51 protein-coding genes, 1 rRNA gene and 1 pseudogene (1 of these 53 cut by a window edge) are annotated in these 57145 nt (G+C 71.7%); 39 read left to right on the forward strand and 14 right to left on the reverse strand.

What is annotated here, in order from left to right; all coding sequences use genetic code 11:
- From rrf to ACWC2B_RS31310, 3 genes and pseudogenes are all read left to right on the forward strand, one after another.
- Nucleotides 1–93, forward strand: a 5S ribosomal RNA gene (rrf, locus tag ACWC2B_RS31300); the annotation flags it as partial.
- A gap of 136 nt (nt 94–229) precedes the next feature.
- Nucleotides 230–1372: pseudogene (locus ACWC2B_RS31305) on the forward strand (hypothetical protein); the annotation flags it as partial.
- Between the two features lie 375 nt (nt 1373–1747).
- Nucleotides 1748–2590: a hypothetical protein gene (locus ACWC2B_RS31310; RefSeq protein ID WP_450722633.1), complete on the forward strand. Its 843-nt coding sequence runs from the start codon at nt 1748–1750 to the stop codon at nt 2588–2590.
- A 77-nt stretch (nt 2591–2667) separates the two neighbouring features.
- Here ACWC2B_RS31310 and ACWC2B_RS31315 read toward each other — a convergent pair whose 3' ends face one another.
- Nucleotides 2668–3951 carry a DUF1015 domain-containing protein gene (locus tag ACWC2B_RS31315; protein ID WP_450722513.1) on the reverse strand — a complete coding sequence of 428 codons (1284 nt, stop codon included), beginning with the start codon at nt 3949–3951 and terminating at the stop codon, nt 2668–2670.
- 72 nt (nt 3952–4023) lie between these two features.
- Between ACWC2B_RS31315 and ACWC2B_RS31320 the strand changes: the two genes are divergently transcribed.
- The 4 genes from ACWC2B_RS31320 (at nt 4024) to ACWC2B_RS31335 (ending at nt 8054) form a co-directional block, all read left to right on the forward strand.
- Nucleotides 4024–5052 (forward strand): HAD-IIA family hydrolase, encoded by a 1029-nt coding sequence (locus ACWC2B_RS31320; protein ID WP_450722515.1) that lies wholly within the window; start codon nt 4024–4026, stop codon nt 5050–5052.
- 52 nt (nt 5053–5104) lie between these two features.
- A complete protein-coding gene (locus ACWC2B_RS31325; protein WP_450722635.1) occupies nt 5105–6160 on the forward strand; it encodes an iron chelate uptake ABC transporter family permease subunit in 1056 nt (351 codons plus the stop codon).
- Nucleotides 6157–7185 (forward strand): FecCD family ABC transporter permease, encoded by a 1029-nt coding sequence (locus tag ACWC2B_RS31330; RefSeq protein WP_450722517.1) that lies wholly within the window; start codon nt 6157–6159, stop codon nt 7183–7185. The genes ACWC2B_RS31325 and ACWC2B_RS31330 overlap by 4 nt, the downstream gene beginning before the upstream one ends.
- A 68-nt stretch (nt 7186–7253) precedes the next feature.
- A complete protein-coding gene (locus ACWC2B_RS31335; protein ID WP_450722519.1) occupies nt 7254–8054 on the forward strand; it encodes an ABC transporter ATP-binding protein in 801 nt (266 codons plus the stop codon).
- A 224-nt stretch (nt 8055–8278) separates the two neighbouring features.
- Here ACWC2B_RS31335 and ACWC2B_RS31340 read toward each other — a convergent pair whose 3' ends face one another.
- Nucleotides 8279–8626: an SCP2 sterol-binding domain-containing protein gene (locus ACWC2B_RS31340; protein ID WP_450722521.1), complete on the reverse strand. Its 348-nt coding sequence runs from the start codon at nt 8624–8626 to the stop codon at nt 8279–8281.
- Nucleotides 8627–8668: 42 nt separating this feature from the next.
- On the opposite strand from ACWC2B_RS31340, the gene ACWC2B_RS31345 reads away from it, so the two are divergent.
- Genes ACWC2B_RS31345 through ACWC2B_RS31355 form a run of 3 tightly spaced genes read left to right on the forward strand, consistent with a single transcriptional unit; the run spans nt 8669 to nt 10768 of the window.
- Entirely contained in the window at nt 8669–8998 is a 330-nt protein-coding gene (locus ACWC2B_RS31345) for a hypothetical protein (protein WP_450722523.1), read from the forward strand.
- Nucleotides 8999–9038: 40 nt separating this feature from the next.
- On the forward strand, nt 9039–9854 hold the full coding sequence (locus ACWC2B_RS31350) for a TlyA family RNA methyltransferase (RefSeq protein WP_450722525.1): 816 nt from the start codon (nt 9039–9041) through the stop codon (nt 9852–9854).
- Nucleotides 9851–10768 carry an NAD kinase gene (locus tag ACWC2B_RS31355; RefSeq protein WP_450722527.1) on the forward strand — a complete coding sequence of 306 codons (918 nt, stop codon included), beginning with the start codon at nt 9851–9853 and terminating at the stop codon, nt 10766–10768. Before ACWC2B_RS31350 ends, ACWC2B_RS31355 begins: the two co-directional genes overlap by 4 nt.
- Before the next feature lie 58 nt (nt 10769–10826).
- Here ACWC2B_RS31355 and ACWC2B_RS31360 read toward each other — a convergent pair whose 3' ends face one another.
- Nucleotides 10827–12179, reverse strand: coding sequence for an FtsX-like permease family protein (locus tag ACWC2B_RS31360; RefSeq protein ID WP_450722529.1), 1353 nt, complete (start codon nt 12177–12179; stop codon nt 10827–10829).
- A 168-nt stretch (nt 12180–12347) separates the two neighbouring features.
- Between ACWC2B_RS31360 and recN the strand changes: the two genes are divergently transcribed.
- The 3 genes from recN (at nt 12348) to ACWC2B_RS31375 (ending at nt 16144) form a co-directional block, all read left to right on the forward strand.
- Nucleotides 12348–14066, forward strand: a complete 1719-nt coding sequence (gene recN, locus ACWC2B_RS31365) for a DNA repair protein RecN (protein ID WP_450722637.1) — start codon at nt 12348–12350, stop codon at nt 14064–14066.
- A 44-nt stretch (nt 14067–14110) separates the two neighbouring features.
- Nucleotides 14111–14833, forward strand: a complete 723-nt coding sequence (locus tag ACWC2B_RS31370) for a hypothetical protein (RefSeq protein WP_450722531.1) — start codon at nt 14111–14113, stop codon at nt 14831–14833.
- A gap of 231 nt (nt 14834–15064) precedes the next feature.
- Entirely contained in the window at nt 15065–16144 is a 1080-nt protein-coding gene (locus tag ACWC2B_RS31375; protein WP_450722533.1) for a glycosyltransferase family 4 protein, read from the forward strand.
- Here the strand turns inward: ACWC2B_RS31375 and ACWC2B_RS31380 are convergent.
- Together ACWC2B_RS31380 and ACWC2B_RS31385 are read right to left on the reverse strand one after the other, a co-directional pair.
- Nucleotides 16141–17784 carry a PucR family transcriptional regulator gene (locus tag ACWC2B_RS31380; RefSeq protein WP_450722535.1) on the reverse strand — a complete coding sequence of 548 codons (1644 nt, stop codon included), beginning with the start codon at nt 17782–17784 and terminating at the stop codon, nt 16141–16143. The two genes, ACWC2B_RS31375 and ACWC2B_RS31380, sit on opposite strands and share 4 nt — an antisense overlap.
- 184 nt (nt 17785–17968) lie before the next feature.
- Nucleotides 17969–19774, reverse strand: a complete 1806-nt coding sequence (locus tag ACWC2B_RS31385; protein WP_450722537.1) for a glycoside hydrolase family 15 protein — start codon at nt 19772–19774, stop codon at nt 17969–17971.
- A 414-nt stretch (nt 19775–20188) separates the two neighbouring features.
- On the opposite strand from ACWC2B_RS31385, the gene ACWC2B_RS31390 reads away from it, so the two are divergent.
- The 13 genes from ACWC2B_RS31390 (at nt 20189) to ACWC2B_RS31450 (ending at nt 34841) form a co-directional block, all read left to right on the forward strand.
- On the forward strand, nt 20189–21865 hold the full coding sequence (locus ACWC2B_RS31390) for a CTP synthase (protein WP_450722539.1): 1677 nt from the start codon (nt 20189–20191) through the stop codon (nt 21863–21865).
- A gap of 93 nt (nt 21866–21958) precedes the next feature.
- Nucleotides 21959–22585: an NUDIX domain-containing protein gene (locus ACWC2B_RS31395; RefSeq protein WP_450722541.1), complete on the forward strand. Its 627-nt coding sequence runs from the start codon at nt 21959–21961 to the stop codon at nt 22583–22585.
- A 199-nt stretch (nt 22586–22784) separates the two neighbouring features.
- Nucleotides 22785–24812, forward strand: a complete 2028-nt coding sequence (locus tag ACWC2B_RS31400; RefSeq protein WP_450722543.1) for a tetratricopeptide repeat protein — start codon at nt 22785–22787, stop codon at nt 24810–24812.
- A 163-nt stretch (nt 24813–24975) separates the two neighbouring features.
- On the forward strand, nt 24976–26091 hold the full coding sequence (gene ald / locus ACWC2B_RS31405; protein ID WP_450722639.1) for an alanine dehydrogenase: 1116 nt from the start codon (nt 24976–24978) through the stop codon (nt 26089–26091).
- A 404-nt stretch (nt 26092–26495) separates the two neighbouring features.
- The gene (locus tag ACWC2B_RS31410) at nt 26496–27647 is read left to right on the forward strand and encodes a ParA family protein (RefSeq protein ID WP_450722545.1); all 1152 of its coding nucleotides are present in this window, start codon (nt 26496–26498) and stop codon (nt 27645–27647) included.
- Nucleotides 27632–28177 carry a hypothetical protein gene (locus ACWC2B_RS31415; protein ID WP_450722547.1) on the forward strand — a complete coding sequence of 182 codons (546 nt, stop codon included), beginning with the start codon at nt 27632–27634 and terminating at the stop codon, nt 28175–28177. The genes ACWC2B_RS31410 and ACWC2B_RS31415 overlap by 16 nt, the downstream gene beginning before the upstream one ends.
- Before the next feature lie 238 nt (nt 28178–28415).
- On the forward strand, nt 28416–29447 hold the full coding sequence (locus ACWC2B_RS31420) for a segregation and condensation protein A (protein ID WP_450722549.1): 1032 nt from the start codon (nt 28416–28418) through the stop codon (nt 29445–29447).
- On the forward strand, nt 29444–30064 hold the full coding sequence (gene scpB, locus ACWC2B_RS31425; RefSeq protein ID WP_053723367.1) for an SMC-Scp complex subunit ScpB: 621 nt from the start codon (nt 29444–29446) through the stop codon (nt 30062–30064). The genes ACWC2B_RS31420 and scpB overlap by 4 nt, the downstream gene beginning before the upstream one ends.
- The gene (locus ACWC2B_RS31430) at nt 30064–31221 is read left to right on the forward strand and encodes a pseudouridine synthase (RefSeq protein WP_450722551.1); all 1158 of its coding nucleotides are present in this window, start codon (nt 30064–30066) and stop codon (nt 31219–31221) included. Before scpB ends, ACWC2B_RS31430 begins: the two co-directional genes overlap by 1 nt.
- 149 nt (nt 31222–31370) lie before the next feature.
- Nucleotides 31371–31967 (forward strand): nicotinamide riboside transporter PnuC, encoded by a 597-nt coding sequence (pnuC, locus tag ACWC2B_RS31435; protein ID WP_450722553.1) that lies wholly within the window; start codon nt 31371–31373, stop codon nt 31965–31967.
- Nucleotides 31964–33055 (forward strand): AAA family ATPase, encoded by a 1092-nt coding sequence (locus ACWC2B_RS31440; RefSeq protein WP_450722555.1) that lies wholly within the window; start codon nt 31964–31966, stop codon nt 33053–33055. The genes pnuC and ACWC2B_RS31440 overlap by 4 nt, the downstream gene beginning before the upstream one ends.
- Nucleotides 33052–33831, forward strand: a complete 780-nt coding sequence (locus ACWC2B_RS31445) for an NUDIX hydrolase (RefSeq protein WP_450722557.1) — start codon at nt 33052–33054, stop codon at nt 33829–33831. Before ACWC2B_RS31440 ends, ACWC2B_RS31445 begins: the two co-directional genes overlap by 4 nt.
- A complete protein-coding gene (locus ACWC2B_RS31450; protein ID WP_450722559.1) occupies nt 33828–34841 on the forward strand; it encodes an ADP-ribosylglycohydrolase family protein in 1014 nt (337 codons plus the stop codon). The genes ACWC2B_RS31445 and ACWC2B_RS31450 overlap by 4 nt, the downstream gene beginning before the upstream one ends.
- Nucleotides 34842–34848: 7 nt before the next feature.
- Here ACWC2B_RS31450 and ACWC2B_RS31455 read toward each other — a convergent pair whose 3' ends face one another.
- The 3 genes from ACWC2B_RS31455 to ACWC2B_RS31465 form a co-directional block, all read right to left on the reverse strand.
- A complete protein-coding gene (locus tag ACWC2B_RS31455) occupies nt 34849–35589 on the reverse strand; it encodes a nucleotidyltransferase domain-containing protein (RefSeq protein WP_450722561.1) in 741 nt (246 codons plus the stop codon).
- Nucleotides 35590–35606: 17 nt separating this feature from the next.
- A complete protein-coding gene (locus ACWC2B_RS31460; RefSeq protein WP_450722563.1) occupies nt 35607–36056 on the reverse strand; it encodes a Rieske (2Fe-2S) protein in 450 nt (149 codons plus the stop codon).
- Between the two features lie 221 nt (nt 36057–36277).
- Nucleotides 36278–36613: a DUF952 domain-containing protein gene (locus ACWC2B_RS31465; RefSeq protein WP_450722565.1), complete on the reverse strand. Its 336-nt coding sequence runs from the start codon at nt 36611–36613 to the stop codon at nt 36278–36280.
- Between the two features lie 238 nt (nt 36614–36851).
- On the opposite strand from ACWC2B_RS31465, the gene aroH reads away from it, so the two are divergent.
- The 5 genes from aroH (at nt 36852) to der (ending at nt 41267) form a co-directional block, all read left to right on the forward strand.
- A complete protein-coding gene (gene aroH, locus ACWC2B_RS31470) occupies nt 36852–37214 on the forward strand; it encodes a chorismate mutase (RefSeq protein ID WP_450722567.1) in 363 nt (120 codons plus the stop codon).
- Entirely contained in the window at nt 37211–38296 is a 1086-nt protein-coding gene (locus ACWC2B_RS31475; protein ID WP_450722569.1) for a prephenate dehydrogenase, read from the forward strand. Before aroH ends, ACWC2B_RS31475 begins: the two co-directional genes overlap by 4 nt.
- A gap of 100 nt (nt 38297–38396) precedes the next feature.
- The gene (gene cmk / locus ACWC2B_RS31480) at nt 38397–39104 is read left to right on the forward strand and encodes a (d)CMP kinase (RefSeq protein ID WP_450722571.1); all 708 of its coding nucleotides are present in this window, start codon (nt 38397–38399) and stop codon (nt 39102–39104) included.
- On the forward strand, nt 39062–39748 hold the full coding sequence (locus ACWC2B_RS31485; protein ID WP_450722573.1) for a lysophospholipid acyltransferase family protein: 687 nt from the start codon (nt 39062–39064) through the stop codon (nt 39746–39748). Before cmk ends, ACWC2B_RS31485 begins: the two co-directional genes overlap by 43 nt.
- A 70-nt stretch (nt 39749–39818) precedes the next feature.
- The gene (der, locus tag ACWC2B_RS31490) at nt 39819–41267 is read left to right on the forward strand and encodes a ribosome biogenesis GTPase Der (RefSeq protein WP_450722575.1); all 1449 of its coding nucleotides are present in this window, start codon (nt 39819–39821) and stop codon (nt 41265–41267) included.
- Between the two features lie 48 nt (nt 41268–41315).
- Here the strand turns inward: der and ACWC2B_RS31495 are convergent, their stop codons facing one another.
- Both ACWC2B_RS31495 and ACWC2B_RS31500 read right to left on the reverse strand, forming a co-directional pair.
- A complete protein-coding gene (locus ACWC2B_RS31495; protein WP_450722577.1) occupies nt 41316–41699 on the reverse strand; it encodes a hypothetical protein in 384 nt (127 codons plus the stop codon).
- 136 nt (nt 41700–41835) lie between these two features.
- Complete coding sequence (locus ACWC2B_RS31500) at nt 41836–42609, reverse strand: hypothetical protein (protein ID WP_450722579.1); 774 nt, start codon at nt 42607–42609, stop codon at nt 41836–41838.
- Nucleotides 42610–43114: 505 nt separating this feature from the next.
- Here ACWC2B_RS31500 and ACWC2B_RS31505 point away from each other — a divergent pair.
- From ACWC2B_RS31505 to ACWC2B_RS31515, 3 genes are all read left to right on the forward strand, one after another.
- Nucleotides 43115–43792, forward strand: coding sequence for a transglycosylase family protein (locus tag ACWC2B_RS31505; protein ID WP_450722581.1), 678 nt, complete (start codon nt 43115–43117; stop codon nt 43790–43792).
- Nucleotides 43793–44099: 307 nt separating this feature from the next.
- Nucleotides 44100–45380 (forward strand): glycosyltransferase family 4 protein, encoded by a 1281-nt coding sequence (locus ACWC2B_RS31510; RefSeq protein ID WP_450722583.1) that lies wholly within the window; start codon nt 44100–44102, stop codon nt 45378–45380.
- On the forward strand, nt 45377–46204 hold the full coding sequence (locus ACWC2B_RS31515; protein ID WP_450722585.1) for a transferase: 828 nt from the start codon (nt 45377–45379) through the stop codon (nt 46202–46204). Before ACWC2B_RS31510 ends, ACWC2B_RS31515 begins: the two co-directional genes overlap by 4 nt.
- Here the strand turns inward: ACWC2B_RS31515 and ctaD are convergent.
- Entirely contained in the window at nt 46201–47907 is a 1707-nt protein-coding gene (gene ctaD, locus ACWC2B_RS31520; RefSeq protein WP_450722587.1) for an aa3-type cytochrome oxidase subunit I, read from the reverse strand. The two genes, ACWC2B_RS31515 and ctaD, sit on opposite strands and share 4 nt — an antisense overlap.
- Nucleotides 47908–48366: 459 nt before the next feature.
- On the opposite strand from ctaD, the gene ACWC2B_RS31525 reads away from it, so the two are divergent.
- Complete coding sequence (locus ACWC2B_RS31525; RefSeq protein ID WP_450722589.1) at nt 48367–48582, forward strand: I78 family peptidase inhibitor; 216 nt, start codon at nt 48367–48369, stop codon at nt 48580–48582.
- 94 nt (nt 48583–48676) lie between these two features.
- Here the strand turns inward: ACWC2B_RS31525 and ACWC2B_RS31530 are convergent, their stop codons facing one another.
- Nucleotides 48677–49675: a phosphatase PAP2 family protein gene (locus ACWC2B_RS31530; protein ID WP_450722591.1), complete on the reverse strand. Its 999-nt coding sequence runs from the start codon at nt 49673–49675 to the stop codon at nt 48677–48679.
- Between the two features lie 500 nt (nt 49676–50175).
- On the opposite strand from ACWC2B_RS31530, the gene ACWC2B_RS31535 reads away from it, so the two are divergent.
- Together ACWC2B_RS31535 and ACWC2B_RS31540 are read left to right on the forward strand one after the other, a co-directional pair.
- Nucleotides 50176–51840: an MFS transporter gene (locus tag ACWC2B_RS31535; RefSeq protein WP_450722593.1), complete on the forward strand. Its 1665-nt coding sequence runs from the start codon at nt 50176–50178 to the stop codon at nt 51838–51840.
- A 72-nt stretch (nt 51841–51912) separates the two neighbouring features.
- On the forward strand, nt 51913–53115 hold the full coding sequence (locus ACWC2B_RS31540; RefSeq protein WP_450722595.1) for an acyl-CoA dehydrogenase family protein: 1203 nt from the start codon (nt 51913–51915) through the stop codon (nt 53113–53115).
- 84 nt (nt 53116–53199) lie between these two features.
- Here ACWC2B_RS31540 and ACWC2B_RS31545 read toward each other — a convergent pair whose 3' ends face one another.
- Complete coding sequence (locus ACWC2B_RS31545; RefSeq protein WP_450722597.1) at nt 53200–53637, reverse strand: cell division protein SepF; 438 nt, start codon at nt 53635–53637, stop codon at nt 53200–53202.
- 323 nt (nt 53638–53960) lie between these two features.
- On the opposite strand from ACWC2B_RS31545, the gene ACWC2B_RS31550 reads away from it, so the two are divergent.
- A complete protein-coding gene (locus ACWC2B_RS31550) occupies nt 53961–55142 on the forward strand; it encodes a DUF5685 family protein (protein ID WP_450722640.1) in 1182 nt (393 codons plus the stop codon).
- Between the two features lie 18 nt (nt 55143–55160).
- Here the strand turns inward: ACWC2B_RS31550 and ACWC2B_RS31555 are convergent, their stop codons facing one another.
- Nucleotides 55161–56108, reverse strand: coding sequence for an ABC transporter substrate-binding protein (locus tag ACWC2B_RS31555; protein ID WP_450722641.1), 948 nt, complete (start codon nt 56106–56108; stop codon nt 55161–55163).
- 468 nt (nt 56109–56576) lie between these two features.
- Here ACWC2B_RS31555 and ACWC2B_RS31560 point away from each other — a divergent pair, with 468 nt between their 5' ends.
- Nucleotides 56577–57145: the 5' portion of an amino acid ABC transporter permease gene (locus ACWC2B_RS31560; protein WP_450722599.1), read on the forward strand. Its footprint extends 286 nt past the window's final position; the window shows 569 of its 855 coding nt (coding positions 1–569); the start codon lies at nt 56577–56579; its stop codon lies beyond the right edge, outside the window.

Raw genomic sequence — 57145 nt, forward strand, 5'->3', positions numbered from 1 at the left:
ACGCCCGGTTACATTCCGAACCCGGAAGCTAAGCCTTTCAGCGCCGATGGTACTGCAGGGGGGACCCTGTGGGAGAGTAGGACGCCGCCGAACAATATTTCAGGACCCTTGGTCCCAGCGTTCATGCTGGGACCAAGGGTCCTTTTGTTTTTTCGCATTGCTTTGCCGAAGCGCGTCGGGCAGCCGACTGCGCGAGAATGACTGCAGTACCCGAAGACTAGGAGTCACGATGTCCACCAACTCTCCCGACGATCGTCCGGAGCGCGAGCCGCGCCGTCAGGACGGTGGTGACCGGGGCGGCTACCGCGGTGGTCGAGACGACCGCGGTCCGCGTCGTGACAACGACCGGGGTGGTTACGGCGGGCGTCGCGACGACAACCGTGGCGGCTCCTCAGGCAGCGGTTACCCCCGCCGTGACGACCGCGGCGGTCGCCCCGCCGGTGGTGGCAGTTCCTACGGCCGTCGGGATGATCGACCGGCCCCGCGTCGTGATGATGAGCGCGGTGGCGGTGGCTCCTACGGCCGTCGCGACGACAACCGTGGCGGTAGCTCCTACGGGCGTCGTGACGACAGTCGTGGTGGGTCTTCCGGCGGCAGTTCCTATGGGCGTCGCGATGATCGTCCGGCTCCGCGTCGTGATGATGACCGGGGTGGGTTCCGTCGTGACGACAATCGCGGTGGTGGCGGTGGGTCGTACGGGCGCCGTGATGACAACCGTGGCGGTGGCGGTAGTTCCTTTGGGCGTCGTGATGATCGTCCCGCCCCGCGTCGTGATGACGAGCGCGGTGGTGGCAGCTCCTACGGCCGTCGCGATGACAACCGTGGCGGTGGCGGCGGTGGCTTCCGCCGTGACGACCGGGGCGGTCGCCCCGCCGGTGGTGGCAGTTCCTATGGCCGTCGTGATGACAACCGTGGCGGTGGCGGCGGTTTCCGGCGTGACGACAGCCGTGGTGGTGGCGGCAGTTCGTACGGCCGTCGCGATGATCGTCCGGCTCCGCGTCGTGATGACGACCGGGGTGGGTTCCGTCGTGACGACAATCGCGGTGGTGGCGGTGGGTCGTACGGGCGCCGTGATGACAGTCGTGGTGGGTCTTCCGGCGGTAGCTCGTACGGCCGTCGGGATGATCGTCCGGCTCCGCGTCGTGATGATGACCGGGGTGGGTTCCGTCGTGACGACAGCCGTGGTGGTGGCGGTAGCTCGTACGGGCGGCGTGATGACCGTCCGGCTCCCCGTCGTGATGACGAGCGCGGTGGGTACGGGCGGCGTGATGATCGTCCCGCCCCCCGTCGTGATGACGAGCGCGGTGGTGGCAGCTCCTACGGGCGTCGCGACGACAACCGTGGCGGCTCCTCAGGCGGCGGTTACCCCCGCCGTGACGACCGGGGCGGTCGCCCCGCCGGTGGTGGCAGTTCCTATGGCCGTCGTGATGACCGGCCGGCCCCGCGTCGTGATGACGAGCGCGGTAGCTCCTACGGGCGTCGCGACGACCGGCCCGCACCGCGTCGTGATGATGACCGCGGTGGGTTCCGGCGCGATGACCGTGGCGACCGCGGTGGGTACCGCGGGCGCGACGACCGGCGCGACGACCGGCGCGACGACCGTCGTGATGACCGGGGCGGCTACGGGGCGCGTGACGACCGTGGTGGCTTCGGGCGTAGGGACGACCGGGACCGGGATCGGGACCGTGAGCCCGTCAAGCGGCTGCCGATCGACGAGGACGTCACCGGCGACGAGATCGACGCCGATGTGCGTCAGGAGCTGATGAGTCTGCCCAAGGGTCTCGCCGAGGAGGTTGCGTGCAACCTGGTGATGGTGGCGCGGCTCATCGACGACGAGCCCGAGCAGGCCTACGCCTACTCCCGCATCGCGCTGCGGCTCGCCTCCCGTGTGGCCGCCGTTCGCGAGGCGGCCGGCTTCGCCGCGTACGCCACGCAGAAGTACTCGGAGGCGCTCGCGGAGTTCCGTGCCGCGCGCCGGATGACCGGCTCCGTAGAGCTGTGGCCCGTCATGGCGGACTGCGAGCGCGGGCTCGGCCGTCCCGAGCGGGCGCTGGCGATGGCCGGCGAGCCCGAGGTGGCGAAGCTCGACAAGGCCGGCCAGGTCGAGATGCGCCTGGTCGCGGCCGGGGCGCGCCGCGACATGGGCCAGCTGGACGCCGCGATCGTGACCCTGCAGAGCCCCGAGCTCGCGTCGAACTCCGCACAGCCGTGGACCGCGCGACTGCGCTACGCGTACGCCGACGCGCTGCTTGCGGCCGAGCGTGAGGGCGAGGCCCGCGAGTGGTTCGCCAAGGCGCTTGAGGCGGACAAGGACGGCACGACCGACGCCTCCGACCGGCTTGCCGAGCTGGACGGCATCGACTTCGTCGACGCCATGGTCGAGGACGACATCGACATCGACGGTGACGTCGAGGCGCCGCGCGCCGACGTCGAGGACGAGCCCGACTTCGCCGACGAGGGTGAGGAAGAGGACGACTTCGAGGGCGACGACGCCGAGATCGTCCGCGCCGCCGAGATCGTCGACGCCGACCTGGTGGAGCCCGCGCCGGGCGAGCCCGTCGCGCCGGTCCAGGTAGAGAAGGACGCCTGACGCTGACAGCGTCTTACCGTTGAAAGAGGCGGTGCCCCACCTGGGGCACCGCCTCTTTCTGTTGTGAGCTTTTGTTTTCAGTTCACGGTCAGGCTGCGCAGCACCAGGCCCGTGGCCGGTTTCGGGCCGAACGAGGTCGACTTGCGGGGCATCGTGACGCCCTGGCGGGCCAGGTCCCGGACGACTTCCTCGCGTACCGGATGCATCAGGACAGCCGTCTTGTTGTGGCGCTCCGCCTGCTCGACGGCCGCGGCCGTGTCGTGGATGTACGCGATGTCGTCGGGCGTGTCCGGGATGCGCCAGATCTCGTCGAGCAGGGTCGAGTGCAGGACCGTCGCGTCCAGCGAGCGCCACGCGGAAGGCCGGTCGGCGCGGATCGTACGGGCGAGCAGTGCCTCGTCCGGGCGGTCCAGGAGGTGGAAGCGGCCGTCGCCCGCGAGCAGGAAGGCGTTGCTCTCGGACGCCGCTTCACTCAGCGCCTCCAGGGCGCGGGCGAGCGGGACTTCGAGGGTGCGGACCCGGAAGGCGCCGGACGCGGTCACCGCCGCGAGGGCCTTGGACACCGGGAGGCGGTGCAGGAGGCGGTGGATCGCGCGGACCCGCAGCGGGTAGCGGGCTGTGTCGACGAGCAGGACCAGGCCGAAGTCCCAAGGGCCTGGCGAGGTCTGTTCGTCGCGCAGGCGCAGATACGTCGCCCAGCGGTGGTGGCCGTCGGCGATGACCGCCTGATGGGCCGTGAGGTCCGCCTGGACCTCCGAAAGGTCGGCCGGATCCGTGAGCGCCCACAGACGGTGGCGGAAACCGTCCTCCGTGGTGGTGCGCAGCAGCGGTTCGCGCAGGATGGTGCGGTCGATGACGGCGGTCGCGCCGGTCGGGGTGCCGCTGCCCCGGTAGGTCAGGAGCAGCGGTTCGAAGTGGGCGGCGGTGGTCCGCATGAGGTCCGCCCGGTCCTCGACGACGTGCGGCATCACGTCCTCGTGCGGCAGGACGACGCCCTCGGCCGGCTCGGACAGGGCGAGTGCCCCGATCAGGCCGCGCTGCAGTATGCCGTCGCCCTCCTGCTCGTAGACGTACAGGGCGGGCTCGGGATCCGGGGCGAGCACGCCCTCGTCGAGCCAGTCGTCCAGGGTCAGGGCGGCCTGCCGGTTGCGGGCGGCCGGGGAGGACGCCTGCGGGAGGATCAGCCGGACGATGTTGTAGGGATCCGCCGACTCCAGGTGCAGCAGCCCGTCGGGGCGTACGACGACGTCGTACGGCGGGGAGGTCACCGCGGCGAGGCTGCCCACCCGCTCGGGAACATAGCGCAGTCCGCGGAACGGGATCAGGCGCAGCCCGAGGTCCGCACGCCCAGTTGTGCTCATCTGCGCATCGTATGTGGGCGACGGGCATGCGCGATGATCGGGGGGAGAGCGTCGAACGAGGAGTGGATGAAGATGAGCCAGATCGGCCGGATCACGCCGAGCGGCAGCGAGCGGGCGCTGAACGAGGCGTACGACACTGCCCTGCTGGATCTGGACGGAGTGGTCTACGCGGGCGGTGCGGCGATCGCGCACGCCGTCGACGCGCTCGCCGTGGCGCGGGACGGCGGGATGCATCTCGCCTATGTGACCAACAACGCCCTGCGGACGCCGGACGCGGTGGCCGCGCACCTCACCGAGCTGGGCGTGCCCGCCGAACCGGCCGACGTGATCACCTCGGCGCAGGCGGTGGCCCGGCTCATCGCCGATCAACTCCCGCAGGGGTCACGGGTGTTGCTCATCGGCGGCGAGGGTCTGCGCGTCGCGCTGCTTGAGCGCGGGCTGGTGCCGGTGGAGTCGGCCGACGACGACCCGGCCGCTGTGGTGCAGGGCTACGGAGGCCCGGACCTCACCTGGGGGCGGTTCGCGGAGGCCTCGTACGCGGTGGCGCGCGGGGTGCCGTGGTTCGCTTCCAACACCGATCTGACGATTCCGAGCGGGCGGGGAATCGCGCCCGGCAACGGCGCCGCGGTCGAGGTGGTCCGCATCGCCACCGGTGCCGAGCCGCAGGTGGCGGGCAAGCCGCTGCCCCCGATGCATCGCGAGACGGTGCTGCGGACCGGCGCCGAGAGGCCGCTGGTGGTCGGGGACCGGCTCGACACGGACATCGAGGGCGCGTTCAACGGCGGCGTCGACTCGCTGCTCGTGCTGACCGGGGTCACCGGCGGCGCGCAGCTTCTGGCAGCTCGGCCGGAGCACCGGCCCACCTTCGTCGACGCGGATCTGCGCGGCCTGCTGACCGGGCAGCCCGAAGTGGCCGAAAAGGAGAGCGGGTTCGGGTGCGGCGGGTGGATCGCGTCCGTCGCCGACGGGGCGTTCGCGCTCGATGGGGACGGGGAGGCGATGGACGGGCTCCGGGCGCTGTGCGCGGCCGCCTGGACGTATGCCGGCGACGGGGCGTGCGAGCTGGACCCGTCGAAGGTGCTGGAGCTGCTGGGGCTTTGAGCCCGGGGGCGAGCAGGGGCTGAGTGCAGGGTAGGCTAACCTAACTTGCGTGTTGGTAGACAGTCCTCCTCAGCCGCGCGACGGGACCACGTCGGCGCCCCCGGCCCCGACGGCCAGGCGGCGTACGCTGCGTGCCGCCGGTCTGCTCGTGTCCGTGGGCGCGCTGGCGCTCGTCGCCGTCGCCAGCATCGCCATCGGTGCGAAACCCATGCCGCTCGGCGATGTCTGGCACGGCCTCTTCTACGCCTCCGGCACCGCCGACGACGTCCTCGTCCATGACGTACGGGTGCCGCGGACGCTGCTCGGGCTGCTCGTCGGGGCCGCGCTCGGGATCGCCGGAGCGGTCATGCAGGCGCTCACCCGCAACCCGCTCGCCGAACCCGGCATCCTCGGCGTCAACGCGGGAGCGGCGGCCGCGGTCGTCTCCGCGATCAGCTTCCTCGGGGTCAACTCCCTTGACGGATATGTGTGGTTCGCGTTCCTGGGCGCGGGCGTCGTGTCCGCGGCGGTGTACCTCCTCGGTGGCAGCCGGGCCGCCACGCCCGTGCGGCTCGCGCTCGCGGGCACGGCGGCGAGCGCGGCGCTCTACGGCTACATCAACGCCGTGCAGCTCACCGACTCCGCCGCCCTCAACCAACTGCGGTTCTGGCAGGTCGGCTCGCTGGCCGCGGCCGACATGGCGACCGTCACCAAGGTCGCGCCGTTCATCCTCGTCGGACTCGTCGTCGCCCTGCTGCTCGCGCGGCCGCTCAACGCGATGGCCATGGGCGACGACACCGCCCGCGCGCTCGGCGCCCATCTCACCCGGACCCGCATCACGTCGATGGCCGTGATCACCCTGCTGTGCGGGGCCGCGACCGCCGCGTGCGGGCCCATCGTGTTCATCGGGCTCATGGTTCCGCACATCGTGCGGGCCATCACCGGGCCCGACCTGCGCTGGATCCTGCCGTACGCGGCCGTGCTCTCGCCCGTGCTGCTGCTCGGCTCCGACGTGGTCGGGCGGGTCGTCACCCGCCCCGCCGAGCTCCAGGTCGGCATCGTCACCGCGCTCGTCGGCGGGCCCGTCTTCATCTACCTCGTACGGCGCAAGAGGATGGCTCAGCTGTGAAGGCGATACGTGTCCCCGGCGGCCTCTCCTTCCGAGCCGAGCCGCGTGCCCTTGCCGTGGTGTGCGGGCTCGCGGTGCTCGCGCTCGCGGCAGGCGTCGTCCTGATCGGCACCGGCGACTTCACGATCGCCCCCGCCGACGTCGTCAGCAGCCTGCTCGGATCGGGCACGCCCGCACAGGACTTCATCATCAACGAACTGCGGCTGCCGCGCGTGCTGGTGGCGCTCCTGGTGGGTGCCTCGCTCGGGATCTCGGGGGCGCTGTTCCAGTCCATCTCCCGCAATCCGCTGGGCAGTCCGGACGTCATCGGCTTCGGGCAGGGCTCCTCTGTCGGCGCGCTCACCGTCATCGTGTTCTTCCACGGCGGCGCGGTCGCCGTCTCGTTCGGCGCGCTGGCCGGCGGGCTCGCGACCGGTATCGCCGTCTATCTCCTCGCCTGGAAGAAGGGCGTGCACGGCTACCGGCTCGTGCTCGTGGGCATCGGCGCGGCCGCCATGCTCACGGCCGGCATCCACTACCTGCTCACCAAGTCCACCCTGGTCGACGCCACCCGCGCGATGGTCTGGCTCACCGGATCGCTCGACGGGCGCGACTGGGCCCAGGTCTGGCCGCTGCTCGTGCTGTTCGTGGTGCTGCTTCCGGTGGTCCTCGCGTACGGGCGGCCGCTGAGGATGCTGGAGATGGGCGACGACGCGGCGTACGCGCTCGGCGTGCCGGTGCAGCGGACCCGTACCATCCTGATGCTCAGCGCGGTGCTGTTGAACGCCTCCGCCACCGCGGCCGCCGGGCCCATCTCCTTCGTCGCGCTGACCGCGCCGCAGCTGGCCCGACGGCTGACCCGCGCGACCGGGCCGAACATCCTCGCCTCCGCCTGCATGGGTGCGGCCCTGCTGGTCGTCGCCGACTGGGCCGCGCAACGGCTGTTCGGCGAGAGCACGCTGCCGGTGGGGGTCCTGACCGGCATGGTCGGCGGCGTCTACCTGCTGTGGCTCCTCGTCACCGAGCGCAGGGCGGGCCGGATATGACCCGCCGCACGACGCCCGCCACCCCCAACTCCCTTGCGTATCACGGCACTTCACCCAGGAGTACGAGCATGCAGCGCCTCAGCGCCGAATCGGTCACCCTCGGCTACGACCAGCGGGTGATCGCCGAGGACCTGTCGGTCGAGATCCCGGACCACTCCTTCACGGTGATCGTCGGGCCCAACGCGTGCGGCAAGTCGACCCTGCTGCGCGCCCTGTCCCGGATGCTCAAGCCCAGCCAGGGGCGGGTGCTGCTCGACGGGCAGAGCATCCACTCCCTGCCCGCCAAGAAGGTCGCCAGGACGCTCGGGCTGCTCCCGCAGTCCTCCGTCGCGCCGGACGGGATCACGGTGGGGGACCTCGTGGCCCGCGGGCGCTATCCGCACCAGGGGCTGCTGCGGCAGTGGTCGCCCGAGGACGAGCGGATCGTCCAGGAGTCCATGGACGCGACGGGCGTCGGCGGGCTCGGCGAGCGGTACGTCGACGAACTGTCCGGGGGGCAGCGGCAGAGGGTCTGGATCGCCATGGCGCTCGCTCAGCAGACGCCGCTGCTGCTGCTCGACGAGCCGACGACGTTTCTGGACATCCAGCACCAGATAGAGGTCCTTGACCTGTGTGCGGAGCTCCACGCTTCGCAGGGGCGGACGTTGGTGGCCGTGCTGCACGACCTCAATCAGGCCGCTCGGTACGCCACGCACCTCATTGCCATGAAGGAGGGGGAGGTGGTGGCTTCGGGGGCGCCGGGTTCCGTTGTCACGGCGGAGCTGGTTGAGCGGGTGTTCGGGGTGCGGTGCCAGGTGATTCCGGATCCGGAGACGGGGACGCCGCTGGTGGTGCCGACGGCGCCTCGGCGGGGCGCGCTGGTGGCCTGATTTCTCCCCCACCCAGCCCCACCCCGCCCCTTCCCGCTGCGACATTGTGCGGCTCCGCCGCGATGGGGGTCCCCCCTGTTCATGGGGGTCCCCCCTGTTCGAGCGAAGCCGAGAACTTGGGGGAGAAGCCGAGAACTTGGGGGAGCGACCAGCCACGCACGGTCCGCAGATGAAGAGGGGTTTCTAGGGGCGCGGGGAACTGCGCAAGCTGGGCCGAGGGCGGGTCAGAGGAGGGTGCGGAGGCGGAGGAGGTCTCGGAAGCCTGCTTCCAGGCGGACTCTGCCCGACGCCCAGGCCTTCGCGAAGTTCAGTTCACCGTTCACCATCGCCACCAGATCGTCGCCCTTCATCGCCAGGCGGATCTGGGCCTTCTCCCGGGGCGGGCCGGGGGCCGTGTCGTGGACCTCGATGCGGCCCGACCGGAGGCGGCCCGCGAAGGTGGCGTCCAGATCCGTGATGTGGCAGCTCAGCGAGCGGTCCAGCGCGGCGGCGGCATGCACGTCGCCCTCCGCCCGGGCCAGATTGTCCGAAAGTTTGTCGAGTGCGCTGCGGCACTCCTCCATGGTCGCCATCGTGATCGACCGTACCTCAGGGCTTCGCGGTAGCGTCTTGGCATGAGCGACTCGATGCCGGGCCCCGAGGCGGAACCCGAGGTGGGACCCGAAATGGGATCCGAAATGGGATCCGAGGTGGCCGGTCCCTCTCCACTGGACGTACCCCGTACTCCTACCGGCGACGCCGGGATCGACGCCCTCGTCGAGCGGCTCGGCGATGTCGACCACCTCGGTACGGAGAGCCACATCGAGGTGTACGAGGATGTACACCGGGGGCTGCGCGACTCACTGACCGCGCTCGACGCCCGTCAGGGGCCCTCTCCCGTCCCGGGGGCGACGACGCCGGGAACCTCCGGCCGGACCCAGCCGTTGGCGGACCACCGCCCCTAGCGGACCGCCGGAAACTACTACTACAGGAGCTGAACCGAACGTGGCAGGAGTGGCACGCCGCCGCCTCGACGCCGAGCTGGTGCGCCGGAAACTCGCGCGGTCGCGGGAGCACGCCGCCCAGCTGATCGCCGCGGGGCGGGTGAGCGTCGGCAAGACCGTCGCCACCAAGTCCGCCACTCAGGTCGAGACCGCCGCCGCGATCGTGGTGGTGGACGACGACAGTGATCCGGACTACGTCTCGCGCGGTGGGCACAAGCTCGCCGGCGCCCTCGCGGCCTTCGTACCGCAGGGGCTGAGGATCGAGGGCCGGCGGGCGCTCGACGCGGGCGCCTCCACCGGGGGCTTCACCGATGTGCTGCTGCGTGCCGGAGCCGGGCACGTGGTCGCCGTCGACGTCGGCTACGGACAGCTCGCCTGGTCCCTTCAGAGTGACGACCGGGTCACCGTGAAGGACCGTACGAACGTACGCGAGTTGACGCTCGACGACATCGACGGACAGCCCGCGGACATCGTCGTGGGAGACCTCTCCTTCATTGCGCTCGGCCTGGTCCTGCCCGCCCTCGTGCGCTGCTCGGCGCCCGACGCGGACCTCGTCCTCATGGTCAAGCCGCAGTTCGAGATCGGCAAGGAACGGCTCGGGAGCGGCGGCGTCGTGCGCAGCCCCGAGCTGCGGGCCGAGACCGTGCGGACCGTGGCGGCCCAGGCGGCCGGGCTCGGCCTCGGAGTCCTCGGGGTCACCGCGAGCCCGCTGCCCGGACCCTCCGGCAACGTCGAGTACTTTCTGTGGCTGCGGGCCGGGGCGCCCGCGCTCGATCCCGCGGACGTGGAGCGCGCAGTGGCGGAGGGACCTCGTTGAGCTCGTCGGAGAACAACACATCGGGACGCACTGTCTTCCTGCTCGCGCACACCGGAAGACCCGCCGCCATCCGCAGTGCGGAACTGGTCGTACGGGGCCTGCTGCGCAGCGGCATCGGCGTACGCGTGCTGCGGGCGGAGGCGGCCGACCTGCCGCTGCCCGCCGAGGCGGAGATCGTCGAGGACGCCACCCCCGAGTGCCTCGATGCTTGTGAACTGCTCATCGTCCTCGGCGGTGACGGCACCCTGCTGCGCGGCGCGGAGCTCGCCCGGGCGTCCGGGGTGCCGATGCTCGGCGTCAACCTGGGGCGCGTCGGGTTCCTCGCGGAGGCGGAGCGCGACGACCTCGACAAGGTCGTCGACCGGGTCGTGACGCGGGCCTACGAGGTCGAGGAGCGGATGACCCTCGACGTCGTCGTGCACAACAACGGCGATGTGGTGCACCAGGACTGGGCGCTCAACGAGGCGGCCGTGCAGAAGGTCTCGCCCGAGCGGATGCTGGAGGTCGTCCTGGAGATCGACGGCCGCCCGGTGACCGGGTTCGGCTGCGACGGCATCGTCTGCGCCACGCCGACCGGCTCGACCGCGTACGCCTTCTCGGCCGGCGGGCCCGTGGTGTGGCCCGAGGTCGAGGCGCTGCTCATGGTGCCGATCAGCGCGCACGCGCTGTTCGCCAAGCCCCTGGTCACCTCGCCCACCTCGGTGCTCGCGGTCGAGGTGCAGCCGCACACGCCGCACGGCGTGCTGTGGTGCGACGGGCGCCGTACGGTCGAACTCCCTTCGGGGGCACGGGTGGAGGTGCGGCGAGGAGCTGTTCCGGTACGGCTCGCCCGGCTGCACCACGCCTCGTTCACCGACCGCCTCGTCGCCAAGTTCGCCCTGCCGGTGTCGGGTTGGCGCGGCGCGCCGCACTGACGGATCCGTAGGCGACGGGCCCGAGGGAGCTTGTGTCTCAACCCCGAGGCACAGGCCCTCAGGACGCCGCCAGCGTCCTGATCGCCCGCCTGCGCAGCGCCGACCGCACCGGTATCCCCGTGGCCAGCAGGGTCAGTACCAGCGTGCCGACCGCGATGCCGAGCGCGGTCGGCCACGGCAGGTACGGGAGCCACGAGCCGAAGGCCGCCGTCAGCATCGGGGCCAGCGTCGCCAGGGCGACCACCGCGCCGAGTGCCAGGGCCGTGGCCGCCACGATGCCCGCCTCCCACGCCGCCATCGAGCGGACCTGGCCCGGCAGGGTGCCGACCACCCGGAGCAGGGCTATGTCGCGGCGCCGCTCGAAGGAGATCATCGCCAGGGTGTTGGCCGCGGCGATCGCGGCGAAGCCGGCGTACAGACCGGTGCCGAAGTAGTCCAGCCAGACCTCGCCCGCGCTGCCCGACGAACCCGTGTAGTGGGCCGCCGTCGTATGCATCGCGATCTTCGTGAGCCCGAAGCCGGTGACCAGGACCAGCGGCACCACCGCGGCCGAGAAGCGGCGCGGCTGCGAGCGGACGTTGAGCATGGCCAGGCGCGCGCTGCCGCCGAACCGGCGGGCCGGGGCCGAGACGAGCCGGGCGGCCGGGCCGACGACCTTCGGGCCGAGCAGCCCCGCGCCGACGCAGAACAACAGCAGCACGAGGAACGAGGCCTGCCCTGCCTTGTCTGACGACTGGTGGGCCAGGGACAGCGACAGGGCGCCACCGCCCACCACCGCCATCACGCCCAGCGGGGCCCGCACCCGGCCGAGCCCGCGCCGGCCCGCCGACGCCTCGTCCAGGGCCCGTGCCGGGCGCAGCAGCGAGAAGCGCAGCGAGGCGAAGAACGCGGCGAGCGCCGAGGTGATCACGGCGACGGCCAGACAGACGGGCAGCGCGAACCAGGTGAACCGGTACGTCACCTCGGCCGGGACGAGGCCGTGGTCGCGCAGCCCCGCGAACCAGACCCGGCTCAACAGGCCGCCGCCGAGCAGGAACCCGGCCAGCGCGGCCGGCACGGCGGCGGCGACCGCCTGGACCACGACGGCTCGCCGCACCTGCCGGGGCCGGGCGCCGATGGCCCGTACCAGTGCGAGTTCGCGGTGCTGCTGGGTGACCGCGGTGCCCATCGTCGAGGCGATCACGAAGATCGACATGTAGATGGAGCCGATGAGCATCACGACGGCCATGTCGCCGATGCCGTTCGCGGCAAGCGCGCTGCGTGCCTGCTCGGACAGGCCGTCCGTCGACGTGCTGACCAGGAGGGTCATCGATGCGCTCACCACGGTCGCGGCGAACAGCGCGGCCACGAACGTCCCGACGAACGCCGGGCGGTGGCCGCGCAGGGCGGAGTGGGCCAGTCCTGTGCTCATGCGTCAAGCCTCGCGGGAAGGGGGGTGCCAGGACCATCCGGCGAGCCTCATGATCTTGCTGGGGTTTTCCCCCGTACCGAGGGTTGGGGCTCCACGAGAGGGTGACGGGCCGGGGGGCGTCGCACACAGGGCTCCGGACCTCGTAAGGTCGTGTCCGTGTTGGAGGAGATGCGGATACGGTCGCTCGGGGTCATCGACGACGCTGTCGTGGAGCTTTCGCCCGGTTTCACCGCGGTGACCGGCGAGACCGGTGCGGGCAAGACCATGGTCGTCACCAGCCTGGGGCTGCTGCTCGGCGGACGCGCCGACCCGGCCCTGGTGCGGATCGGCGCCAAGGCGGCGGTCGTCGAGGGACGGATCGCGCTGCGGCCCGGCACCTCGGCGGTGCTGCGGGCCGAGGAGGCCGGGGCCGAGCTCGACGAGGGCGCCCTGCTGGTGAGCCGTACCGTTTCGGCGGAGGGCCGCTCACGGGCGTTCCTCGGCGGGCGGTCGGTGCCGGTCGGGGTGCTCGCGGAACTCGCCGACGAACTCGTCGCGGTGCACGGCCAGACCGACCAGCAGGGTCTGCTGCGTCCGGCCCGGCAGCGCGAGGCGCTCGACCGGTACGCCGGTGACGCGGTGGCGGGCCCCCTCGCCAAATACGCCGGCGCCTACAAGCGGCTGCGGGCGGTCGCCGTCGAGCTGGAGGAGCTGGTCACGCGGGCGCGCGAGCGTGCGCAGGAGGCCGATCTGCTGCGGTTCGGTCTTGGCGAGATCGCCGCCGTCGAGCCGCTGCCCGGCGAGGACGCCGAGCTCGCGGCCGAGGCCGAACGGCTCGGGCACGCCGAGGCGCTCGCCTCCGCGGCGGCCCTCGCGCACGCGGCCCTGGCCGGCAACCCCGAGGACCCGGAGGGCGTGGACGCGACCACCCTGGTCGCGGGCGCGCACCGGGCACTGGAGGCCGTACGCTCCCACGACCCCGCGCTCGCGGCGCTCGCCGAACGCATCGGCGAGGTCGGGATCCTGCTCGGCGACGTGGCGGGTGAACTCGCCGGTTACGCCGACGACCTGGACGCCGACCCGCTGCGGCTCGCCGCCGTCGAGGAGCGCCGGGCTTCCCTGACCGCCCTGACGCGCAAGTACGGCGAGGACATCACGGCCGTGCTCGCCTGGGCGGAGGACGGCGCCGCGCGGCTCACCGAACTCGACGGCGACGACGACCGGATCGAGGAACTCACGGCCGAGCGGGACGGGCTGCGCGGTGAACTGTCCATCCTGGCCCAGGAGTTGACGGACGCCCGCACCGAGGCCGCGGCCCGGTTCGCCGAGGCCGTCACCGCCGAGCTCGCCTCCCTCGCGATGCCGCACGCACGGGTGTCGTTCGCGGTCGGCCAGAGTGAGGATCCCGAGGGCGTGGAGGTGGGTGGCCGGACGGTGGCGTACGGGCCGACCGGCGCCGACGAGGTCGAGCTGCTCCTTGCCCCGCACCCGGGCGCGCCGCCCCGGCCCATCGCCAAGGGCGCCTCGGGCGGTGAGCTCTCGCGCGTGATGCTCGCGGTGGAGGTCGTCTTCGCGGGCACGGACCCGGTCCCGACGTACCTCTTTGACGAGGTCGACGCGGGCGTCGGCGGCAAGGCGGCGGTCGAGATCGGCCGTCGGCTCGCCAAGCTCGCCAAGTCGGCGCAGGTCGTGGTGGTCACGCACCTGCCGCAGGTGGCGGCGTTCGCCGACCGCCAGCTCCTGGTCGAGAAGACCAACGACGGCATGGTCACCCGGTCCGGCGTCACGGTCCTGGAGGGCGAGGACCGGGTGCGCGAGCTGTCGCGGATGCTGGCGGGCCAGGAGGACTCGGAGACGGCCCGGGCGCACGCGGAAGAACTCCTGGCCACCGCCCGCGCGGACGGATAGCCCCCGCATAAGCGGACGGACACCCCCCTCATAAGGTGACCCGTATGACTGATGTGGCGGGCGGGATCAGGGCGTTCGGTGTGGCCGGCGCGGTGGCCCGAGGCGTCTACGGGGGGCTCAGGACCCGGCGGGACGAGCGGTTCACGCGGAAGAACTACGCGGGCCGCACCGTCGACCTGTACTCCGGGCCCGCCGTCGCGCTCGGGGCGCTCGCCGGGAGCGCGACCCTGCGGACCCGCGCGGCAGGGCTCCTCGCCGTCGGGGCGGGCGCGCTGTGCGGGGCGTACGACGATCTCCGCAAGGATCACCGGCGCGGCTTCCGGGACCACCTCAGGGCGCTGCGGAACGGTGAAGTCACCAGCGGGGCCGTCAAGTTGATCGGGATCGGCGGGGCCGGTCTGGCCGCCGGGGCGCTGCTCAAGGAGCGGCCCGTCGACAAGCTGCTCGCCGGGGTGGTCGTGGCCGGGACCGCGCACCTCGTCAACCTGGTGGACCTGCGGCCCGGCCGCGCCACCGGCCTCGTACTCGCGCTCGGCGCCCCCGGGTTGCTGCGCGGGCCCGAGGCGGCCGTGCCGATGGGAGCCGCCGCCGCGATCCTCGCCGACGACCTCAGCGAGCGCACGATGATCGGCGACAGCGGCGCGCACGCGCTGGGGGCGGCCCTCGGGGTCGCCATCGCCGGCGGCAACGGGCGGACCGGCCTCGCCGTGCACGCCGCCGGTCTGCTCGCCGCGGCCGCCTGGGCGGAGTCCCGCATTCCGCGCTGAGGACCTCGCGCGTTCGCACCGGACCGCCCGGTCGGAGTCCTGTGTTCCGCGAGCCGAAACCCTTGGCGCACGTGTTCGTTCACCCATCGGGGTGTTTCGGGTGTGCTGATCTCCCCTGCGCGACACGGAAGGAACCTCCGGACGGTGCCGGAACGCCCGTACGGACTGGCATCCTTGGCCGGGAACCACCGACCTCCACCGCCGACTCGGCCGCTCCGGGAGCCTGTTCACGTGACTCAGCTGCGTACGGTCCAAGTGCTGGGCGGCGGCAGCGCGGGCAGCAGCGCGCACGTCAGGTCGCTCGCGGCCGGTCTGGTCGCGCGGGGCGTACGCGTCACCGTCTGCGCCCCCGCCGAACTGGAGCGGGAGTACGGCTTCCGCGCCGCCGGGGCCCATTTCGTACCGGTCTCGCGGCGCAGCGACCCGGCGGCGGTCGGCGCACTGCGGGCCGCGTGCGCCGACGCGGATGTCGTCCACGCGCACGGGCTGCACGCCGCCGTCCGCGCCGCCCTCGCCCTCAGGGGCCGCAAGGGCGTGCCGCTGGTCGTCACCTGGCACACCCGCTCGCACGCCGAAGGCGCCCGCGGCCAGGTCCTGCGCCTCTTGGAACGCCGGGTCTCGCGGGCCGCGGCCGTCGTGCTCGCCACCTCGTCCGACCTCGTCGACCGGGCCCGCAGCCGCGGCGCGCGGGACGCCCGGCTCGCGGCGGTCGCCGTCCCCGCGCCCCGGCTTCCGTCCGGGCTCCTCGACGACAAGGCGCGGGCCGAACTCGGCGCAGTGGACCGGCCGTTGCTGATGGCCGTGGGCAGCCTCGTCGAACACCGCGGCTACGACGTGCTCCTGGACGCGGCCCGCACCTGGCGCGATCTCGCCACCGTGCCGCTGCTCGTCATCGCGGGGGAGGGGCGCGGGCGGGCCGCGCTGCAGCGCCGGATCGAGGAGGAGTCGCTGCCGGTCCGGCTCATCGGGCGGCGCGACGACATCACCGAGCTGCTCGCGGCCGCCGACATCGCGGTCATGCCGAGCCGCTGGGAGGCCCGCTCGCTGCTCGCCCAGGAGGCGCTGCGCCTCGGCGTGCCCCTGGTCGCGACGGCGGTCGGCGGGGTGCCGGAGCTGGTGGGGGACGCGGCCGTGCTCGTCCCGTACGGGGACGCCGGGGCGCTGGCGGACGCGGTCGTACGCCTCCTGACGGACCCCGAGGCGTGCCGTGCGCTGGCCGAGGCCGGGCGGGCGCAGGCCGAAACCTGGCCCACCGAGGACGAAACGGTTGCTCAAGTCCTCGCCGTGTACGACGAGTTGGCGGGACCCTAGACGGCCTGGCTCGCCACGTGGCGGCGGGCCCGCAGCGCGAGCGACAGGGCGAGGACCGTCTGCGGGTCGTCCAGGTCCGTGCCGAGCAGGTCCGCGATCCGGGCCAGGCGGTTGTACAGGGTCTGCCGGTTGAGATGGAGCTCGCGGGCGGTCTCCGCCTTGCGGCCCGCATGCGCCAGGTAGGTCTCCAGGGTGGGCAGCAGCGGCGGGCGTGAGGCGCGGTCGTGGGCCTGGAGCGGGCCGATCGCCCGCTCCACGAACGCCGCGAGGTCGGGGTGTTCGCGCAGCCGCCAGAGCAGCAGGTCGATGTCGAGGCGGCGGGCGTCGTACCAGGGCCGCTCGGGCAGGCCCTGGGCTGCCGCCGCCGTTTCCGCCGCGTGCCTGAGGCCGGCCCCGGCGGCTGCCCAGCCACCGGCCACGCCCACCACGACCACCGGCTGTGTCCCGGCCCGCGCGCCCGTGAGCCCGGCGCGCTCGACGCCCGCCCGCAGCGCCGCCGCGACCCGGTCGGCCACCGCCGTACGCTCCGACTCCGAGCGCAGCCCGAGCAGCAGCGGAACCCGGCCCTCGACGGGGCGTACGCCGAGCAGGACGGGCACGCCCACCGAGGACAGCTCTTCCAGGACCGCCCTTGCCAGGACCGCCCAGTTGCCCGTCGGGGCGAGCTCCGAGGCGAGGCGCATCACCACCGGGAGCAGCGGCCCCTCGCCGGGCTTGAAGCCGAGGACCTTGGCCTGGCCCGGCGCGTCCTCGGGGGTGATGCGCCCCTCGGCGAGGTCGGTCAGGAAGTCGCCCCGGCCGCGCGCGGCCAGCTCCTCCTCCTGGCGGGCCTGCATGAGGACGACGGCCAGGATGCCCGCGGCCCGCTCGGCCGCCATGCGGTGCACCGGAAGCAGCGGCGGGCCGACCGCGAGCAGCGCCAGGCGGGCCCGTACCGCGCCCGCGCCGTGGCCGCCGCCCGGCACGTCCACCAGGACCGCGCCCGTCGGCGGCCCCGACGCGCGGGCCTCGCGCTGTCCGCGCAGCCCCTCCCAGACCTGGAGCGGGTCCGCCGCGGCCTCGCCCGCCTCGCAGGCCGCGGCGTACAGGAGCTGGCCGTCCGGGGTCTCCAGGAAGACCGGGTTGGCGGTGAAGTCGGCCAGAATTCCGAGGACTTGGGGGATCCCGCCGCCCCCGAGCAGCGCGCCCGTACATCGCTGGTGGACTTCCTCGGCGCGCTGCAGCAGGGCGTAGTGGCCGTTGACGATCTCGGTGTGGATCTCCTCGGTGACCGCGACGAACGGCACCTCGCGGTGCAGCTGGACGAGGGGGAGCCCCGCGGCCCGCGCGGTCTCCACGATGGTGGCCGGAAGGCGGGCGAAGCGCGGGCCGAGCTCGACGACGAGGGCCGCGATGCCCCGGTCCGCGAGCCTGCGTACGAAGGCGCGCTGCTCGGCGGGGCGGGTGCCGAGGCCGAGCCCGGTGGTCAGGAGGAGTTCGCCGCCCTTGAGCAGCGAGGCGATGTTGGGCACCTCGCCCGCGTGCACCCAGCGCACCGTGCGCTGCAGCCGCTCGGCGCCCGCCACGACCTCCGGGAGGCCGCCGCGCAGCCCCGGCAGCTCCAGGGCCCGCTGCACGGTGATCCCGCCCTGCGTGTCCACCGCACCCACCTCTCGTCCCGCGGGACCCGGAGCCCGACCCCGGGACGACACCGCATGCGCCGGACGCTACCTGCGGTTACGCGCCCGAACCGGCTCGTTGTGGCGTACGTCACCCCGATATGCGGACGGGTCGCCTCCGAGAACCCGTGGGAACCCGGAGACGACCCGTGGACCGGCCCGCCCGTCAGCCGCCGTACGCGCCCGACGCGGTAAGCCGCAGGGCCGTGTCGATCAGCGGGACGTGGCTGAAGGCCTGCGGGAAGTTGCCGACCTGCCGCTGGAGGTGCGGATCCCACTCCTCCGCGAGCAGCCCCAGGTCGTTGCGCAGGGCCAGGAGCCGCTCGAAGAGCTTGCGGGCCTCGTCGACCCGGCCGATCATCGCGAGGTCGTCCGCCATCCAGAACGAGCAGGCCAGGAACGCGCCCTCCTCGCCCGCGAGGCCGTCCAGGTTGTCCGTGTCGCCGCCCGTCGTCGGGTAGCGCAGGATGAACCCGTCCGGCGTGGACAGCTCGCGCTGGATCGCCTCGATCGTGCCGATCACGCGCTTGTCGTCCGGCGGCAGGAAGCCCATCTGCGGGATGAGCAGCAACGAGGCGTCCAGCTCCTTCGAGCCGTACGACTGCGTGAACGTGTTGCGTTCCTTGTCGTAGCCCTTCTCGCAGACGTCCCGGTGGATGTCGTCGCGCAGCTCGCGCCACTTGTCGAGCGGGCCGTCCGCGTCGCCGGACTCGATGAGCTTGATCGTGCGGTCGACGGCGACCCAGGCCATCACCTTGGAGTGCACGAAGTGGCGACGCGGCCCGCGCACCTCCCAGATGCCCTCGTCGGGCTGGTCCCAGTGGCTCTCCAGGTAGCGGATCAGCTTGAGCTGGAGCAGGGAGGCGTAGTCGTTGCGGGCCAGGCCCGTCATGTGGGCCAGGTGCAGCGCCTCGGTGACCTCGCCGTACACGTCGAGCTGGAGCTGGTGGGCGGCGCCGTTGCCGGCCCGTACCGGCGTCGAGTTCTCGTACCCGGGCAGCCAGTCGAGCTCGGTCTCGCCCAGCTCCCGCTCGCCGGCGATCCCGTACATGATCTGGAGGTTCTCGGGGTCGCCCGCGACCGAGCGGAGCAGCCACTCGCGCCAGGCGCGGGCCTCCTCGCGGTAGCCGGTGCGCAGCAGCGAGGACAGGGTGATCGCGGCGTCCCGCAGCCAGGTGTAGCGGTAGTCCCAGTTGCGCTCGCCGCCGATGTGCTCGGGCAGCGAGGTCGTGGGCGCGGCCACGATGCCGCCGGTCGGGGCGTAGGTGAGCGCCTTCAGCGTGATCAGGGAGCGGATCACGGCCTCGCGGTAGGGCCCGTGGTAGGTGCAGTGCTCCACCCACTCCCGCCAGAAGTCCTCGGTCGCCTCCAGGGACGCCTCGGGCTCCGGCAGCGCGGGCGCCTCGCGGTGCGAGGGCTGCCAGCTGATGGTGAACGCGACCCGCTCGCCGGGCGAGACGGTGAAGTCGGAGTACGTCGTGAGGTTCTTGCCGTACGTCTCGGCCTCGGTGTCCAGCCACACCGAGTCGGGGCCCGCGACGGCCACCGTACGGTTGTCGGTCTTGTGCACCCAGGGGGTGATCCGCCCGTAACTGAACCGCATGCGCAGCATGGAGCGCATCGGAACCCGGCCGCTGACGCCTTCCACGATGCGGATCAGCTGCGGGGCGCCGTCGCGCGGCGGCATGAAATCGGTCACCCGGACCGTGCCGCGCGGGGTGTCCCACTCGGATTCCAGGATGAGCGAGTCGCCCCGGTAGCGGCGGCGGTCGGCCACCGGTGGCGGGTCGTCGGCGCCATATGCCGGGCCGACCCGCCAGAAGCCGTGTTCCTCGGTGCCGAGCAGTCCGGCGAAGACGGCGTGCGAGTCGAAGCGGGGCAGGCACAGCCAGTCCGCCGTGCCGTCCCGGCAGACCAGTGCCGCGGTCTGCATGTCTCCGATGAGTGCGTAATCCTCGATGCGCCCGGCCACGTGCAATCTCCAGTCGAACGGCCACGTCGCCCCCTCGGGGCGCTTACAGCGACAGCGGTCAAGGGTTCGCCAACGAGCGCATGTTCCGGATGACGGACGGGGTGGTGCCGTGCTACCAGGTGGCTCGGCAAGCGAGTGTCCGAGCAGGATACGACGCACCCCAGTGATCCGCTGGAGCCTTCCTTGAACGACGTTGGGCCGAACGAGTGAGGCTCGTACGCAGCGCTGACCGGCCGCACACAGAGCGTGGCCGGACGCGGTCTCCCGCTGTCGCTGATACCCTGGTAGCCCGTGGCCGGGTGCTGAAAAAAGCCCCGAACCGCAGCGACGGCACCCTCCGGAATCTGGCACAAGATCCACACAGGGTGACCGGCACGCACTCCACACAGCGACCACGGGAGCCCCCTCTTGGCCATGCAGCCCACGGCTTTGCGAAACAGCGCAGCCACGACGACCAAGCACATCTTCGTCACCGGGGGTGTCGCCTCTTCCCTCGGCAAGGGTCTGACTGCCTCCAGCCTGGGTGCGCTCCTCAAGGCGCGGGGCCTGCGGGTCACGATGCAGAAGCTCGACCCGTACCTGAACGTCGACCCGGGCACGATGAACCCGTTCCAGCACGGCGAGGTGTTCGTCACCAACGACGGCGCCGAGACCGACCTGGACATCGGCCACTACGAGCGCTTCCTCGACGTGGACCTCGACGGGTCCGCCAACGTGACGACCGGCCAGGTCTACTCGCAGGTCATCGCCAAGGAGCGGCGCGGCGAGTACCTCGGTGACACCGTCCAGGTCATCCCGCACATCACCAACGAGATCAAGCACCGCATCCGCCGCATGGCGACCGACGACGTCGACGTCGTCATCACCGAGGTCGGCGGCACGGTCGGCGACATCGAGTCGCTGCCGTTCCTGGAGACCGTCCGCCAGGTCCGCCACGAGGTCGGCCGCGACAACGTCTTCGTCGTGCACATCTCGCTGCTGCCCTACATCGGCCCCTCGGGCGAGCTGAAGACCAAGCCGACCCAGCACTCGGTCGCCGCCCTGCGCAACATCGGCATCCAGCCCGACGCGATCGTGCTGCGCGCCGACCGCGAGGTGCCGCTGTCCATCAAGCGCAAGATCTCGCTGATGTGCGACGTCGACGAGGCGGCCGTGGTCGCCGCCATCGACGCCAAGTCGATCTACGACATCCCCAAGGTGCTCCACACCGAGGGCCTGGACGCCTACGTCGTCCGCAAGCTGGACCTGCCGTTCCGCGATGTGGACTGGACGCAGTGGGACGACCTGCTCGACCGGGTCCACAACCCGCTGCACGAGGTGACCGTGGCGCTGGTCGGCAAGTACATCGACCTGCCCGACGCCTACCTCTCCATCACCGAGGCCATGCGGGCCGGCGGCTTCGCCAACAAGGCCCGCGTCAAGGTCAAGTGGGTCACATCGGACGACTGCAAGACCCCGGCCGGCGCCAAGAAGCAGCTCGGCGACGTGGACGCGATCCTGGTGCCCGGCGGCTTCGGCGACCGTGGCGTCAACGGCAAGATCGGCGCGATCCAGTACGCCCGCGAGAACAAGGTGCCGCTGCTGGGCATCTGCCTCGGCCTGCAGTGCATCGTCATCGAGGCGGCGCGCAACCTGGCCGGCATCCCGGACGCCAACTCCACCGAGTTCGACGCCGCCACCGGACACCCCGTCATCTCGACGATGGAGGAGCAGCTGGCCTACGTCGAGGGCGCGGGCGACCTCGGCGGCACGATGCGGCTCGGCCTGTACCCGGCGAAGCTCGCCGAGGGCTCCATCGTCCGCGAGGTCTACGACGACCAGCCCTACGTCGAGGAGCGCCACCGCCACCGCTACGAGGTGAACAACACCTACCGCGCGGAGCTGGAGAAGAAGGCGGGCATCGTCTTCTCGGGCACCTCCCCGGACAACAAGCTCGTCGAGTACGTCGAGTACCCGCGCGAGGTGCACCCCTACCTGGTCGCCACCCAGGCGCACCCGGAGCTGCGCTCGCGCCCGACGCGCCCGCACCCGCTGTTCGCGGGCCTGGTCAAGGCGGCCGTCGAGCGCAAGACGGGCAAGCCCGCCAAGTAGCCCACGCCCGCGTTAACGTTGCCGGGGTACGAGCCCTTCCGGGGCCCGTACCCCGGTTTCTGTTTTTTGCGCGCACTGTGGGAGGACGCCGTCATGGCCATCGAGGACACCGCCGAACACTGGCAGGTCGTGGCGAGTGCCACCCCCTTCACCGGCCACAAGACCGGAGTGCGCACCGACGACGTCGTGATGCCCGACGGCGCGGTCCACCAGCGCGACTACCAGACCCACCCCGGCTCGGTGGCGATCCTCGCCCTGGACGACGAGGGCCGCGTCCTGGTGCTGCGCCAGTACCGCCACCCCGTACGCCAGAAGTTGTGGGAGATCCCGGCCGGGCTCCTGGACGTGCCCGGCGAGAACCCGCTGCACGCCGCCCAGCGCGAGCTGTACGAGGAGGCGCACGTCAAGGCCGAGCAGTGGCACGTCCTGACCGATGTGTACACGAGCCCCGGCGGCAGCGACGAAGCCGTACGGATCTTCCTGGCGCGGGATCTGTCCGAGGCGGAGGGCGAGCGCTTCGAGGTCTCCGAGGAGGAGGCCGACATGGAGCTGGCCCGGGTCCCGCTCGACGATCTCGTACGGGGTGCCCTGGCGGGGGAGCTGCACAACACCTGCCTGGTGGTCGGCGCCCTCGCGCTGGCCGCGGCCCTGAACGGGGACGGCGTCGAAGCGCTGCGCCCGGCCGGGGCGCCCTGGCCCGCCCGCCCCTTCGAGGAATGATCCCGCCCCTTCGGGGAGTGCCCCGCCCCTTCGAGGAGCGAGAGGCCCCCTTCCCGTCCGATCTGAAAATCTGCTGATCCGATCGGGCGACATCCCCGCCGCGCTCCGCCCAAACGGTCACGAAGGGTGAACTACGCTCGGACTGCCCGTGCGGAGACCCGCACGGTCTCCAGGTGCGCAGGCGGACGGAGCGTGGCCCGTGACGGATCAGGCGGTGGACGTGGGTGGCGCTGCCGCCGGGCAGCACACGGGACAATTCCTGGGCAGGCGGCGGGAGTTGAGGGAACTCCGGGCCGACATCGAACGAGCCGGACTTGACACACTGTCAGGAAAGAAGTCGCCCCGGGCCAGGGTCCTGCTGATCGCGGGCCGGCCCGGATCCGGCCGCACCGCGCTCGCCGCCGAACTCGCCCGCCAGGTGGCCGGCGACTACCCCGACGGCGTCCTGCGGGCCGCGCTCACCGAACCCGGCGGGGCCCGCGTCCCGGCCGACCGGGTCGCCCGGGAGCTGCTCGACGCCCTGAAGGTCCCGGCGCCGGCCGGAGCCGGCCAGGACGAGCTGACCGAACTGGTCCGCACCGCGCTCGCGGACCGCCGGGCGATCGTGCTGCTCGACGACGCGGCCGACGCGGAACAGGTCGGCCCGCTCCTGCCCGACACCTCCGAATCCCTGGTCCTGGCCACCTCCGAGGGGCCGCTCACCGGAATCCCGGACGTGCGCCCCTGCACCCTGGGCGGTCTCGCCGTGAAGGCGGCCGTCGAACTTCTGGAGAGCTTCACCGGAGCGGTGCGCGTCACCGTGGACCCGCGCGCCGCCGAGACCCTCGTCGAGGTGTGCGCCGGACAGCCCGCCGCCCTCGTCCTGGTCGGCGGCTGGCTCCGCGCCCGCCCCAAGACTGCCGTCTCCGACGTGGTCAAACAGCTGTGCACCATGTCCGACGTGGTGGCCGAACTCCCCAGCGCGGAAAGGCCGTTGGCGCGATCCTTCCGCCTCGTGTACGACTCCCTCACGCAGCCGGCCGCGCGGATTCTGCGACTGCTGTCGCTCGCCCCCGCCGGGATCGCCGACGCGCACACCGCCTCCGCCCTGGCCGGCTGCTCGGTCTCGGACGCCCAAGCCGCGCTCGCCGACTTCGTGGCGTGTGGACTGCTGCGGCGCGACCCGGACGCGCCCGAGCAGTACCGGGTGCCCGGCGCCCTCGCGCCGACGCTGCGAGCGCTCTGCGAGAAAGTGGACCGGCCCGGCGAGGTGCAGCTGGCCAGGGCCCGGATGCTGGAGCGGACCGTACGGCTGCTCCAGTCCTGCCGGGCGGTCACCGAGCCGGAGGGCTCGCCCACCCGCAGAAAGCTCGCGAGCCTGCCGCGCGCCCTGCGCTTCCCCAGCGCGGCCGCCGCCGACGCCTGGCTGCGCAGCCGCCAGCCCGCGCTGCTCGCGTCCGCCCGGCTCGCGGTGGAGGACGGCGAGCTCGACACCCTGGCCCGGCGCCTGGTGGCCGCGCTGGTGCGGGCGCTCGCCGCGCACCGGGGGGACGAGGCCTCGGCGCCCGAGCTGTACGGCCTTCACCAGCTCGTCCTGGACGTCGCCGAGCGCCGCGAGCTGCACCGCGAGAAGGCCGCGGCCCTGCTCAACCTGGGCGATCTGGACGCCGGGGCCGGGCGGACGGCCGAGGCGCTGGCCCGCTACCGGGCCGCCCTGGACGCGGGCCGCGCCGCGAACGACCCGTACGCGACCGGCCGCGCGATGGAATCCGTAGGCGGCGCCCACCAGGAGCTGGGCGACTGGCAGCGGGCCTCCGACTGGTACGGGCGGGCCCTGTCCCAGCGGCTCGCGCGCGGCGAGCGGGCGGACGAGGCCCGGCTGTACGGGCGGCTCGCCACCGTGCACACGTACGCGGGCCGCTACGGCGAGGCGCTGCGCGGCTGGCGGGCCGCGGTGGCCGGATACCGGCGACTGGGCGATCTCCCCAGCCAGGCAAGGGCGTTGAGCGAGGCGGCCCGGGTCCAGGAGTACGCGGGGCGCCCCGAGGAGTCGCTGCGCACCTGCCGCGAGGCGGTCGAGTTCGCGCGCAAGGCCGGTGATCTGCGCCTTGAGGCCGCGCTCCAGCTCCGGCTCGCCGACACCCTGGACCGGCTCGGCGACCCCACCGCGGCGCGGCTGCACCGGGCGACGGCCGACAGATTGATGGAAGATGAGCCGTCAAGGGCAGGGGGCCTGCGAAATCCGTAGTGCTTCGGCCAAAGATTAAAGCTTTGTAAGGGTAGACAGCGGGAAGACCTTCATTAGACTGGGTGAGCCGCAACTTCCTGCGGTGTCTCCCGGTGCGCCCGTGTGCGTCCGGGTATGTATGGCATTGCCCCCGTTTTCCCCTGAGTCAAGGACCGTGATCGACGTGAAGGTCGGTATCCCCCGCGAGGTCAAGAACAACGAGTTCCGGGTGGCCATCACCCCCGCCGGTGTGCACGAGCTCGTGCGCCACGGCCACCAGGTCTTCGTCGAGCAGAACGCCGGCGTCGGCTCCTCGATCACGGACGCCGAGTACGTCTCCGCCGGTGCGGAGATCCTCGGCAGTGCCGACGAGGTCTGGGCCACCGCCGACCTGCTGCTCAAGGTGAAGGAGCCCATCGCGGAGGAGTACCACCGCCTCCGCAAGGACCAGACGCTCTTCACCTACCTGCACCTCGCGGCCTCCCGCGAGTGCACGGACGCCCTCCTGGAGTCCGGCACCACCGCGATCGCGTACGAGACCGTCGAGACGGCCAACCGGCAGCTGCCGCTGCTCGCCCCGATGTCCGAGGTCGCGGGCCGCCTGGCCCCGCAGGTCGGCGCCTACCACCTGATGCGCTCGGCCGGTGGCCGCGGCGTGCTGCCCGGCGGCGTCCCCGGCACCCACGCCGGCCGTGCCGTCGTCATCGGCGGCGGCGTCTCCGGCTGGAACGCGGCGCAGATCGCCGTCGGCATGGGCTTCCACGTGACCCTGCTCGACAAGGACATCAACAAGCTCCGCGAGGCCGACAAGATCTTCGGCACCAAGGTGCAGACGATCGTCTCCAACGCCTACGAGCTGGAGAAGGCCGTCATCGAGGCCGACCTCGTCATCGGCGCGGTGCTCATCCCCGGCGCCAAGGCCCCGAAGCTGGTCACCAACGAGCTCGTCGCCAAGATGAAGCCCGGAAGTGTCCTTGTCGACATTGCGATCGACCAGGGCGGTTGCTTCGAGGACTCGCGTCCGACCACCCACGCCGAGCCGACCTTCATGGTCCACAACTCGGTCTTCTACTGCGTCGCCAACATGCCGGGCGCGGTCCCGAACACCTCCACCTACGCCCTCACCAACGCCACGCTGCCCTACATCGTGTCGCTGGCGAACAATGGCTGGGCCGAGGCGCTGCGCCGCGACGCCGCGCTCGCGCTCGGCCTCAACACCCATGACGGCCAGGTCGTTTACGGCCCCGTCGCCGAGGCGCACGGCCTGGACCAGGTCGAGCTGCACGCGCTTCTCGGCTAGTAAGACGCCGGTTCGTCAACCCGGACCGTCAACCTCGTACATCCGGCCGGACCTTGTCGACCAAGGTCCGGCCGGATGTGTATCGCGACACTTCCGCCCACCTGTGCCAGGCTCGCTCAACTCGCCTCGAACGTAACCCTTTAACCGTTTCGCGCACCGGTGAAACGTGCTCCCGAGTCCCCGTACGCCCTTGACAGAGTGGCGTTCGGTTGCCGACACATCGGGCCGGGTCCGGCGGATTGTGTTGCTGCGGACCGGTGACACGCCATAGAGTCGCCAACCGTCGGCATGGTGCCACGCTGACCTATCGATAAAGTTTCCTGGTCACGTCCAAGGAGGTAAGACGACTTGTGAATGAGTCGACATTTACTCCCGGAGGTGGTCAGTCAGGAATCCCTGCGGGGATGTCCGTACGGGGCCAGAGCCCTTCGGGGCCCGAGGCTGTCGGCTCCGTCGCGGTCCGCACCTTCGAAACCACACCGCTCCCCGCGCATGCGGGGATGGTCCCCACCCAGCACATGACGACAGCCCCACGGATGATGGACGGCCTACACGTGAACGCCACGGCCGGCAACGAGAGCGGCCGGGAGACCGCCGCTCTCGCCGACTTTGACGAAGTGCCCCAGGGGCACTTCTACGACCCCGACGCCGAGTACGAGCCCGACCCCGAGTACGCGGCCACCCTCGCACCCGACGCCGCCCGCCAGCGCCGCGAGCGGATCGGCCCGACCGGACGGCCGCTGCCGTACTTCCCGATCCCGGGTCCGCTGACCGACCACGGTCCCGCGAAGATCATCGCGATGTGCAACCAGAAGGGCGGCGTGGGCAAGACGACGTCGACCATCAACCTGGGTGCCGCGCTCGCGGAGTACGGACGCCGCGTGCTGCTCGTCGACTTCGACCCGCAGGGTGCCCTGTCGGTCGGCCTCGGCGTGAACCCGATGGAACTCGACCTCACCGTCTACAACCTGCTCATGGAGCGGGGCATGTCGGCCGACGAGGTGCTGCTCAAGACCGCGGTCCCCAACATGGACCTGCTGCCGAGCAACATCGACCTGTCCGCCGCCGAGGTGCAGTTGGTGAGCGAGGTCGCGCGCGAGTCCACGCTCCAGCGGGCGCTGAAGCCGCTGATGCAGGACTACGACTACATCGTGATCGACTGTCAGCCCTCGCTCGGCCTGCTCACCGTCAACGCCCTGACGGCGGCTCACAAGGTGATCGTGCCGCTGGAGTGCGAGTTCTTCGCACTGCGCGGTGTCGCGCTGCTCACCGAGACGATCGAGAAGGTGCAGGAACGCCTCAACCCCGAGCTGGAGTTGGACGGCATCCTCGCCACGATGTACGACTCCCGCACGGTGCACAGCCGGGAGGTCCTGGCCCGCGTGGTCGAGGCCTTCGACGACCACGTCTACCACACGGTCATCGGCCGGACCGTGCGCTTCCCGGAGACCACCGTCGCCGGTGAGCCGATCACGACGTACGCCTCCAACTCCGTCGGCGCGGCCGCCTACCGTCAGCTCGCCAGGGAGGTGCTCGCCCGGTGTCACGCCGAGTGAGTCTGCCCGGGGCCGACGAGCTGTTCCGTACGACCGGGGGGATGGCGCTCTCGCCGTCCGCCCCGAGGCGCGGGGCCAACGGCGAGGCGAGGGTGCCGGCTCCGGCGGGCGAGAGCGAGCCCGTCGCGGCCGAGCCCGCGCCCGAGGCGGAGCACACCGCCGCCGAGGAGGACTCCGGCTCGGCCGAACCGCGCAGCCGGGGCGCCGCCGAGGCGGAGACCGCCAAGGCCCGGCGCACGCCCGCGCAGGGCGGCTCCTCCTCCGGCTCCGGCACCGCCCAGCAGCGGCGCCGCCAGCGGGCGGCCAACCGGCGGCCCAGCGGGCGCGAGCGGCACGACGAGAAGATCACCGTGTACGTCTCCGCGGAGGAGCTCATGGACCTGGAGCACGCGCGCCTGGTCCTGCGCGGGGAGCACGGGCTCGCGGTCGACCGCGGGCGTATCGTGCGTGAGGCGGTCGCCGTCGTCCTCGCGGACCTGGAGTCGCGGGGCGACGCGAGCATTCTCGTACGGCGTCTTCGGGGGCGGTAGCCGTTAGCCTGCGGCGGAGCCGCTCCGCCCGCCTCTCCACCCCCTGGACCACCTCTTGCCGACTGCTGACGAGCCCACCGCCTCCGCTGCGCGGGGGCCGCGCCGTGCGCTGGGGCGGGGGCCGAGTGTTTCCCCCACCCCGCCCCTTCCCGCTGTGACACTCAGCGGCTCCGCCGCGGGCCTCCGGGAGGAGGAAGAGCGCCCCGCCGCCGCTGTGGGCAATCGTGCCGCTGGGGCGATGGGGGTCCCCCCTGCTCAAGCGGAGTCGAGGACTCGGGGGAGGGTGGGCACAGCGGCACTCCCGTCCCGCCGGGCTGCGCACCCCGCTTCGGTCGAGCCACCGGAGCCTTCGTCGTCGGCTGCGGGCCGTCATGGGCCGGTCGCGCAGTTCCCCGCGCCCCTGGGGGTGGAACTTGAGGCGCCCGAGGCCCCAGGCGTGCAGCCGGAGGCTGACGGTTCCGAACCCAGTGACGGCCGGTTCACCGTTCGGCTCGCCAACTTCGAGGGGCCCTTCGACCTTCTGCTTCAGCTGATCTCCAAGCACAAGATGGACGTCACCGAGGTCGCCCTCTCCAAGGTCACCGATGAGTTCATGGCGCACATCCGGGGCATGGGGCCCGACTGGGACCTGGATCAGACCACCGAGTTCCTCGTGGTCGCCGCCACCCTGCTCGATCTCAAGGCCGCCCGGCTGCTGCCCGCCGCCGAGGTGGAGGACGAGGCCGATCTCGCCCTGCTTGAGGCGCGGGACCTGCTGTTCGCGCGGCTGCTGCAGTACCGCGCGTACAAGCGCATCGCGGACATCTTCAGCGAGCGGCTCGACGGGGAGGCGCGCCGCTACCCCCGTACCGTCGGCCTGGAGGCGCATCTCGCCGAGCTGCTGCCCGAGGTCGTCATCAGCATCGGCGCCGAGGGCTTCGCCAAGCTGGCCGTGAAGGCCATGCAGCCCAAGGCGAAGCCGCAGGTGTACGTCGATCACATCCACGCCCCGCTCGTGTCCGTGCGGGAGCAGGCCGAGATCGTGGTGGCCCGGCTGCGGGAGGCGGGGGAGGTGAGCTTCCGGGTGCTCGCCGAGGACGCCCCGGACACGCTCACCGTGGTCGCCCGGTTCCTGGCCCTCCTGGAGCTGTACCGCGAGAAGGCCGTCGTCCTGGATCAGGACGAGGCGCTGGGGGAGCTGGTGGTGCGCTGGAGCGGCGGGGAGGGCGACGGGGCGCCGACGGTGACCGACGAGTTCGACCAAGTGGTGACGGAGGAGGAGAACGCGTGACGGAGGAGCTGGAGCTGAAACCCGCCCTGGAAGCCGTCCTCATGGTCGTCGACGAGCCCGCCACCGAGGAACACCTCGCGAAGGTCCTGGAACGGCCGAGGCGGGCCGTGGCGGACGCTCTGCGGGAGCTGGCGGACGAGTACACCGTCCAGGGCCGCGGATTCGAGCTGAGGCTCGTGGCGGGCGGCTGGCGGTTCTACAGCCGGGCCGCGTACGCGGACGCCGTCGAGGGCTTCGTCCTGGACGGCCAGCAGGCCCGGCTCACCCAGGCGGCCCTGGAGACCCTGGCGGTCGTCGCGTACCGCCAGCCGGTGAGCCGCTCGCGGGTCTCCGCGGTGCGCGGAGTGAACTGTGACGGGGTCATGCGGACCCTGCTCCAGCGGGGTCTGGTCGACGAGGCGGGCACGGAACCCGAAACAGGTGCGATCCTGTACAGGACGACGAACTACTTTCTGGAGCGGATGGGCCTGCGCGGCCTGGACGAGCTCCCGGAACTCGCGCCCTTCCTCCCCGAGGCGGACGCGATCGAGGCCGAGACGCTGGAGGGTGTGCCGTCGTTCGATCCGGACGCGCCGGACGCGCCGGAAACCCCCGCAGACGACAAGACGGAAATGTGATGCGAAGCAGCAGCGGCAGGAACAGCAGCGGAAACAACGGCGGGAGCCGTGGTGGCAACAGCGGCGGCCGCGGCAGCAGCGGTGGTGGCGGCCGGGGCGGTGCCGGCGGCGGCCGGGACGGTCAGCGCCAGGGCGGTGGCCCGCGCCAGAGCGGCAGCGGCAAGCCGCGCCCTCTGCGTCCCGAGGAGCGCACCTATGACGTGGGCGGCCCCGAAGGCGCCCCCCGCAGCGGACGCGGCGCGTCCGCGCGCGGCGGCGCCAAGGGCGGCCCGAAGGCCCCCCAGGGCGGCACCCCGGTGCGCCGCGGCCCGCACGGCCAGCGCCTGGGCCAGGCCCGCCCGCGCGAGCTCGACGCCAAGATCGAGCAGCGCAACCGCGACCGGTACGCCGACAAGCCGGACGTGAAGACCCCCAAGACCTTCCCCGGCGCCGAGCAGGAGGGCGAGCGGCTGCAGAAGGTGCTCGCCCGGGCCGGCATGGGTTCGCGGCGTGCGTGCGAGGAGCTGATCGAGCAGGCCCGCGTCGAGGTCAACGGCGAGATCGTGCTCGAACAGGGCAAGCGCGTCGACCCCGAGAAGGACGAGATCAAGGTGGACGGCCTGACCGTCGCCACCCAGTCGTACCTGTTCTTCGCGCTGAACAAGCCGGCCGGCGTCGTCTCCACCATGGAGGACCCGGACGGCCGCCAGTGCCTCGGTGACTACGTCACCAACCGCGAGACCCGGCTCTTCCACGTCGGCCGGCTCGACACCGAGACCGAGGGCATCATCCTGCTCACCAACCACGGCGAGCTGGCCCACCGTCTGACCCACCCCAAGTACGGCGTGAAGAAGACCTACCTGGCCGCCATCACGGGCCCGCTGCCGCGCGAGATCGGCAAGCGGCTCAAGGAGGGCATCCAGCTGGAGGACGGCTACGCGCGGGCCGACGCCTTCCGCGTCGTCCAGCAGACCGGCAAGAACTACCTCGTCGAGATCGAGCTCCACGAGGGCCGCAAGCACATCGTGCGCCGCATGATGGCCGAGGCCGGCTTCCCGGTCGAGAAGCTGGTGCGGGTCTCCTTCGGCCCGATCGGGCTCGGCGACCAGAAGTCCGGCTGGCTGCGCCGCCTCACCAACACCGAGGTCGGCATGCTGATGCGCGAGGTCGACCTCTAGGCACCGCGAACTCCCGCCGAAGAGAGCCCGGTTCCCCGTTCCGTACGGGGAGCCGGGCTCTTTCGTCATGACTCGTGGCTGGCCCCGAAACCTTGTGCGGCCGGCCCGAACCCCTTTATAGTCAGAGTGACCATTAAGGAGGTACGGGCGTGAGCCTCACCTGGACCGAGATCCTCGGCTTCGCGACCGGCGCGCTCTGCGTCTGGCTGGTCGCCCGGCAGCACATCGCCAACTGGCCGGTGGGACTCGCCAACAACGTGTTCTTCATCGTGCTGTTCCTCCAGGCCGGCCTGTACGCGGACGCCGGACTCCAGGTCGTCTTCATCGCCCTCGCCGTGTACGGCTGGTGGACCTGGGCCCACGGGGGTGGATCAGGTTCCGGCGCGCTTGCGGTCCGGCGGACGACCCGCACCGAGTGGCTGTGGCTGCTCGCGGCGGGGGCGGTGGGGACCGTGGCGCTGACGTTCCTGCTCGGCGCGGCCACCGATTCGACCGTCCCGTCCTGGGACGCGCTCACCACCGCCCTGTCGCTGACGGCGACGTACGGGCAGTGCAAGAAGCTCGTCGAGTCCTGGTGGCTGTGGATCGCGGCGGACGTGATCTACATTCCGCTCTACGCCTACAAGGAGCTCTACCTCACCTCGCTCCTGTACGCCGGGTTCCTCACCCTCTGTCTGGTCGGGCTGCGCGGCTGGCGGCGCGAGCTCGGTGGGCGCCCGGCCCGGCTCGCGGAGGTGGCGGCATGAAAGCCCGCGAACGCCACGAACACGGCCTGGTCCTCGGCAAGTTCTATCCGCCGCACGCCGGACACCACCACCTCGTCCGCACCGCCGCCGACCGCTGCGAGCGGCTCACCGTGCTGGTGTGCGCGGCCTCCGTCGAGACGATTCCGCTGGCCGAGCGCGTCCAGTGGATGCGCGGGGTGCACCCGGGCGTCCGGGTCCTGGGGGCCGTCGACGACATCGAGATGGACCTCAACGACCCGGATGTATGGGACGCGCACATGGCCGTCTTCCGGGGCGCCGTGCCCGAACGCGTCGACGCGGTGTTCACCTCCGAGCCGTACGGCGACGAACTCGCCCGCCGCTTCGGCGCCGAGCACGTCCTCGTCGACCTGGACCGCACCCTGTTCCCGGTCTCCGGCACGGCCGTGCGCAAGGACCCGGTGGGCAGCTGGGACTTCCTCGAAGAGCCCGTACGGGCCTGGCTGGCCCGGCGTGTGGTCGTGCTCGGCGCCGAGTCGACCGGCACCACCACCATGGCCCGCGCCCTCGCCGAGCACTACCGGGAGCGCGGCGGACCCTGGGCGCGCACCCGGTGGGTCGCGGAGTACGGGCGCGAGTACAGCGAGGGCAAGCTCGCCGCGCTGCGCTCCCGCTGGCCGCAGGCGCGGTGGGAGGACGTCGAGTTCGGCTCGGACGAGTTCCCGGTGATCGCCGAGCGGCAGAACGAGCGCGAGAACACCGCCGCCGGACTCGGCTCGCCCGTGCTGTTCTGCGACACCGACTCCTTCGCCACCACCGTGTGGCACGAGCGCTACATGGGCCGCCGCAACCCGCGCGTCGAAGCCGTCGCCGAACGGGCCGCCGCCCACCACCTGTGGCTGCTCACCGACCACGAGGGCGTGCCCTTCGAGGACGACGGGCTGCGCGACGGGGAGGAGCTGCGGCCCTGGATGACCGACCGGTTCCGGGCCCAACTGGCCCGTACCGGAAGGGAGTTCATCGAACTGCGCGGCCCGCACGAGGAGCGGCTCGCCACCGCCGTCGCCGCCGTCGACGCACTGCTGGAGCGGGGCTGGGACCTCGCCGACCCGCTGCCGGAGCGACGATGACCGCCGCCCGCCCCCGGGCCCTGGAGGGGGGCGCCCGGGGGCCGGCGGGAAACGTGCCCGAGGGGTACGACCCGCATGCCTTCGAACCGTTCGCCGTCACCGTCGACCTGGCCGTCTTCACGGTCCGGGGCGGCGCCCTGCACGCGCTGCTCATCCGGCGCGGCCAGGAGCCGTACGCGGGGGCGTGGGCGCTGCCCGGCGGGTTCGTGCTGCCGCGCGAGTCCGCCGAGCTCGCGGCCCGGCGCGAACTGGCCGAGGAGACCGGCCTGCCCGACGACATCGTGGCCGGGCTGCACCTGGAGCAGCTGCGCACCTACAGCGAGCCGGACCGCGACCCCCGCATGCGGGTCGTGTCGGTGGCGTACACCGCGCTCGTGCCCGACCTGCCCGAACCGCGCGGCGGAGGCGACGCGGCGCACGCCGAGTGGATCGCGTCGGACACGTACGGACAGCTCGCCTTCGACCACGCCGACATCCTCGCCGACGCCCGTGAACGCGTCGGCGCCAAGCTCGAATACACCTGCCTCGCGACGTCGTTCTGCCCGCCCGAGTTCACCCTCGGCGAGCTGCGGCAGGTGTACGAGACGGTCTGGGGCACCGCCCTGGACCGCCCCAACTTCCGCCGCAAGGTCCTTGCCACGCCCGGCTTCGTCGAGCAGGTGGCAGGCGCCTCGCGGCTGACCGGCGGCCGGGGCAAACCGGCCGCGCTCTACCGGGCGGGTCCGGCCACCGCGCTGCATCCGCCCCTACTGCGCCCGGAGGGACGACAGACATGAACCGTGCTGCGAAACAGACGGCCACCGGTGCCTTGATCGGCCTCGCGCTCGGGGACGCCCTCGGCTTCCCGACGGAGTTCAACGACGTGCCCGCGATCCTCGCCAAGTGCGGGCCGTGGCGCGAAATGGCGCTGCCGAACCCGGCGTTCGTCACCGACGACACCCAGATGACGCTCGCGCTCGGCCGCGGCATCCGCACCGCCATGGACCGCGGTCTGCTCGGCCCGAGCGGGATGGAGGGGCCCGTCCGCGCGGAGTTCGTCGACTGGTACCACTCGCCCGAGAACAACCGCGCCCCCGGCCGGACCTGCCTGGTGGCGTGCGCGAAGCTCGACAGCGGGCTGCGCTGGCAGCAGGCCAGCCAGCTCGGCTCCAAGGGCTGCGGCGCCAACATGCGGGTCGCGCCGATCGGCCTCGTGCCGGGGCTGAGCGAGGAACAGCGGGCGGGCGCCGCCCAGTTGCAGTCCGCGCTCACCCACGGCCACCCCACCGCCCTGGCAGCCTCCGACCTGACCGCGCGGGCGGTGTTCCTGCTCGCCCAGGGCGCCGACCCGACGGGCCTGGTCGGCCAGCTGCGCTCGTACGCGTACGAGAACCGCGACCGGTACCACGACCGCTGGCTCGGCGACCTGTGGACGCACGCGCAGGACCCGACGCCGGGCCACTTCATCGCGCGCGGCTGGGACGAGTGCCTGGACGCCCTCGACCGGGTGCTCAAGGCGCTCCGCAACCCCTCGCCCGAGACCGACCCCTGCCTGGAGACCGGCGACGGCTGGATCGCCGAGGAGGCCTTCGCCACGGGCCTGCTCTGCTTCCTGCTCTTCCCCGACGAGCCGCTCACGGCCCTGCGCCGGGCCGCCTGCACCCAGGGCGACTCGGACTCCATCGCCTGCCTGACCGGCGCGTTCGCGGGCGCCCACCTGGGAGCCGCGGCCTGGCCCAAGGAGTGGGCCGAACGCATCGAGTACCGCAGCGAACTCCTGACCCTGGGGGCACTCTGGGATGCTTGAGCCCGCGCTACCGCCCGAGGCCGCCACCGGCCACGACGCGTTGCACGGCTTCGTCGTACGCGTCCGCCTTCAGCGCCGACTCGCGGCGCGTGCGGAACAGGAAGTCCGCCACCCGGGCCCGGTCGGGCTCGGGCGGCAGGGGCGTCGTCGTGGCCGCCGCGTCGGACTCGGCGGCCAGGCGGGTCATCCAGGACTCGACCTCGGGCCAGGGGATCTCGCCGCGCTTGACCGCCAGCAGCCGCTCGCGCTCGGCGCCGACGTCGATGGTGAGTACGCCGGTGCGCAGCAGATCGCGGCAGCTCATGAGCAGCCGCAGCAGATGCATGGCGTGCTTCCACCGCGGCGCGCCGTGCTGCCGCACATCGGCGTCGAGCTTCTTGCGCTGGCTCTGCGCGTACCGGGCGAACGTCACGTGGGCCTGACGGGAGAGGAACGCGCCGCGCAGGGCCAGGAGTTCCCGCCCGGTGTCGTCGATGTGCTCGACGAGCGGGGAGTGCAGGCACTCCAGGATGTTCGGATTGGCGCGCAGGGCCAGCTCGCAGAACCGCTCCAGCTCCCAGCTGAACTGCTCGTCCGCCGGCCCCTCGACATGCGTCGGGGGCTTCTCGAAGCGCCAGAACAGCGGGGTCGGCGCGAGGTAGATCCCGCGCACGTCGGTGTCGCTGTCCTCGGTCGCGAGGCCGAAGGCGCGCGAGCCCATGACGCAGGAGTAGACGGTGTGGTCGGAGACGAGCTGCTCGGGCGTCATGGCTCCATGGTCGCCGGTCAGGGCAGCAGGATCGAACCGTTTTCGACGGTGATCGACTGGGACGGAAGCGGACGCGGGGCCGGCCCGCCCGCGACGGAGGCGTCCGCGATCCGGTACTTGCTGCCGTGGCAGGGGCAGTTGATGGTGCCGCCGGACACGGTGGCGACCGTGCAGCCCTGGTGGGTGCAGATCGCCGAGAAGCCCTTGAAGGTGCCCGCCTCGGGCTGCGTGACGACGACCTTCTGGTCCACGAAGACCTTGCCGCCGCCGACCGGGATGTCCGAGGTCTTCGCGAGGACCTTGCCGGCCCGGGCGGGCGGGCTCGGCCGGCCCGGGTCGGCGGAACCGGCGACCGTCGCAGGCGGTGTCGAACCTCCGCCGCCGTCCCCGGAGTCCGAACAGCCCGCCAGGGCCGCCGCTCCCGCCGCGGCCACGAGTACCGTCCTGCGGCTGTTGACTGCGTCCATCGTGTGCTCCTCAGGTCGTCACGCCGAACGTGAAGCCGTCACGCGCCGAACGTCCGGAAGATCGTCGGGCCGTCCGGAGGGTCGTCGTTCCGCCCTCCGGACGTGCGCGCGGCAGGAGCATCCTGGCGCCGAATGCCCCCGGGACGAAGCACCGACGGTCCGGGTGTTCCCGCGCGTACTCATAACTCCGGCGCCGGGGGGCAGGAAAAGGCCCGGCGGGGTCACATCCGGGGCGCGAGGCCCAGCGCGCGCCCCTCGGCGTCCCGGCGCACTTCGAGGACCGCCGTCACGGCCGCCCGCTCGACGGGCCCGTACACATGGGGGAACAGGACGTCCCCCGTGCCCTCCCAGCGGACCTCCGCGGCCAGCGCCGACTCGTCGACGCACAGCACCAGGAGCAGGCCGGGCACGTCGCGGTAGTGGGCGTCGGCGATGGACAGGGCCGCCGCCTCGTCGGCCGAGCAGTGCACGAAGCCCTCGGCGGCCAGCGAGGGCGGGGCGTAGGGCAGCCCGGAGGCGGCCGACCACTCGTCCAGGGGAACCACGTGCAGGATCATCCGTCGGTTCTACCGCAGACCCGGCCCGAGCGCTCCCCCGGGGCGCGGTTCGCCCAGGTGGCGGAACGGTCCCGGCCGGGTGGCCCCGAGGACCTCACCGGGCAGCGGAACCCGTGGCGCGGACGGCACGCGGCGGCCGTCTCCGTCTCGCAGGGCGGCCGCCGCCTCCGCGTTGTCGGTGGCGCTGACTACGCTGAACGGGAACGAAGGTCGAAAGCTCAAGTCCGAGGAGCACGTCGTGGCGGTACGAGCGGTCCGTGGGGCCGTCCAGCTGGAGCGGGACGAAGCCGCTCACATGGACGAGCAGGTCGGCGCGCTGCTCACCGAGATCCTGGAGCGCAACGGTCTGACCCCGGACGACCTCATCAGCATCTGGTTCACGGCCACCCCCGATCTGCACAGCGACTTCCCGGCCGTCGCCGCGCGCCGCCTCGGCATCACCGACGTACCCCTGATCTGTGCGCAGGAGCTCGACATCGCCGGCGCCATGCCCCGCGTGGTGCGGATCCTGGCGCACGTGGAGACCTACCTCGACAAGGCCGAGATCGCCCACGTCTACCTCGGCTCCGCCGCCGCCCTGCGCAAGGACATCGCCCAGTGAGAACCGCCCTCGTCATCGGTACCGGCCTGATCGGCACCTCCGCCGCCCTGGCGCTCGCGAGCCGCGGTATCGCCGTGCACCTCGCCGACCACGACCCGGGCCAGGCCCGCACCGCCGCGGCGCTCGGCGCCGGCACGGACGAGCCGCCCGAGGGCCGGGTCGACCTCGCCATCGTGGCCGTGCCGCCCGCGCACGTGGCCGAGACCCTGGCCGGGGCGATCCGGGGCGGGGTGGCCCGCGCGTACATCGACGTGGCCAGCGTCAAGGGCGGCCCGCGGCGCGAGCTGCTCGCCCTCGGCTGCGACCTGGGCTCCTACATCGGCACGCACCCCATGGCGGGCAAGGAACGCTCGGGCCCGCTCGCCGCCACCGCCGACCTCTTCGAGGGCCGGCCCTGGGTGCTCACGCCGACCCGCGACACCGACACCGAAGTGCTCAACCTGGCGCTCGAACTGGTCGCGCTCTGCCGCGCCGTGCCGGTCGTCATGGACGCCGACGCCCACGACCGGGCCGTCGCGCTGGTCTCGCACACTCCGCAGCTGGTCTCCTCCATGGTCGCCGCCCGCCTCGAAGAGGCCGACGAGACGGCGGTACGGCTGTGCGGCCAGGGCATCCGCGACGTGACCCGCATCGCGGCCTCCGACCCCGGGATGTGGGTCGAGATCCTCTCCGCCAACCCGGGCCCGGTCGCCGACGTGCTTTCCGGGATCGCCGCCGACCTCGACGAGACGGTGCGCGCCCTGCGCTCCCTGGAGTCCGCCGACGAGGCCAAGCGGCGCGAGGGAACCGCCGGCATCGAGGACGTGCTGCGGCGCGGCAACGCGGGCCGCGTCAGGGTGCCCGGCAAGCACGGCGCCGCCCCCGCCACGTACGAGATCGTCGCCGTGCTCCTCAGCGACGAGCCGGGCGGTCTCGCGCGGCTGTTCGCGGACGCGGGCCGGGCCGGGGTCAACATCGAGGACGTCCGCATCGAGCACGCCACCGGCCAGCAGGCGGGCCTGGTCCAGCTGATGGTCGAGCCGGCCGCGGCCCCGGGCCTGACCGCCGCGCTGCGGGAACGGGGCTGGTCGATCAGGCAGTGAGGCGGTAGGCCACCCGGGCGGGACGGGGGGCTCGCACGAGCCAGTAACCTTGTACGGGGCGGATTTGCGCCCCGAGCAAACCCCGCCCCGTACCAGGAAGGTGTCCGTCACCGTGGAAAGCGCCGCCCGGACCGCTCCGGCAGCAGTGATTGTCGCCATCGACGGCCCCTCCGGCACCGGCAAGTCCAGCACCTCCAAGGCGGTCGCCGCCAAGCTGGGGCTGAGCTACCTGGACACCGGAGCCCAGTACCGGGCGATCACCTGGTGGATGATCAGCAACGGGATCGACATCGACGACCCGGCGGAGATCGCCATCGCGGCCGCCAAGCCCGTGATCGTCTCCGGCACCGACCCGTCGGCGCCGACCATCACCGTCGACGGCGAGGACGCCTCCGGGCCGATCCGCACCCAGGACGTCACCTCCAAGGTGAGCGCGGTCAGCGCCGTCCCCGAGGTGCGGGCCCTGATCACTCAGCTCCAGCGCGACATCGCCGCGGGCGCCGGGCAGGGCATCGTGGTCGAGGGCCGTGACATCGGTACGACCGTGCTGCCCGACGCCGACCTGAAGGTGTTCCTCACCGCGTCCCCCGAGGCGCGCGCGGCCCGCCGCAGCGGCGAGATCAAGGGCTCCGACGTGACGGCCACCCGGGAAGCCCTGATCAAGCGGGACGCGGCCGACTCCGGCCGCAAGACCTCGCCGCTGGCCAAGGCCGACGACGCGGTCGAGGTGGACACCACCGAGCTCACCCTGGACCAGGTCATCGAGTGCGTGGTCACCCTCATCGAGGAGAAGCAGGCCACCAAGTGAATGATGCTCCCTCGGAGCGGGGCGCCGAGATCGGGCGCCGGATCGGTGTCGGCCTGATGTACGGGCTGTGGAAGCCCCGGGTGCTGGGCGCCTGGCGGGTTCCGGCGGGCGGTCCGGTGATCCTCGCCGTGAACCACTCCCACAACATCGACGGCCCGATGGTCATGGGCACCGCCCCGCGCGGCACCCATTTCCTGATCAAGAAGGAAGCCTTCGTCGGGCCGCTGGGCCGGTTCCTCGAAGGCATCGGCCAGCTCAAGGTGGACCGGGCGGTCGCCGACCGCACCGCGATCACCGACGCGCTGGCCGTGCTCGACCGGGGCGGCGTCCTCGGGATCTTCCCCGAGGGCACCCGGGGCGACGGCGACTTCGCCTCGCTGCGGGCCGGCCTCGCCTACTTCGCCGTACGGTCGGGGGCGCCCATCGTGCCGGTGGCGGTGCTGGGAAGCACCGAGCGCCGGGGGCGGTTGATAAAGGGGCTGCCGCCGCTGCGCAGCCGGGTCGACGTCGTCTTCGGCGACCCGTTCGAGGCGGGCGACGGCAGCGGACGCCGCACCCGCAAAGCCCTGGACGAGGCCACCGTCCGCATCCAGGACCGGCTCACCGGCCACCTGGAGAACGCCAGGCGCCTGACCGGGCGCTAGGCCAGACTTTCAGTAGTGGACCGCCCGATCGCGATCCACCGATCACCACGATGAACGAGGTACGGACTTCATGAACGACCAGCACGAACACGGAGCGCTCGGCGACGCCGAGTACGCGGAGTTCATGGAGCTCGCCGCCGAAGAGGGCTTCGACGTCGAGGACGTCGAGGCCGCCATCGACGAGGCCGGCCACGGCCCGCTCCCGGCCCTCGCCGTCGTCGGCCGCCCGAACGTCGGCAAGTCGACCCTGGTGAACCGCATCATTGGCCGCCGCGAGGCCGTCGTCCAGGACAAGCCCGGCGTGACCCGTGACCGCGTCACCTACGAAGCCGAGTGGGCCGGCCGCCGCTTCAAGGTCGTCGACACCGGCGGCTGGGAGCAGGACGTCCTCGGCCTCGACGCCTCCGTCGCAGCCCAGGCCGAGTACGCCATCGAGGCCGCCGACGCCGTCGTCTTCGTCGTCGACGCCACCGTGGGCGCCACCGACACCGACGAGGCCGTCGTCAGGCTCCTTCGCCGGGCCGGCAAGCCCGTCGTCCTCGCCGCGAACAAGGTCGACGGCATGTCCGGCGAGTCCGACGCCGCGGCCCTGTGGTCTCTCGGCCTCGGCGAGCCCTTCCCGATCTCCGCGCTGCACGGCCGCGGCACCGGCGACCTCCTCGACGAGATCCTCAAGGCGCTGCCCGAGGCCCCGCCGCAGCGCTTCGGCACCGCGGTGGGCGGCCCCCGCCGCATCGCCCTCATCGGCCGCCCGAACGTCGGCAAGTCCTCGCTCCTGAACCAGGTCGCCAAGGAGGACCGGGTCGTCGTCAACGAGCTGTCCGGCACGACCCGCGACCCGGTCGACGAGCTCATCGAACTCGGCGGCATCACCTGGAAGTTCGTCGACACGGCGGGCATCCGCCGCCGCGTCCACCTCCAGGAGGGCGCCGACTACTACGCCTCGCTGCGTACCGCCGCCGCCGTCGAGAAGGCGGAGGTCGCGGTCGTCCTCATCGACACCAGCGAGTCGATCTCCGTGCAGGACCAGCGCATCATCACGATGGCCGTCGACGCCGGGCGCGCGCTGGTCATCGCGTACAACAAGTGGGACACCCTCGACGAGGAGCGGCGCTACTACCTGGAGCGCGAGATCGAGACCGAGATGCAGCAGGTCGCCTGGGCGCCCCGGGTCAACGTCTCCGCGCTGACCGGCCGCCACATGGAGAAGCTGGTCCCCGCGATCGAGACGGCCCTGGCGGGCTGGGAGACCCGGATCCCGACCGGCCGCCTCAACGCCTTCCTCGGCGAGCTCGTCGCCGGCCACCCGCACCCGATCCGCGGCGGAAAGCAGCCGCGCATCCTGTTCGGTACGCAGGCGGGCACCAAGCCGCCCCGCTTCGTGCTCTTCGCCTCCGGCTTCATCGAGGCCGGCTACCGGCGCTTCATCGAGCGCCGGCTGCGCGAGGAGTTCGGCTTCGAGGGCACCCCGATCCACATCTCGGTGCGGGTGCGAGAGAAGCGCGGCCGTAAGAAGTAACTCGCTCAGAAGCAACTCCCTTACGGGAGAAGGCCTTTCGCAGGGGGACTAGAGCCCTCTGCGGGGGCCGGGCGGCAGTGCTGCCGGGGTCTGGTGCCCGGCGTACTGCCGCCCGTTCGCGTTCATCGCGGGGTGCAGATGCCAGTTCCCGGGGTACGTGACCGGGAAGTGCTGGGTCTGGTGGCCGGACTGCTGGCCCACGCGGTTGCCGTGCGCCGCCGTGAACCCGCCGCCGAGCGCTCCGAACGCGGTGAAGCCGAGATCCTCCTCGCCGGACCGGTCACCGGGCAGAGTGCGGAAGGACCGGAGGTACTCCGAGTACAGCGCGTCGTAGATCGGCGTGGGGGAGTGGACTCCCGTTGTCTCGCCCGACGGGCGCATGGCGGGGATCTGGGCATGGTACTGCTGGCGGGATGTGTCGTATGTGTGCACGTATGTGCCAACGACCCCCGTAGGGCCGGGGATGCGGGGTGTTTCGGCTTATCGGTAGCGCGTGGCCGGATGGCCCACGCCCCTTCCGCGCCCACCCCGTACCGGCCGGAGTGGGCGCGCGGGAAGACTCAGGCTCTCAGGTGCCGGCCAGCGGCATGGCGGCGGCCACCAGGCGGCCGTCGGCGGCGGCCTTCTCCAGGGCGTCCCTGAGCAGGTCCTCGCGCGGCTGCTGGCCGATCATGCCGACCGGGGCCGCGAAGACCAGGACGCGCTGGGACTTGTTGGCCGCCGCACGCCAGCCGTCCGTCACCTGGAGCGGCTGGTGCGCCTGCCACCAGGAGACCGAGCTGCCGGAGCCGCCGGTGCCGGGCTGCAGGACCGCGTGCAGCTGACCCATCGCGAGCAGCACGGACCAGCCCGGAAGGACCGAAGGCAGCCGGCCCATGTCGGTCACCGGCACGAAGCCCTGCTCGATGAGGAGCGGGAGGAATTCGTCGGCGCTCCCGCCCGAGCCGGGCCGGGAGATCGGTCCCGTCGGCTCGACGACGAGCGCGGGGTGCAGCTCGCCCTCGATCAGCACCAGACCGCTGGTGATGCCGAGCACTGCCTGCTCGGTCGCCCCGCCGGCCGGCTCCGCACCCGTGATGGAGCGTACGGCGCCCTGGAGCTGCTCCTCGGCGACCTGGACGACCTGTGAGGGGATGCAGCTGGCGTGGGCGAAGGCGAGGACGGCGGTCTCCTCCCCGACGAACAGGACGGTGCTGGTGCGCTCCTGCTCGGAGTCGCCCGGCGTGCGGCAGGAGGTGCAGTCGTAGCTGCCCGGGGCGTTCTCGCCGGCGAGCAGCCGCTCGGCTTCTTCGTCGCCGATCTCGGCGCGGACGTCCTCACTGACGTCGAGCATGCGCGGCACGGGTGGCTCCTAGGAACTGAGTGGATGCGCCGGGCGGTTCCCGGCTTCTCTCGTACAAACGACAACGGACGATCTGTGGCCGGGGTCACGCGCGGAGGCGAACGGAATCGAACCGTCCCCAGCGGAGGGTGAATTCACCCGCGGAACCCTTCACTCCCTGTCAACACCTGTGGGATGCATAGAAGTTGGACCGGTGAGCTGAGTCACAGATCACTTCGGTGACAGGTCGACAAATGGCGATATCTGGCAATCAAGTGGGTGTCCGGAAATCGCCGATACTCCCGGTAACGGGCAACTGGCCTCGAATGACGGGGCATTGGTTGATGCCGGAGCGTCCGGGTCCCTAGATTCCACCGCCGTGTGCATCGAGCACCGCCCGGGAACGCCCGCCGGCCGCACAGCCAGCTATGACCTTCCGGTGGGCGGGGGCGGCACGGAACGAGGCGCCGGACGCGCCGAAGGCCGCGCCGCCCAGGGGGACCCCGGGTCCTTCGAGAGGGATTTCATGTCTGTTGGTACCAGTGGTTCCAGCTCCATACGCAGGCGTGGGACGGCAGCGCTGATCGGAGCCGCAGTCGCGGCACCGCTCACCCTGCTCAGCGTCACCGGTCCGGCCTCAGCGGCGGACAGCGGTGTGTGGGACCGCATCGCCCAGTGCGAGAGCGGTGGAAACTGGCACATCAACACCGGAAACGGCTACTACGGCGGACTCCAGTTCGCCGCGGGGACCTGGCGGGCGCACGGCGGCGGGGCGTACGCCTCCACCGCGGACAAGGCCAGCAAGGCCCAGCAGATCGCCATCGCGAGTAAGGTCCAGCGCTCGCAGGGCTGGGGTGCGTGGCCGGTCTGCTCGCGCCAGGCGGGGGCGTACGGCAGCGTCCCGGCGGCGGGAGAGCCCGCCCAGCAGAAGGCCGCCCCGCAGAAGAAGGCCAGGACCAGCCCGCAGCAGGCCGCCCCGAAACCGCACAAGGCGCCCGCGCCACAGCCGCGCACCGCACCGTCCCGCACCGAGAGCGCGCCCGCCGCCCCGGCCGGCGGCTCCTACACGGTCAGGAGCGGCGACACCCTGTCCGCCATCGCGGCGGCCCACGGCACGCGATGGGAGGCGCTGTACGCGGCCAACAAGGCCGTCATCGGGGGTGACCCGGATCTCATCCTGCCCGGGCAGCAGCTGAAGATCTGAGAGCCGCGGTCCGATCCGGCCGAAGTCGCGGTCCGATCCGGACGAAGTCCAGACACAGGTTCCGAGGCTCCAAGCCCCGTCCGGCCGCCCGGACGGGGCTCGCCGCTGCCCGGGAACCGCCCCGCCGCCCCGCCCGCCGGTGTCCCCGGGTGGACCAGCGGTGATCAGGCCCTGGAGTATGGGTGACGGGCAACCCAAGTACAGTCCGTTCCTGACCGAAGGGTTTCGGTCCCGACCGACCTGACCGGCCGAATGATCAAGCGCACGATCGACCGATCGATCGAACGACCAAGGGGACGCGTGGCGCATGCACATCTCATTCCTGCTGCACAACGCGTACAGCCTGGGCGGAACCATACGGTCCACTTTCAACCTCGCCGGTGAGCTCGCCCGGCGGCACGACGTCGAGATCGTCTCCGTCTTCCGCCACCACGACGAGCCCACCCTCACCGCGCCCGAAGGCGTCCGCCTCAGGTACCTCGTCGATCTGCGCAAGAACAGCCCCGGATACGAGGGCGACCACCCCCAGCACCGGCAGCCGGCCAAGGTCTTCCCGCGCGGCGACGGCCGCCACAGCCAGTACAGCCGGCTCACCGACGCCCGGATCGGCGCCCACCTGCGGGCGATCGAGGCCGACGTCGTCATCGGCACCCGGCCCGGCCTCAACGTGCACATCGCCCGCGAGACCCGGCCCGGAGTGGTCCGCGTCGGCCAGGAGCACCTGACCCTCGCCGGGCACAGCTACCGCCTTCGCAGCGAGATAGCGCACTCCTATCCGCTGCTCGACGCGGTCACCACCGTCACCCGGGCCGACGCGGCGGCCTATCGGGAGCTCCGGCTGCCCGGCGTCCGTATCGACGCGGTGGCCAACGGCGTACCCGCGCCCCGGGTGGAACCCGCCTCCGGCGACGGCAAGCTGGTCGTGGCGGCCGGACGGCTCACCCCGGTCAAGCGGTACGACCTGCTGGTCACGGCGTTCGCGCGGGTCGTCGCCGTACGGCCGGACTGGAAGCTGCGGATCTACGGCTCCGGCGACGCCTTCGGCAACGAACGCGCAGCCCTGCGCAACCTCATCGACGATCTTGACCTCTACAACCATGTGTTCCTCATGGGCCTGTCCGGCGATCTCGACAGCGAGTGGGTCAAGGGTTCCCTCGCGGCCGTCACCTCCAGCCACGAGTCCTTCGGCATGACCATCGTCGAGGCGATGCGCTGTGGACTCCCCGTCGTCTCCACGGACTGCCCCCAGGGACCACGCGAAATCATCAACGACGGGGTGGACGGCCGGCTCGTCGAGACCGGCAACGCCGACGCGGTGGCCGCGGCCCTGCTCGAACTGATCCAGGACGACGGGCTGCGCCACCGCATGGCCAAGGCGGCCCTGGAGAGCTCCGAGCGCTTCGACCCGGCCCGGATCGCCGAACGCCACGAGGCGATCTTCGACGAGCTGCACGCCCAGGGCGCCGGCAGCCGCTCCGCCGGGGCGCTGCGCGACTCGCTGCACCGGGCCCGAAGCACCGCCCTCGACGGGGCCTACGCCCTGCGCCACAAGGCCGCCTCCGTGCTCCGGAAAGGGCAGACCGCATGACCACCACCGCCGAGTCCCCGGACACGGGCAGCGCCTCGGCCGCACCGCGCGCCGACTGCATAGCCGACTCCGCGGGCGGAGTGACCTTCGACGTCACGGGCGCCGGGCGGCCGGGCGCCACGCTCGTCCTGCGTCGGCGCGGCACCAACCCCGGCGCCGACGTGCTGCTGCCGCTCACCCCGGCCGCCGAAGGCCTGCTCCGGGCGGTGCTGCCCAGCACGGTCGAACTCGCCGAGGGCGTATGGGACGCCCACCTGCGCTTCGGCGAGGGCGCCGAGCAGCGTCTTGAGCCGGGCACCCGGGACCTGCGCGCGCTCGTCGACCGCGAGCCCGGCCCGGACGCCGACCGGGTCGCGGTGCGCATCCCCTACCCGGGGCGCTCCGGCGAGCTGGTCGTCCGCAGCTGGCTGCGCAGACCGCACGCCGAGACCGGCACGATCGGTTTCGGCGCGGGCCGCGTCACCGTGCGGGGGAGGCTGTACGGAGTGTCGCTCGGCCCCGAAGCGGCCGTCGAGGCGCGGTTGCGGGGCGGGGGCGGCCGCGTCCACCGCGTCCCCGCGACCCCCGACGGCGACGGCTTCACCTTCACGCTGCCCTACGCCCCGCTCGCGGAGGGCCTGGACGCGAAGGAATGGCTCTGGGACCTGTGGCTGCTCACCGGCCCCGGCGCCCCCGCCGTCCGCCTCGCCCGCATCCTGGACGACGTCCCGCTGAAGCAGGCGATCTTCGTATACCCGGGGTCGACGGTCGGCCCGGGAGTGGTGCGTCCGTACTACACGGGCGCGAACGACCTGAGCGTCCGCGTGGACGCGGTACGGGGCTAGGAGCCGGGCTCCTCCGCGGTCGGCACCGCCACCGGCTCCTCCCCGGGCGGCAGGTCGTCGCGGAACGGGGCGAACTCCGGGTGGTGCAGATCGAAGGCCGGGGACTCGGTACGGATGCGCGGGATGGTCACGAAGTTGTGCCGGGGCGGCGGGCAGGACGTCGCCCACTCCAGCGAGCGGCCGAACCCCCAGGGGTCGTCGACCTCCACCTTCTTGCCGTACCGAGCCGTCTTCCAGACGTTGTAGAAGAAGGGCAGCGTGGACAGGCCGAGCAGGAACGCGCCGATCGAGGAGACCATGTTGAGCGCCGTGAAGCCGTCCGCCGCCAGGTAGTCCGCGTACCGCCGGGGCATGCCCTGCGCTCCCAGCCAGTGCTGGACCAGGAACGTCGTGTGGAAGCCGATGAACAGCGTCCAGAAGTGGATCTTTCCGAGCCGCTCGTCGAGCAGCTTGCCGGTGAGTTTCGGCCACCAGAAGTAGAAACCGCCGAAGGTCGCGAAGACCACCGTGCCGAACACCACGTAATGGAAGTGGGCCACCACGAAGTACGAGTCGGTGACGTGGAAGTCCAGCGGGGGCGAGGCGAGGATGACGCCCGTGAGGCCGCCGAACAGGAAGCTCACCAGGAAGCCGACGGCCCACAGCATGGGTGTCTCGAAGCTGAGCGAGCCCCTGAGCATGGTGCCGGTCCAGTTGAAGAACTTCACGCCGGTGGGCACCGCGATCAGGAAGGACATGAACGAGAAGAACGGCAGCAACACCGCTCCGGTCGCGAACATGTGGTGGGCCCACACCACGATGGACAGGCCGGTGATGGCCGCCGTCGCCCCGACCAGGGTCATGTAGCCGAAGATCGGCTTGCGCGAGAAGACCGGGATGATCTCCGTGATGATGCCGAAGAACGGCAGCGCGATGATGTAGACCTCGGGATGGCCGAAGAACCAGAACAGGTGCTGCCACAGCAGCGCCCCTCCGTTCTGCGCCTCGAAGACCACCGAGCCGAACCTGCGGTCCGCCTCCAGGACGAGCAGCGCGGCCGCCAGCACCGGGAACGCGATGAGCACCAGGATCGAGGTGAACAGGACGTTCCAGGTGAAGACCGGCATCCGGAACATCGTCATGCCGGGGGCGCGCATCCCGATGATGGTGGTCACGAAGTTGACCGAGCCCAGGATGGTGCCGAAGCCGGAGAGCGCGAGCCCCATGATCCAGAGGTCGGCGCCCGCGCCGGGGGAGCGGGTCAGCGAGTTGAGCGGGGCGTAGGCGAACCAGCCGAAGCTCGCGGGCCCGGTCGGCAGCAGCACCGAGCCGAGCACGATCAGACCGCCGAAGAGGAACAGCCAGTACGCGAGCATGTTCAGGCGCGGGAAGGCCACGTCGGGGGAGCCGATCTGCAAGGGCATGATCGCGTTGGCGAACCCGGCGAAGGTCGGCGTCGCGAAGAGCAGCAGCATGATCGTGCCGTGCATGGTGAAGAGCTGGTTGTACTCCTCGTTCGTCATGATCTGGAGCCCCGGGCGGGCCAGTTCGGCACGCATCAGGAGGGCCATCACGCCTGCGACGAGGAAGAAGACGAACGACGTGATCAGGTAGAGGTGCCCGATCTTCTTGTGGTCGGTGGTGGTCAGCCAGTCCACGATCACCGCGCCCGGCCGACCGGCCTTCGCGGGCTTTGCCGCCGGGGTCACCGTCTCCGTACCCATTGCACCCCCTGAGGTGTCTGGCGTCAGGCCAGGGGCCATGATGCTCGCGGTCGGGGCCGCCGCAACAGGGGGCGTACGCCATCCGGCCGAGCTCCCGCAGGTCCCCGTCACGGGGTTGCGGGTAGGGATTGTGTAAGGGTGCGGTGAATTACCTATGCGCCGTCGATTTTTATTCGGTGGGCCGCCGGGCAGTAATTCACCAAGGGCTCGGCGTAAGAATTCTGTCAATTCCAGTAATGTCTGCGACTGGCCGGAAGTGCGCCGTGCGATAAGCGGGCAAGGGGTCAGGAACTGCCCGTACGAGTGACGGAGTTCGAGGCGAACCGGCGCCTCGATCCTGTGACAGAAGTGTGACTGGTGGGGTACCGGGGGCGGACAACCAGCGGGTTCCCACCCGGCTCGCGGGCTCCGGCGGCCCCCCGCTTCCGTCGTCGGGGAGGCACGCCTACGGTGGGTCGTATGGCACCGATACCGTCCCACCCCGCCCATCCCGACGACGCCCCCGAGTCCTATGTCGGCCTCGACGCCGAGGGCGCCGAGCGGCTCGCCAGGTCACGCGGCTGGTCCACCGTCAGGTCGCTCCCACCGGGCTCGATCATCACCATGGAGTACCTGGCGGGGCGGCTGAACTTCGAGGTGGAGAAGGGCACCGTGACCCGCTGCTGGCACGGCTGAGCGCGGTCTTTGAGCGCGGATACGACGAAGGCCCCCGGTCGACACCGGGGGCCTTCGTGCTGTGTGCGTACCGTGCGGGTCGTCCGCGGGGCCGTCAGCCGCCCAGGGGGCGGGCCGGGGCGGTGCGCGGCGCCCGCTCGGTGTGCGGGGGGCGCCGGGTGCCCGGGGGGACGACCGGGGGCCGTTCCGAACGGGCCGGCTGGTAGGGCCTGGCCGGGAGCGGCCGACCGGGCCCGCGCCCGCTCGCGACGCCGACCGGCTCGCGCACGGGGGCCTCGTCCTCGTCGTGCCCGCGCTGGGGCACCATCGCCGGCACCGTGGGGGCCGGAACCGGGGCCGGGGCGCTCGCGCGCGGCCGCCTGCGCTCGCGCACCTTCTCGCGCACGGCGAAGACGAAGGCCTCCGCGCGGGCGATCAGCGGCTCGAACCAGGGCAGGGCGAGCAGGATCAGCAGCCCGGCCGCCCAGCCGAGGAGCACGTCGCTCACCCAGTGCGTGCCGAGGTAGACCGTGGTCGCGCCGACGCCCAGGGCCACCATGGCCGAAATGACCGAGAGCCAGCGCCGGGCGCGCGGCGTGGTGGCGAGGTAGGCGAGGATGCCCCAGGTCACGACCGCGTTGGCGGTGTGTCCCGAGGGAAATATGTCGCCGCCGGCGAAGAGCTCGGCGGACCCGATCTGCGTCGCGTAGTGCGGGCCGAGCCGGCCGAGGCCGAGCTTGACCGAACCGACCGTCATGTTGAGCAGCAGAAGGGCCGCCCCGAGGGTCAGGAGCGGCCGGAGTGTGTGCTGGCGCCAGGAACGCCAGCCGAGCCAGGCCATCACCATCACCGCGGTGGGTCCGCGCTGGCCGAGGACCACGAAGTAGTCCAGGAAGGCGTGCAGCTGCGGCCACTGTTCGTACGGCCGGTACAGCATGACCTTCCAGTCCAGCTCGACGAGCCAGGACGAGCACAGCACGGCGACGACGATGGCGAGGTAGAACGCCATCGTCGCGCCGAAGAGGACCACGCGGTGACGGCTCATCCGCGGGATCTCTATCTTCGGTGGCTCGGGCTCCCGGTCCAGGCGGGCGAAGATTCGGTCAGTACGCACTCAATCGACGTTACAGCGAGTGAGTGAGCGCCCAGGCCGATCCGGGGGCTTTGTGATGACGATGTGATGTGGAGTATGTCTCACGCGCGCCTTTATTCCCGGGCGCCGTGGAATACCCCGGGGCGTTGTCCTCTATTCATTCGACTCGCTCGATGAAGGCCTGTTTGTATCCGGCGGAATTCCGTTTGCCGGGCGGGGGAGCGGAATTCACGGTTCAGTCACCGGTCCAGTACGGAGCGTAAAGATCACCCCATGGGTGGAACCGGCGTGGCGCACGCCACACCTCGGCGGGGTTGGGCGTGAGAGGTGGACCACGCGCCTCGCCGGTGAACTCGCGTAGTCTGACGAATCACTCGCCCGTCGATGCCGGGCCTCGGGGATCCCGATCAGGGCTGGTCACTGGTCCACCGGGCCCACCGACCGCGAGAGTGGTGACGGCAGGTCCGTTGCGACCGCACCGTCCCGGACCCACAGGGTCCGCAGTACTGGGAGGTACGTACATGACAGGGACGACCATGACCGGTGTGCGACCCGGTGTTCGCGCCGGCGGCGCCAACCGCTGGGTCATCCTCGTCGTCCTCTGTGTGAGCCTGCTGTTCGTGGCGCTCGACGCCACCGTCCTGCACGTCGCGATCCCCTCGGTCACCGAGGACCTGCGGCCGGGCTCCGTCGAACTCCTCTGGATCGTCGACGCCTACCCCCTGGTCTGCGCCGCCCTCCTCATCCTCTTCGGCACCCTGGGCGACCGGATCGGCCGGCGCCGGGTGCTGCTGCTCGGCTACGCGATCTTCGGCGCGGCCTCCGCGGTCGCGGCCCTCGCCGAATCGGCGCCCGTACTGATAACGGCCCGGGCGCTGCTCGGCGTCGGCGGCGCGATGATCATGCCCGCCACGCTCTCCATCCTCCGCGTCGTCTTCCCCGACCGCCGCGAGCGGGCCACCGCCATCGGCATCTGGACGGCGGTCGCCGCGATAGGCGCCGCCGTCGGCCCGGTACTCGGCGGCTTCCTCGTGCAGCACTTCTGGTGGGGCTCGGTCTTCCTCATCAACATCCCGCTGATGGCCCTGATACTGCCGCTCGGCCGCTGGATCCTGCCCGAGTCCAAGGGCAGCTCCGACGGGCCCTGGGACGCGCTCGGCGCGCTGATGGCGGCCGGCGGCATACTCGCCGTGGTGTTCGGAGTGAAGCGGCTCGGCGCCGGAACCGGCATAGTCGACGGCCGCACCCTGGCCGCCCTCTGCCTCGGCACCGCCCTGCTCATCGTGTTCGTCCGCAGGCAGCGCCGCCGCGCGCACCCGCTCGTCGACATCCGGATGTTCTCCCGGCCCGCCTTCGCCACCTCGGTCGGCTGCATCATCGTCGCCATGCTGGCGCTCGTCGGCCTGGAGCTCATAGCCGTCCAGTACCTCCAGCTCGTCCTCGGTCTCTCCCCGCTCCAGACCGGTCTGCGCATGCTTCCGCTGACCTTCGCCGCGATGGCGGCGGGCGCGACCGGGTCGTACACCCTGCGCAGGCTCGGCCCGCGCCGGATGGTCTGTACGGGCTTCGTGCTGACCGCGGGCGCCGTGCTGCTGCTCGTCCTCATGGGCCAGACCGACTGGCCGTCGCTGATGATCGTCTCGTTCGTCATGCTCGGCTTCGGGCTTCAGACCACGCTCTTCGCGGCGTACGAATCGATGCTCAGCGAGGCCCCGCCCGAGCGGGCCGGCGGCGCGGCGGCCATCGGCGAGACCTCCTACCAGCTCGGCGCTGGCATGGGCATCGCGCTGCTCGGCAGCGTCATGAACGCCGCCTACGCACCCGGACTCGCATCCGTCGGCGGGGTCCCCGCCAAGGCGTCGGCCGCCGCGTCCAACTCGCTCGGCGAGGCCTACGACGTCGCCTCCCGCCTCGGCGGCCCGGCCGGCCATGCGCTGCGCACCGCGGCCCGCGACTCCTTCGTGCACGGCCTGCACGTGACGCTGTTCGTCAGCGCCGCGCTCCTGCTCCTCGGCGCGCTGGCCGGGTTGCGGCTGCCGCGGATCATGGACTGTTCGGTGGCCGGGCAGGAGCGGGAACCCGAGCCGGAGCAGCCGCGGCAGGCGCAGCAGCTGAGCGTGAAGCTGCCGTCCCCGGCGCGGCCCGGCGACGTGGCGACCGTGGAGTCTGGACGCACGGGACACTGACCCGTAACGTCAGCGCTCAGGTAATAACTAACACTGCTAGTTTAGTTGAGCGAGAGCCGCGGAGGCGCCCTCATGTCCGCTCCTTCCTCCAAGCTGCCCCCCTTCGACCCGGCCGACCCGCTGGGCATCGACGACCTGCTGAGCCCGGAGGACCTCGCGATCCGCGACACCGTCCGCTCCTGGGCCGCCGACCGGGTCCTGCCGCACATCGCCGAGTGGTACGAGAACGGCGAGCTGCCCGGCATCCGTGAACTGGCCCGCGAACTCGGCTCGATCGGCGCCCTCGGCATGTCCTTGACCGGCTACGGCTGCGCGGGCGCCACCGCCGTCCAGTACGGGCTCGCCTGCCTGGAACTGGAGGCCGCCGACTCCGGGATCCGCTCCCTGGTCTCCGTTCAGGGCTCGCTCGCCATGTACGCGATCTGGCGGTTCGGCTCCGAGGAGCAGAAGCGGCGCTGGCTGCCCGGGATGGCGGCGGGCGAGATCATCGGCTGCTTCGGCCTCACCGAGCCCGACCACGGCTCCGACCCGGCCGGGATGCGGACGTACGCGAAGAGGGACGGCACCGACTGGGTGCTCAGCGGCCGCAAGATGTGGATCACCAACGGTTCGGTGGCGGGCGTCGCGGTGGTCTGGGCCCAGACCGACGAGGACAGCGGGGGCATCCGGGGGTTCGTCGTCCCGACCGACACCCCCGGCTTCTCGGCCCCCGAGATCAAGCACAAGTGGTCGCTGCGGGCCAGCGTCACCAGCGAGCTGGTCATGGACGAGGTGCGGCTGCCCGCCGACGCCGTGCTCCCGGAAGTGACCGGCCTCAAGGGCCCGCTGAGCTGCCTCTCGCACGCGCGGTACGGAATCGTGTGGGGCGCGATGGGCGCGGCCCGCGCCTCCTTCGAAGCGGCCCTCGACTACGCGAAGACCCGCGAGCAGTTCGGCAAACCCATCGGCGGCTTCCAGCTGACCCAGGCCAAGCTCGCCGACATGGCCCTCGAACTGCACAAGGGGATCCTGCTCGCCCACCACCTGGGCCGCCGCATGGACGCGGGTCGGCTCCGCCCGGAACAGGTCAGCTTCGGCAAGCTCAACAACGTGCGGGAGGCGATCGAGATCTGCCGCACCTCGCGCACGATCCTCGGCGCCAACGGGATCTCCCTTGAGTACCCGGTGATGCGGCACGCCACCAACCTGGAATCGGTGCTGACCTACGAGGGCACCGTCGAGATGCACCAGCTGGTGCTGGGCAAGGCGCTCACCGGACTCGATGCCTTCCGGTGAGCGCCTCGCTCGGCTCTGGTTGCTGTGTCTTTCCCGGGGGCGACCCGGCGACCCCCCGCCCCCCGGCCGGAAGCCACCTCTGCCTCAGCTCTGATTGAAGAAGCCACCGGACTGGCGGCCGGCGGGTTCGCCGTTGACGATCTCGGTGTCGACGGGGGTCAGCAGGAAGACCCTCGTCGCCACGCGCTCGATGGAGCCGCGCAGACCGAAGGTGAGCCCGGCCGCGAAGTCGACGACGCGCTTGGCGTCACCGGCGTCCATGGACGTCAGGTTCACGATGACCGGGACGCCCGCGCGGAACAGTTCCCCGATTCCCCGCGCGTCCCCGAAGCCGTCCGGCGTGACGGTGGCGATCCGGCGGCCCTGCTCCTCGGCGACGTCGGAGGCCACCCGCACCCGCGGGTCGGTCACCCAGGCCTCGCCGGACTCGGCGGCACCTTCGGTGTACTCGTCGTCGTAGTAGCGGTCGTCGTTGTCCTCGACAAGCCCCAGCCAGGCACTGGCCTTGCGCACCGATCCCATGGACGCCTCCTCTCACTGCGGTCTTCTTCTTGCTGCTTCTTCAGTTCCGTATCCCTATGGTCGTCCATGATGCGGATGCCGCGCCAAGGGGATAGTCGCCGTGCAGGTGATTCGTGACGGTACTGGCACAGATCATGTGGCGATTCGTCAGGAATCTTCCGGGATGCATCCGGTATGTGAAGCCAGGCGTAACAAAATTATGAATGTCCCTCCACACGAGTGACACAGGCGTCGTACGGGTGAACGGATCACTCGATACGATGCCTGCCGCACTGAAGAACGACGCGTTGGGCGGAGTGCTCAACGTCACTCGGGGGAGAGCTGTGTTCGGAATCGTCAGGCCCTGCTCGCACCGGCTCACCGAGGGCCTGAAAACGGAGTGGATGGCCCATCTCTGCGGGCTCTGCCTGGCACTTCGCTCCGACCACGGGCAGCTCGCCCGGGTCGTGACGAACTACGACGGCCTGATCGTCTCGGTTCTGACGGAGGCTCAGGCCGAGCGGCGCACCGGCCGGCGGCGCACCGCGGGACCCTGTCCTCTGCGTGCGATGCGGACCGCGCCGGTCGCCCAGGGCGAGGGCGCCCGGCTCGCCGCGGCCGTCTCGCTGGTCCTCGCCTCGGCGAAGGTCCGCGACCACGTGGCCGACAGGGACGGCCTGTTGGGGCGCAAGCCGGTCGCGCTCGCGGCCCGTCGCATAGCCAGGAGTTGGGACCGGGCGGGCGCGCGCACCGGTGCCTCGCTCGGGTTCGACACCGCCGTGCTCGTCGACGCCGTCGACCGGCAGGGCGGCATCGAGGCACTCGCGGGCCCGGGCACCCCGCTCCTCGCCGTCACCGAACCCACCGAGACGGCGACTGCGGCCGCCTTCGCGCACACCGCCGTACTCGCCGGGAAGCCGCACAACGCCCAGCCGCTCGCCGAGGCCGGCCGGCTCTTCGGGCGGCTCGCCCATCTCCTGGATGCCGTCGAAGACCGGGAAACTGACGCCGCGTCGGGTGCCTGGAACCCGCTCGCCGCGACCGGCACGGACCTGATCGAGGCTCGTAGGCTCGCCGACGACGCGGTGCACGGCATCCGGCTTGCCCTGCGCGAGGTCGACTTCGTGGACGGCAGGCTCGCCCACGTCCTGCTCGCCCACGAGCTGACCCAGTCCGTGAACCGCTCGTTCCGCACGACGGAGTGCGGTCATCCCCACGACGTCGACCACCAGGCCTCGTACGGCCCCTACGGGCAACCTCCGCAGCACGGCGGCAATCCGTACGGCAACCCGTACGGCTTCCCGCCGGAGCCCCCGCGCCCCGAGCCGCGCGGATTCTTCGCGGGCTGCGCCGCGTTCATCGGGCTCTGCTGCACCTGCAAGATGTGCTGCGCGGACGAGTACGAGGGTCCCTGGTCGCGGAAGAAGCGCGAGGGGTGCTGCAGCGACTGCGACTGTGACTGCGGGTGCTGCGACGCGTGTCAGTGTTGTGAATGCTGCGAGTGCCTCAGCTGCGCCAGCTGCTGAACTCACCCACGAGCAGGGCTACTTGTGTTCCGGCGGTGAGATCTCGGACCGCTCGATGCCCGACTCCGTGGTGCTCCACTTCGCCAGGATCCTGTCGTACGTCCCGTCCTTCTTCAGCTTGTTGACCGCGGCCTGGAAGGCGGGGGCCAGCGGGGTGCCCTTCTTGAAGGCGAAGCCCACGTCCAGGCGGTGGAACTCGTTGAGGAACTTCAGGCCCTCCTGCTGACCCACCGCGTACCGCAGGCCGTTGATCGTCGACATGACGACATCGCTGCGGCCCTGCTGGAGCGAGATCCACAGCGCACCCTGGTCGCTGTAGGTCTGCACCTCGTACGGTTTCTTGCCGGCGGCGGCGCACTTGGCCTTGTTCTTCTCCAGGGTCGCCTCGAACGTGGTGCCCGCGCCGGTCGCCACGTTCAGCCCGCAGAGCTGGGCGAGGTCGGTGACCTGGGTGAGCTTGCTGTCCTTGCGGACGGCGAAGCCCTGGCCGTCGTTGATGTAGGTGACGAAGTCGATGGTCCTGCGCCGCTCGTCGGTGACGCCGAAGTTGCCTGTGCCCACGTCGTACTTGCCGCTGCCTAGCGCGGGCAGGATCACCTCGAAGGAGGCCACCTCGCGCTTGAGTTTCAGGCCGAGCACCTTGGCGACGGCGTCCGCGAAGTCGACGTCCTGCCCGGCCACCGTCTTGCCGTCCTCCAGATAGGTGGCCCCCGGCGGGGTTCCGACGCTGGTGGCGATGGTGAGGGTGCCCGCCTCGCGGACGCTCGCGGGCAGCAGTGCGGCCGCGGCCCCGTCCTTCTGGACGGCCGACACCACATCGGCGGTGGGGACCTTCCCCTTCTGCCCGGCGGGCGCGGCGTTGCCCGCCGCCCCCACTTCGGCCGGGTCCCCGGACCCGCAGGCGGTGAGGCCGAGTGCCGCGGCGGTGATCAGGGCGAACGCGGCGTAGTTGCGCGATCTGCTCAGGCTTCGGGACCTGCTCATGACGGGGTGCGCTCCAGGGATTTCGGGCAGGCGGAAATGCCGACGGGGCATGGAGGTACATGGAGGTACGACGAGGGGAGGGGTGCGCGAGTGATCAGTGAGGTGAAGGCGCGAGGAAGCGGCGCGACAGCGCACGCAGGACGCGGAAGAAGAGGCCGTGCAGGGGGTCAGCTCAACAGGAGGAGGACCACACTCGACCGAAGTCGATGTGGGAGCGCGTGACCAGCCACTGCTGCGAATGCATGGCCCAAGTGGAACAGGCATCCGTTTCCGCGTCAACCGCGCTGAGACGTAACGCCCACAGTGCGGACAAGCTTGACAACCTCCAGCATGCAGCGCATAGCCTCGGGACCGGAAACCGTGCTGAGGGGCTCGGTTCCGCACCACCGCGCGCCCTGTGTTCGTGAAGGCCCATCCCGTGTTCGATCCCTGCATCCACGGAGCCTTCGCATGTCCCTCACCCTGTCCAAACGCCCGTCCGTAGCCCGCGAGGACGGCGCCCCCGAAGCCCTGCGCATCGTTCCCCTGCGCCGAACCGGCCAGCGGGCCACGGCAGTTGTCGTCCTCGTGCTGCTCGGCATCGCGCTCAACTCCGTCGTGCGCAACGAGGCCTTCCAGTGGGGCGTGGTCGCCGACTACTTCGCCACCACCGCCGTACTGCGCGGACTCTGGCTCACCCTGTGGCTCACCGCCGTCGTCATGGCGCTCGGGTTCGCGCTCGGCACGCTGCTCGCGGTCATGCGGCTGTCCGCCAACCCTGTTCTGCGTGGAGTGAGTTGGGGCTACGTATGGCTGTTCCGGTCGACGCCGATCCTCGTGCAGCTGCTCTTCTGGTTCAACATCGGCGCGCTGTACCCGCAGATCCTCGGCGTCCGCACGGTCAACCTGATGGGCCCGGTCACCGTCGCCGTCGTCGGGCTCACCCTGCACGAAGCCGCGTACGCCGCCGAAGTCGTGCGCGGCGGCATCCTCTCCGTCGAGCGCGGCCAGATCGAGGCCGCCCAGTCGCTCGGGCTCGG

The organism is Streptomyces sp. NPDC001415 (assembly GCF_053597395.1).

Coding starts and splice junctions, on each gene's coding strand:
- ACWC2B_RS31315 (WP_450722513.1), bottom strand. CDS start 3,951: ATGAGCACAACTGGGCGTGCGGACCTCGGGCTGCGCCTGATCCCGTTC.
- ACWC2B_RS31320 (WP_450722515.1), top strand. CDS start 4,024: ATGAGCCAGATCGGCCGGATCACGCCGAGCGGCAGCGAGCGGGCGCTG.
- ACWC2B_RS31335 (WP_450722519.1), top strand. CDS start 7,254: ATGCAGCGCCTCAGCGCCGAATCGGTCACCCTCGGCTACGACCAGCGG.
- ACWC2B_RS31340 (WP_450722521.1), bottom strand. CDS start 8,626: ATGGCGACCATGGAGGAGTGCCGCAGCGCACTCGACAAACTTTCGGAC.
- ACWC2B_RS31345 (WP_450722523.1), top strand. CDS start 8,669: ATGAGCGACTCGATGCCGGGCCCCGAGGCGGAACCCGAGGTGGGACCC.
- ACWC2B_RS31360 (WP_450722529.1), bottom strand. CDS start 12,179: ATGAGCACAGGACTGGCCCACTCCGCCCTGCGCGGCCACCGCCCGGCG.
- recN (WP_450722637.1), top strand. CDS start 12,348: ATGCGGATACGGTCGCTCGGGGTCATCGACGACGCTGTCGTGGAGCTT.
- ACWC2B_RS31370 (WP_450722531.1), top strand. CDS start 14,111: ATGACTGATGTGGCGGGCGGGATCAGGGCGTTCGGTGTGGCCGGCGCG.
- ACWC2B_RS31390 (WP_450722539.1), top strand. CDS start 20,189: ATGCAGCCCACGGCTTTGCGAAACAGCGCAGCCACGACGACCAAGCAC.
- ACWC2B_RS31395 (WP_450722541.1), top strand. CDS start 21,959: ATGGCCATCGAGGACACCGCCGAACACTGGCAGGTCGTGGCGAGTGCC.
- ACWC2B_RS31410 (WP_450722545.1), top strand. CDS start 26,496: ATGTCCGTACGGGGCCAGAGCCCTTCGGGGCCCGAGGCTGTCGGCTCC.
- ACWC2B_RS31420 (WP_450722549.1), top strand. CDS start 28,416: ATGGGGGTCCCCCCTGCTCAAGCGGAGTCGAGGACTCGGGGGAGGGTG.
- ACWC2B_RS31430 (WP_450722551.1), top strand. CDS start 30,064: ATGCGAAGCAGCAGCGGCAGGAACAGCAGCGGAAACAACGGCGGGAGC.
- ACWC2B_RS31440 (WP_450722555.1), top strand. CDS start 31,964: ATGAAAGCCCGCGAACGCCACGAACACGGCCTGGTCCTCGGCAAGTTC.
- ACWC2B_RS31445 (WP_450722557.1), top strand. CDS start 33,052: ATGACCGCCGCCCGCCCCCGGGCCCTGGAGGGGGGCGCCCGGGGGCCG.
- ACWC2B_RS31450 (WP_450722559.1), top strand. CDS start 33,828: ATGAACCGTGCTGCGAAACAGACGGCCACCGGTGCCTTGATCGGCCTC.
- ACWC2B_RS31455 (WP_450722561.1), bottom strand. CDS start 35,589: ATGACGCCCGAGCAGCTCGTCTCCGACCACACCGTCTACTCCTGCGTC.
- ACWC2B_RS31460 (WP_450722563.1), bottom strand. CDS start 36,056: ATGGACGCAGTCAACAGCCGCAGGACGGTACTCGTGGCCGCGGCGGGA.
- ACWC2B_RS31465 (WP_450722565.1), bottom strand. CDS start 36,613: ATGATCCTGCACGTGGTTCCCCTGGACGAGTGGTCGGCCGCCTCCGGG.
- der (WP_450722575.1), top strand. CDS start 39,819: ATGAACGACCAGCACGAACACGGAGCGCTCGGCGACGCCGAGTACGCG.
- ACWC2B_RS31505 (WP_450722581.1), top strand. CDS start 43,115: ATGTCTGTTGGTACCAGTGGTTCCAGCTCCATACGCAGGCGTGGGACG.
- ACWC2B_RS31510 (WP_450722583.1), top strand. CDS start 44,100: ATGCACATCTCATTCCTGCTGCACAACGCGTACAGCCTGGGCGGAACC.
- ACWC2B_RS31515 (WP_450722585.1), top strand. CDS start 45,377: ATGACCACCACCGCCGAGTCCCCGGACACGGGCAGCGCCTCGGCCGCA.
- ctaD (WP_450722587.1), bottom strand. CDS start 47,907: ATGGGTACGGAGACGGTGACCCCGGCGGCAAAGCCCGCGAAGGCCGGT.
- ACWC2B_RS31525 (WP_450722589.1), top strand. CDS start 48,367: ATGGCACCGATACCGTCCCACCCCGCCCATCCCGACGACGCCCCCGAG.
- ACWC2B_RS31535 (WP_450722593.1), top strand. CDS start 50,176: ATGACAGGGACGACCATGACCGGTGTGCGACCCGGTGTTCGCGCCGGC.
- ACWC2B_RS31540 (WP_450722595.1), top strand. CDS start 51,913: ATGTCCGCTCCTTCCTCCAAGCTGCCCCCCTTCGACCCGGCCGACCCG.
- ACWC2B_RS31545 (WP_450722597.1), bottom strand. CDS start 53,637: ATGGGATCGGTGCGCAAGGCCAGTGCCTGGCTGGGGCTTGTCGAGGAC.